Here is a 56,321-nt window from a genome sequence, read left to right on the forward strand (position 1 = left end):
ACGGGGGTGGGTGGGGCAAGGTGGGGGTGTGGGATTGACGTTGGCGGTCGACTGCGGGGGCGGCGGCATCAAGGGTTCGGTGCTGGACGGGGACGGCACCCTGCGGGCGTCGGTGATCCGGGTGGACACCCCGTACCCGTTGCCACCCGGGTTGTTCGTCAAGACGCTGCTGGAGCTGGCCGGCCGGCTGCCCCCGGCGGACCGGGTCACGGTGGGGATGCCGGGCATGATCCGGCACGGGGTCGTGGTGGCCACGCCGCACTACGTGACCCGGTCCGGGCCGCGCAGCCGCGTCGACCCCGACCTGCTCGCCGAATGGTCCGGGTACGACGCGCGGCGGGCGGTCACCGAGGCGTTCGGGATGCCGGCGCTGGTGCTCAACGACGCCGAGGTGCACGGTGCCGGGGTGGTCGCCGGGACCGGCTGCGAGCTGGTGCTGACCCTCGGCACCGGGCTGGGCAGTGCGCTCTTCGACGGTGGGCGGCTCGCCCCGCACCTGGAGTTGTCGCACGCCCCGGTCCGCTGGGGCACCACCTACGACACGTACGTCGGGGAGCCGGAGCGGCGGCGGCTCGGCGACGCCTTCTGGTCCCGACGGATCCGGCAGGTGGTGGACGGGCTGCGGCCGGTGTTCCGCTGGGACCGGCTCTATCTCGGTGGCGGCAACTCGCGGCTGATCCGGCCCGAACAGGTGGCCCGGATGGGCGACGACGTGGTGATCGTGCCCAACACGGCCGGGATCGTCGGCGGTGTCCGGGCCTGGCAGTTGACCGGCGAACGGGACGAGCCGGCCTCCTGAGCCACAAGTCGACCCCCAGGAACACTCGCGGTACGCCCGGTGTTGTGCCAGCGTCGGAGCAATGGCGACGTGACGCGAGGGGGTGGGTCGGGATGGATCTTCTGGCGGAGTACCGACGGGCGACCATGTACTTCGAGATGGGTGACCCGAGCGGAGCGGTCCGGCTGCTGGAGCCGATCGTGGCGGCCGAGCCCGGCAACTCCTCCGTACGTCAGCTGCTGGCTCGGGCGTACTTCCAGACCGCCCAGCTCGGCCGCGCCGAGGAGCAGTTGCGGGAACTGGTCGACCGGGACCCCAGCGACCACTACGCCCACCACGTGCTGGGCCGGACGCTGGAGCGGCTGAACCGCTACCCGGACGCGCTGCGCCACCTGCGCATCGCGGCGGCCATGCACTCGACGAACGACGACTACGTGACCGCGCTGCGCCGGGTGGAGAGCCGGGTCGGCAACGGTCGCTGATTCGCAGACCGCACCGGGCCGGGGAGGGCTTCTAGCCTTCCCCCGGCCCGGTTCCGCGTCTGGTCCAGGCCAGGAACCTGTCGAACAGCTCGGCCGGGGGCGGGACGGCGTTCGGGTTCAGGGTGGCCAGGTCACCGGTGGCGTCGAACAGTTGCCCGGCCATGTGGATGGACAACCCGACGCGGTCCCGCCGGTATTCGAGGATCAGCAGCAGCCGGGCGGGCTGACACGGCCAGGGAGCGGCGCACACCCGGCACAGCCAGAGCGGCCGCATCGGTACGTGTGGCCGGACAGCCCCGCCTGGGCGGGCATGCACCGGCGAGGCGTTCGAGCTTCGTCGAGTTCCGGTGACGAACCGGTCGTGCGGTCCGCCGACGCTGGTGCGGTTGAGATCCATCGGGCTCTCCATGGCGTCGGCCATCAGCGTGGGGGACGGGCGGGTCGTGCGGGCTGCTGCGACATCAGTCCAGCGTGTGGGCCTGCTCGCTGCTTGTCAAGGTGCAGGTGTGCATTAGACAAGATGCAGTCTGACTAGCTGCGGTTTGACCACTGGCGGTCTGGCTACTCTCGCGCCGTGCCACGCCACCTCTACGGGGCGGGCGAGATCACGACGCGGCTCGGCGTCAGCCGACAACGGGCCCGTCAGATCATCGACCGGCCCGACTTTCCCCAGCCGTACGACCGGCTCGGGATGGGTGCTGTGTGGCTGAAGGCTGAGGTCGAGGCGTGGATCCGTGAACACCGCCCCCACCTCGGCGAGGCGGACGACGAGGAACATCCCTCCTGAGTTCGGCCGCTGGGTAGGTATCAGGCTGATCGCTCGTCGCTGAGAGTGGCGAGGCGTGCCCCGGTAGCCTCCCTTTCATGGGCCGGCATCTCATGGGCGCGTACGAGATCCGGATGAGGCTGGGCGTGAGCAGGCAACGCGTCGAGCAGTTGATGAAGCGCCCCGACTGGCCGAAGCCCTACGAGTCGCTCGCCACCGGTCGGATCTGGCGTACCGAGGACATCGAGGCCTGGATCCGCGAGCACCGGCCGAACCTGCCCGACGAAGCCTGAGCATCGCTCTGCCGCGTGCCGGCCTACGATGGGCCTGCCATGGCGGCTGCGCAGGTGGGGGAGGCGGGATGAAGCTCAAGCTGGACCTGCACGACATCTTCAACAAGGGCCACGACATCGACCGTGCCCTGCGCGGGATCATGGACGAGGCGGTGGCGAAGAAGGCCACCCTGGTCGAGATCATCCCTGGTAAGGGGTCCGGTCAGCTCAAGAAGAAGGTGCTGCGCTTCCTCGACCAGAAGGACGTCAAGCAGCTCTACCACCGGGTCGAGAAGGACTCCAAGAACTTCGGCCGCCTCTTCGTCCACTTCCGCTGGAAGTGATGCGGGCGTCAAGACGCTGTCAGAGGTCCAGGACGGCGACCGTCTCCCCTTCGCTCTGCTCGCCCGTCGGCCGGAAGCCCAGCTTCAGATAGAAGTCCTCCGGCCCACCCTCGCGGGGCACCCAGGTGACGTACGCCCGGTTGCCGCCCCGGGCGCGGATCTCCGCGCACACCGCCTCGACGGCGAACCGCCCGTAACCCTTCCCCTGGGCGTCGGCCGCGATGTTGAGTTTCCAGAGGCCGGACCGGACGTCATCAGGGTTGTCGCCCCACGCGTAGTCGAGGAAGGCCATCAGGAAGCCGACCAGCCGGTCGCCGTCGAAGATCAGCCTCGGCCAGGCGATGTCCGGGAAGACGTACGCCTCGGCCAGTGACTTGACCACCGGCCCGACCAGATCCTCCTGATCGGGGCGCACCGACAGCTTGAGCGCCGCCTCGTAGTTCTCCGGGGTGACCTTCTCCAGCCGCATCCTGCGGACCCTAGTCCGCCCCGCCGGCCCCGGCGACCGGTTATCCGTCCCCGCCGGACGGCCAGGTGCGGGCGAAGGTGCTGCGCCTCCTCGACCAGAGGGACGTCAAACCGCTCCGTCACCCGGGCCGAGAGGAATTCGGCCGCTATTTCGCCCACCTTTGCCGGAAGTGAGGTGGGCATCGACAGTCCGGGGAGGTTTCACCGTCCTTTTGTCGCGATCCGGATTGACAGTAATTGCTCCGTCTATTCTGCCCGGTAGGGGGTGGCCACCGAGCCGTCGGTACGTGACCGAGCGGGCACCGGGCGGGCCGGGCCGGCTTTCGACGTTGCTCCGTCCGGCCATACTGGTTTCTGCATGGATCTCCATAGAATTACCGGACCTCGGCCCTGGAGTGGTCCACATGGTAGAGATAGCAGTCGCTGCGCTCGGTGTACTGGCGGCGATCGTCACCGGCGTATACACCGTCAAGGCGGTCAAGGCCGAGCGGGCGGCGCCGCCCGCGCCGACGACGCCGACGGTGCACGTCCGGGGGAACAGGCCCGCCGCCCACACGCCGGTCCCACCTACCGCCACGTCCCGCCGGTCTGCCGCCACGCCCCGTCGGCCGGTGCCGCCCACCCCGTCGCCCGACCGGCCGGTGCCGTCCGCTCCGGTGGCCCCCAGAGTGACGCCGCCGCCGGGTCAGCAGGTGCTGCCCCTGGTCGAGCGTAAGGGCGATTACGCCGGGATGTCGGAGCGGGACCTTCAGATCGCGCTGCTGACCGACGCCAACTTCATGCTCCAGCAGGGTGACACGTTCACCTATCGGAAGATGCGGAACGAGGAGGTAGACCCGGCGTGACCGTACCGGAGCGATTTCGCAAGGCCATCGTCGCTCACTGCTTCGCCGTTTCGTGTCTGGACGACTATCCGCTGATCCTGGCCGTGGTCGGTCCTCCGGGCGACGGGAAGTCGTTCCAGACCGCAGCGGCCCTCAGGAACGCCGGCTTCGTGGCATTCCGATTCTCCTCGTCGGAGTTGGGCGGGCGTTCCGAGGGGCGACCGGTGGAGCAGTTGCGTTCCCTGTACAAGCGGGCGGCCCGGCACGCCGAAGTCGAGAACAGCTATCCGGTGCTCGTGCTGGAGGATTTCGATCTCAGCCCGGCCGGCCGGGCGGCCAACGCCCGCTACACGGTGAACTCACAGTTGCTGACGGGGTTCCTGATGAACCTCGCGGACGACGTACGGATGTGCGATGTGGAAACGACCCGACGGTTCCCGATCGTGCTCACCACCAACGACCTGTCCACGTTGCACGGGCCGCTGATCAGGCCGGGCCGGATGCGGGTCTTCACCTGGGAGCCGACCGTCAGCGAACGGGTCGAGATGATCTTCTCGGCGTTGCAGGGCCGGGTACCCGGACTCACCGTCGAGCAGGTCGAGAAGCTCGCCTCCCGGTACCAGGGACTCTCCGTCGCCGCCATCTCGTCCGCCCTGGTGGAGTGTCTCGGGGACAAGATCTTCGACTTCGTCTCGCAGCATCCCCAGTTGGGCATCGTCGAGGCGCAGCGGCGGTACGCCAATGGTGGTGGTTGGGTGACGATCGACGAGATCGAGGACGCGTTGCAGCGGCGGGGCGTGACCCGGCGGCGCCTCACCTTCTTCCGAGCGGGTGGCGAGTGATGGACGACGAGGACGACGACGAGATCGATGTCTCCGTCGACGTGGACCCGGAGGTGGTGGTGCTCGTCCGGCTGAACGTGATCGCCCACGTCGCCCGGGAGATCGCCAGCGCGGTACGGGCACCGAAGTCCGCCCTGGAGATCATCATGAGGAGCATCAGGGACGGGTTGCTCGCCCAAGTCGAGCTGATCGCGTTCGGGGCGGGCAACGCGATCGTCTCCTACCTCTCATTGGAGATCGACTGGGAGCGGCACGCGTTCCTGCTCACCCAGGGGTCGGCCAAGCACGAGTTCCTGCTCAAGTCCGACAGGCCGGTCGACACGCAGGTCGCCCCGATGTTGGCCAAGGCGCGGGACTACATCCAGCAGTGCACCGACAACCTCGGTGTCCAGCGGGTCGACGCCTACTACACCTACCGCGCCGGCAAGCGGGAGGAGGCCAACAAGAGGTACGGCACCTCTCCCAGCAGCGCCGAGGAGACCACCCGACTCCGCAAGGCCGTCTCCGGGCAGGAACTCGGCGTGGTCGACCACAACCTGTCCGAGTTGCGGGTCCTCTACCGGCACGTGCGCGGCACCTGAAGCCGCCGGCACCCGGTCGACCACCCGGGTGCCGGCGCACCGGTCAGAACGGATAGGTGCGGGCGACCGCCAGCATCTCCGAGGTGTGCGACCCGACCACCCCCACCCCCGCCGGCCGCTCCCGGAACCCCGGCAGCCCCGCCAACCCGTCGCTGGCGTCCATCGCCCGCACCGCCACCTGCCCCGCCCGGGGCACCACGGTCAGGGTGATCTCGACCCCGTCGGCGGGCGGGGCGTGGAACACGATCCCGAAGCCCCACCGGTCGGCCTTCGCCTCCTCGACGCTCGGCTGCCGCTCGACCGGCACCTCCCGGCCGGCCACCTCGGCCCGGGTCACCTCGGCGGTGGTCGCGTCCACGTGCAGGGTGGCCAGCCGGACGGTGCGCTGGGGGAGCAGCCGCAGCCGCAGGGTGCGCAGCCCACCGGCGGTGGTGTCCGCCAGCACCTGCACCGTCGGCGCGGGCAGGTTCGCCGCCGGTGCCGGGCCGCCGCGCAGGTCCGGGTCGCCCAGGCCGGGGAAGCCGTCGACGGCGGCGGGGCCGTCGACGTACCCGCCGGTCCACGGCTGCGGGTCCGCCTCCCGGGTGAGCCACTGCGCCTCGTTGGTGCCGGCGTCCAGGGCGTACATCAGATGGGTGGGGACCGGATGGTCGGCGTCGAACCGGTCGACCGCCAGGCCGACCCCGGCGAACACCGTGGCGGCCAGCGCGGCGGCGACGGTCGGCAGCGCGCCGAGCCGCCGGGCCCGGGCGGCGACCAGGCCGCGCTGGCCGCCGGCCGCCGGGTGCAGCAGGTCGAGCACCGGCAGCGCGGCCAGCCCCAGCAGCACCGCGAACAGGGCCGCGACCCCGCCCATCGCCATCCCCAGCGCGGGGAAGAGCAGCACCACCGTCGGCAGCAGGATCACCACGGCGACCGCCCCGGCCAGGGTCACCGCGACCACCGGCCACGGGCCGTCGATCCGGGTACGCAGCGCCACCAGGCCGGCGAGCGCGCCGGCCAGCGCCGGCAGGGTGGCCAGGTACGCCCCGCCGGGCACCAGCGCCGCCAGCACCACCCCGAGCACAGCCAACCAGCCCAACCCACCGACGGCGAGCGCCGCCGGGCCGACCCGGCGGCGGGTCAACGCGTACCAGACGAGCAGGATCGCGGCGGCGAGCGCCACCACCGCCAGCCGGTACCAGACCGGCCGGTACGGGTCGAGCAGCTCGGCGTAGCCGGGGCGCAGCGCGGTGATCCCCGCCCACAGCAGTTGGGCGGCGACCGGGGCGGCCACGATCGGCACCAGCGCCAGCCCGAACCCGGCGGCCAGCCGACCGGCCCCGGCCCGCCCGGTGCTCCGGACCAGCCAGCCCAGCACCAGCACCCCGAGCACCGCCAGGGCGGCCAGCGGCCAGGTCAGCCAGCCGGGGTAGCGGACCAGCCCGCCCGGCACCGGGAAGTAGGTGGCGTCGTGGCCGGCGCGCAGCGCCGTCAGGTCGGCGCGGCCGAACTCCCGGGCCAGGCCGAGCGCGTTGTCGCCGTGCATCTGGAGGCTGCCCCGGTCCATCGCCGCCGGGGTGTCCAGCGGGGTGTGGTAGATCGCGCCCCCGTCGATGTACGCCGCGTTCAGCCCGACGAAGTCGTTGTCGAGGAAGGCGGTGAAGTCGGTGTCGTTGGGCAGCGCCCGGTAGATCTCCACCGCGAACGAGGTGCCCACGGGATGCGGTGCGCCCCGGCCGAAGGCGGCCACCAGTTCGGCGTTGTTCCGGGACGTCTCGAACATGATCACGGGGCCGGTGGAGCCCCGCGCCTCCAGGTTGAGCACCACCCCGCCGTCGGCGGCCAGCGGGTGACTCGCCGCGAACGCCGCCGCCCCGCACAGGCAGGCCTCCTCGGCGTCGGTCAGCACGAACACGACGTCGTTGCGGGGGCGGGGGCCGGCGGCCAGCGCGCGGGCCACCTCCAGCACGGTGGAGGTGCCGGCGGCGTCGTCGTTGCCACCCGGGCCGGTCTGCACCGAGTCGTAGTGCGCCACCAGGAAGACCCGGCCGGTGGAGGCGGTCCCGGGCAGCCGGGCCACCACGTTGCGGACCCGGGCGAAGGTGGCCCCGCCGGCCGCCCCGCTGAGCTGCCCGGCCTCCGGGGCGACGGTGTCCTGCACCTCGGTCTCCAGGCCCAGCCCGCTCAGCACCCCGACCAGGTGCTCGCGGACCTGGTCGTTGGCGGCGCTGCCGGCCGGGTGCGGCCGTTGCGCCACCGTCTGCACCGTCCGGTACGCCCGCCCGGCGCTGAACTCGTCGGCCGGGGCGTCGACCGGCCGGGGTGTCGGGGTGGCCAGGGTGACCAGCACGACCGCGCCCACCGCGACCAACGCCAGCAGGGCGGCCAGGGCGGCGAGCGGACGACGCCGGGGCCGGGCCAGCGCCCGGTCGGCGGCGGAGGCGGGGGGTGCGCCCACGGGAACTCCTCGGAGGTGGTGCGGAGGTGGTGCACCATCCTGCCCCCGACGGGGCGCGGCCGGGGCGTACCGGAACCGAACCGTGACGCGCGGCGCTGACCGGACGCTCACCTGGTGACGGCCTTGCCCGGGAACGCCCGGACCGGGCGGACCGTGTTGTGTGCGACCGTTGTCTAATACAGGATCAGCAGGGCACTCGGAAGGAGCCCGACATCACCAGCGAACTCCCGCGTCTCGCGGCGGTGACCCGGTCGCACCGGGGGCCTGGCTCGGCCGGGTCCTCCGTCGCGCCGTACCCGCACGGCGGGCTGGGGCCGCACCCCAACCTGCCGCCGGGTGAACGGCTGCGGGTGCTGCTGGTCGAGGACGACGAGGGCGACGCCTTCCTGGTCGGTGAGCTGCTCGCCGAGACCAACTCGATGATCGACCTGCTGGTCGCCACCAGCCTCAGCGAGGCCCGGCAGCGCATCGCCGGGGTCGACTGCGTGCTGCTCGACCTCGGGCTGCCCGACGCGCAGGGCCTGGACGGGCTGCGCCGGGTGCTGGAGATGTCCAGCGGCGCGGCGGTCTGCGTGCTGACCGGCCGCTCCGACGAGCACCTCGGCATCGTCGCGGTCGCCGAGGGCGCCCAGGACTACCTGGTCAAGGGGCAGGTCGACGGGGTGCTGCTGACCCGCGCCCTGCGCTACGCGGTGGAACGCAAGCGGGCCGACGAGAACGCCCGCCGGCTGCGCGAGGTCGAGCTGCGCCAGGCCGAGTCGGCCCGGCTGGAACGGGGCCTGCTGCCCCAGCCGCTGATGACCACCGACGAGGTGGCGGTGCACACCTTCTACCGGCCGGGCCGGCACGCGGCGCTGATCGGCGGGGACTTCTTCGACGTGGTGCAGACCCGGCCGGACCGGGTCGACCTGATCGTCGGCGACGTCTGCGGGCACGGGGTGGACGAGGCCGCGCTCGGGGTCGAACTGCGGGTGGCCTGGCGGGCGTTGATCCTGGCCGGGGTGCCCGACGACGAGGTGCTGCCCGCCCTGGAGCAGGTGCTGATGAGCGAGCGTCGGCTCCAGGAGATCTTCGCCACCGTCGCCACCGCCCGGCTCGACCTGGCCGCCAACCGGGCCGTCGTCCGGCTGGCCGGCCACCCGCCGCCGCTGCTGCTGTCCGGCGGCAAGGTCGCGCCGGTACCGGCCCGCGGGGGCCTTCTGCTCGGCGTACGACCCCGCCGTCCCGTCGCGTTCGATCTGGAGTTCGACACCGATGACTGGTCCCTGTTGATGTACACCGACGGCCTGATCGAGGGGCGGGTGGGTGACGGCGACGACCGGTTGGACGTCGACGGGCTGACCGGTCTGCTCCAGGAGCGCGCCAACCACGCCGTGCCGCTGTCCGAGCTGCCCGCCTGGCTGGTCGGCCGGGCCGAGCAGATCAACGGGGGGCCGCTCGCCGACGACGTCGCCATGCTGCTGGTCACCCGGGGCGGTGGCCGGTGAACACGTACCGCCGGGGGTGGACCCTGCGTCGCCGGGTGCTGGCGCTGCTGGCCGTGGTCGGTGTGCTGCTGGTCGGGCTGGCCGTGGCCGAGGCGGTGGTGGCGGCGAAGAACCGCGCCTACACCGACGCGCTGCTCACCCGCACCGGCCCGCTGCGCGTGCAGGGTCAGGAGATGCTCAACGCGCTGCTCGACCAGGAGACCGGCATCCGGGGGTACGCGGTCAGCGGCAACCGCGCCGACCTGGCCCCGTACGAGCAGGGGGTGCAGCAGGAGCGCGACGTGGCCGCCACGATCGCCGACCTGAGCCGCGACTACCCGGCGATCGCGGGTGCGCTGCGCACGGCGCAGCAGCAGGCGGATGACTGGCGGCGGACGGTGGCCGAGCCGGTGATCACCACCACCGCGAGCAGCGGCACCGCCGCCGGCCAGGCGTTGATCACCGCGCAGGCCCGGCAGCAGTTCGACGAGATCCGGGCGTCGGTGGGTGACCTCCAGACGGCGATCCTGACCGAGCGGGAGAAGGGTGCCCGGGACATCGAGCGCACCGGCAACATGCTGGTGATGCTGCTGATCGTCGCGGCGGTGGTGGTCGTCCTGGCGGGCACGTTGATGCTGCTCTCCCTGGAGCGGATGGTGATCCGGCCGCTGACCGGCCTGGCGCAGCAGGTGCGGGAGGTCGCCGCCGGTGACTACCAGCACCACATCGCCGGGTCGGGGCCGCCGGAGTTCCTACGGCTCGCCGACGACGTCGACGTGATGCGGCAGAAGATCGCCAAGGACCTGGCCGAGGTGCGGGCCGCCCGGGAGAACATCGAGTGGGTCAACAGCCAGTTGCAGAAGCAGGCCGAGGAGCTGACCCGGTCCAACCGTGACCTGGAGCAGTTCGCCTACGTCGCCTCGCACGACCTGCAGGAGCCGCTGCGCAAGGTGGCCAGCTTCTGCCAGCTGCTGCAACGCCGGTACGCGGGGCAGCTCGACGAGCGGGCCGACCAGTACATCGCGTTCGCGGTCGACGGCGCGCAGCGGATGCAGCGCCTGATCAACGACCTGCTGGCGTTCTCCCGGATCGGCCGGCTCACCACCGGCTTCGTCGACGTCGACCTGAACAAGGTGATGGGCGACGTGGCCAGCCAGACCGAGCCGGGCCGGCAGTACGCCGACGCCGAGCTGACCTGGGGCGAGCTGCCGGTGATCCGGGGCGAGGAGCCGCTGCTCACCAACCTGCTGGTCAACCTGGTCAGCAACTCGGTGAAGTTCCGCCGCCCGGACGTCGCGCCGAAGGTGCGGGTCTCGGCCCGGCTGGTCGGTGACGAGTGGGAGATCACCTGCCAGGACAACGGCATCGGCATCGAGGCCGAGTTCGCCGACAAGATCTTCGTGATCTTCCAGCGGCTGCACGCCAAGGACGCCTACCCTGGCACCGGCATCGGCCTGGCCATCGTCAAGAAGATCGTCGAGTACCACGGCGGTCGGGTCTGGGTCGACACCGACCAGGCCGAGGGGACGGCGATCCGGTTCACCCTGCCGGCCCGCCCGGAGGACGTCGAGGCGGCGAAGGCGGCGGCCGAGGCGGACGCGGCGGCGGCCGCCGGGGACACCGACGCGCCGGCCAATGCGGAGAGCCCGGCGGCGACCGACGACGCCGCCCCCGACCCGGTCGGGGAGACCGCCGACGGGGCGGTCCGACCGACGCCGGTCGGCCGGCAACCGGACGGCACGCAGGACGAGGACCCACCCGGCGGGCCGCCGGGGCACGGCACGACGGGTGGCACGAAGGAGAGGGTGGGATGACCGCGCCGGCGGACGGCAAGAGCCCGATCGAGGTCCTGCTGGTCGAGGACGACCCGGGTGACGTGTTGATGACCCAGGAGGCGTTCGAGGAGCACAAGCTCCGCAACCGGTTGACTGTCGTCTCCGACGGCGCCGAGGCGCTGGCCTACCTGCGGCGCGAGGGCCGGTACGCGGACGCGGTGACCCCCGACCTGATCCTGCTCGACCTGAACCTGCCCCGCCGGGACGGCCGGGAGGTGCTGGAGGAGATCAAGAACGACGAGGAGCTGCGGCGCATCCCGGTCGTGGTGCTGACCACCTCCCAGGCCGACGAGGACATCCTGCGCAGCTACCAGCTGCACGCCAACGCCTACGTGACCAAGCCGGTGGACTTCGAGCGCTTCATCTCGGTGGTCCGGCAGATCGACGAGTTCTTCGTCAGCGTGGTCAAGCTGCCGCCGCGTGGCTGACCACCTGCTCGACGACGTCGACACGCTGCTGCGGGAGACCGCGGCGAGCGTGGTGTTGCCGCTGTTCCGCAAGCTGGACGACGCCGACGTCACCGAGAAGGCTCCGGGCGACCTGGTCACCGTCGCCGACCAGCGGGCCGAGGAGCGGATCTCGGCGGAGCTGCGCCGGTTGCTGCCGGGTTCCCAGGTCGTCGGCGAGGAGGCGGTGGCCGAGGACGGGTCGCTGCTGCGTCACCTGCGCGGCGACGGCGACGTGTGGGTGGTCGACCCGGTCGACGGGACGGGGAACTTCGCCGCCGGACGGCGACCGTTCGCGCTGATGGTGGCCCTGCTCTCCGACGGTGAGCCGGCCGCGTCCTGGGTGTTCGACCCGCTGGCCGGGACGATGGCCGTGGCCCGCGCCGGGGCCGGCACCCGGCTGGACGGCCGGCCGGTACGCGAGACCCCCGTCCTGCCGCCGGACCGGCTGCGCGGCACCGCGATGGTCCAGTACCTGCCCCGGGCCACCCGGGACCGGGTGGCGGCCGGCGAGGGCCGGATCGGGGAGCTGCTGCCCGGCCAGCACTGCGCCGGGCGGGAGTACCTCGACCTGCTCACCGGTGACCAGCAGTTCGTCCTGTTCTGGCGGACCCTGCCCTGGGACCATGCCCCGGGCGCGCTGCTGGTGCGCGAGGCGGGCGGGGTGGCCCGCCGGTTCGACGGCACCGAGTACCACCCGGCCGACGACGGTCCGGGTCTGTTGGTCGCCTCCGACGAGCAGACCTGGCACGAGGTCCGGGCCGCCCTGCTCGGCGACTGAACCGCCGGTCCGGCTCCGGGGCCGCAGCGGGCCGCGCCGCCGGCTCCACCGTCTCAGGGATCGACGGCGGTGGACCCTCGGCTACCGGTTCGACACTCCCGGTCGAGGGTCGCCGTCCGGTGCCGTCACGGGCCTGGTGACCGGGCGTGATTGCGGTAATGTGACCGGCGGTCTCCGCCCCCAGGCCGCCAACCGGGGCCGGCGGGACCGCCGCCGCACCGGCCCCACGGTCGGGCGTCGGCGGCAGAGGGAAGGACACCTCCGTGCCCAGGACCAACCTGACCCGGCCGTTGACCGTGCTGTTCGCTGCGGTGGCGCTGCTGCTCGGCGTCGGTGCGGTGCCCGCCGCGGCGGAGCCCGGCGAGGGTGGCACCAAGGAGCTGCGGGACGCGTTGACGGCGGCGGCCAAGGGGCACATCGAGGCCAAGGCCAAGCTCGACACCTCCAAGCGGCGGCAGAGCGCGCTGGCCGCCCAGCTCAAGGAGGTCGAGGGGCGGCTGGGTGAGCTGACCACCCAGGTGGGCGAGGTGGCCGCGCAGTCGTACCGGGTGGGCCGGCTGACGCCGACGTCGATGCTGCTCAACACGGCCAGCCCGGAGGCGTTCCTCAAGCGGGCCGCCGACCTGGACATGATGGCCCAGCGGGACGGCAAGCAGCTCCGCGCGCTCGCCGAGGCCCGGCAGACCGCCGCCGAGGCCACGATCGCGATCAACGCCGAGGTCCGTGAGCAGCAGAAGCAGCTTGCCACGCTGGCGAAGAAGAAGCGGGACGCCGAGCGCGCCCTGGCCACCGTCAGCTCGGGCAGCAGCGCCGGTTTCAGCGGCGGGTCGAGTTCGGCGAAGCCGGCCCCGCGCAACTCCGACGGGTCGTGGCCGAGCGAGTCGTGTTCGGTGAACGACCCGACCACCTCCGGCTGCATCACCCCGCGCACCCTGCACGCCATGCAGCAGGCCAAGGCCGCCGGCTACAAGCGGTACGTCTCCTGCCACCGCAGCGGCGGGGGCGGCGAGCACCCCAAGGGGCGGGCCTGCGACTTCTCGGCCGCCACCAGCGGCTTCAAGGACGAGACGGCCACCGGCGGGGACAAGGCGTACGGCGACAGCCTGGCCAACTACTTCAAGAACAACGCCAACCGGCTCGGTGTGCTCTACGTGATCTGGTATCGGCAGATCTGGATGCCGAACACCGGCTGGCGGGCGTACAGCGGGTCGGGCAGCCCGGCCGCCGACCACACAAACCATGTTCATCTTTCGATGTACTGATCCTCCGCCCCAGGAACGGGACGTAGCATCGCGACGGTGAGCAGCTCATCGTCCGACGTCGTGACCGTTCCGACGCCTTCCGCGCCGACGCCCTCCCGGGCCCTGCCCAACGGGCTCGCCGCGTTCCTGGTCTTCTTCGCAAGCGGCGCGGTGCTGGTGCTGGAGACGGTCTCGTTGCGCCTGGTCGGCCCGTACGTCGGGGTGACCCTCCAGGTGACCAGCTCGGTGATCGGCATCGCGCTGGCGGCCATCGCGTACGGGGCGTGGACGGGCGGCTGGCTGGCCGACCGGCGGGACCCGCGCGGGCTGCTCGCCCCGGCGCTGATCCTCGCCGGCATCGCCGCCGCGGTCACCCTGCCGGTGGTCCGGTACGCCGGTGAGCTGCTGCGCGGCGGTGCGGTCAGCGGCATCCTGCTGCTCACCGCGTTGGCCGTGTTCGTGCCGGCGGCGCTGCTGTCGGCGGTCACCCCGCTGGTGGTGAAGCTGCAACTGTCCGACCTGCGGCGTACCGGGCAGGTGGTCGGCCGGCTGTCCGGCATCGGCACCCTCGGCGGCATCACCGCCACCCTGGTCACCGGGTTCGTGCTGGTGGCGGCGCTGCCCAGCACGGTCATCCTGATCGGGCTGGCGGCGGCGCTCGGCGTGGCCGGGCTGGCGCTCGGGGTCTACCTGCGCCGGCAGGAGGCCGGCGGGCTGCCCGGCCCGACCCGGGCGAAGGCCACCCTGGCGGTGCTCGGGCTGGTCGCGGCGGGGCTGAGCGCGGTCGCGCCGAATCCGTGCGACGTGGAGACCGCCTACCACTGCGCCCGGGTGGAACGCGATCCGGACCGGGCCGGTGGGCGCACCCTCTACCTCAACTCGGCCCAGCACTCGTACGTCGACCTGGACGACCCGACGCACCTGGAGTACGAGTACACCCAGTGGATCGGGGCGGTCGCCGACGTGCTCGCCCCGAAGGGTCAGCGGCTGGACGCGCTGCACCTGGGCGGGGGCGGGTTCACCATGCCCCGCTACCTGAGCGCCACCCGGCCGGGCACCGACAACGTGGTCTTCGAGATCGACGGTGAGCTGGTCGACCTGGACCGGCGGGAGTTGGGCGTCCGGACCGGGCCGGGGCTGCGGGCCGAGGTGGGCGACGCCCGGATGCTGGTCGGCGGCGAGCCGTCCGACAGCCGGGACCTGATCGTCGGTGACGCCTTCGGGCACCTGGTGGTGCCGTGGCACCTGGCCACCCGGGAGATGGCGGCGGAGGTCGACCGGGTGCTCCGCCCCGGCGGCATCTACGTGCAGAACGTCATCGACTACCCGCCGGGCCGGTTCATCCGCTCGGAGTTGGCGACCGTGGCCGCCGAGTTCAGGCACCTGGCGCTGGTCGCGCCGCCGGAGGCGATCGCCGGGCGGCAGGGCAGCAACTTCCTCATCGTCGCCTCGGACGCCCCGCTGCCGCTGGAGGCGCTGCGGACCCGGCTGGGCACGGTGGCGAAGATCCCCGACATGCTCGCCGGCAGCGAGGTGACCCGGTTCGTCGACGGCGCGCTGGTGTTGACCGACGACTACGCCCCGGTGGACCAACTCCTCGCGACCGCCTGATCGGGTGACTTTCCTGACCGATTACGACCATCGAGGTGTAGGACGGGCCGTCCCGGGCAACTCGGTCGACCATGGGTGCAGGAGTCCGGAACGCCGCCCAGCTCCTCGGTGAGCGGTACCGGCTGATCGAGCAGCTCGGCGCGGGCGGCATGTCCGTGGTGTGGCGCGGCTACGACCAGGTGCTCGGCCGTCAGGTCGCGGTGAAGGTGCTCGCCTCGCGGCTGGCCAGCGACCGGGCGTTCCGGCACCGGATCAGGATCGAGGCGCAGGCCGCCGCCCGGCTCTGCCACCCCAACATCACCAACGTGTACGACTACGGCGAGTCCGAGCAGGTCGGGCTGACCGTGCCGTACGTGGTGATGGAGCTGGTGGACGGCGGCCCGCTCACCGCGCGGCTCGGCCGCGACGGGCAGCTTCCCTGGCGGGAGGCGGTGACCATCGGCGCCGAGGTGACCTCGGCGTTGGCCACCGCGCACGCCCGGGGGGTGGTGCACCGGGACGTGACCCCGGGCAACGTCATGCTGACCGCGACCGGGGTGAAGGTCGTCGACTTCGGCATCTCGGCGCTGGTGGGGGAGAGCGAGAAGGGGCCGGACGGCGCACTGCTCGGCACCCCCGCCTACCTCGCCCCGGAACGCCTCGACAACGGCCAGGTCTCCCCGGCCACCGACGTGTACGCCGTCGGGCTGCTGCTCTACCGGATGCTCACCGGGCGGCTGCCCTGGCAGGCCAGCACCACCACGCAGATGCTGCGGGCGCACATGTACCACGACCCGGAGCCGATGCCCCCGGTACGCGGGCTCCCCGACGAGGTGGTCGAGCTGGTCGGCCGCTGCCTGGCCAAGCGGCCCGAGGACCGGCCGGCGACGGCCGAGGTGGCCCGTACCCTCGCCGGGGCGGCCGGGATGGTCGCGGCGGTGCCCGTCTCGCCGGCACCCGGGCGGGGTGATCCGGCCCTGCTCGCCAACGCCGGCACCACGATCCTGCCCTGGTCGGCCGACACCGACGCGTTGCCCTTCTCGGGCCGTACCCGCACCCGCCGGGCCGCCGCCCGCCGCCGGCGGATCGAGGCCGGGGTGGCCGCCGCGAGCCTGGTGGCCGTCACCGCGGCCATCTGGGGGGTGACCTCGCGCAGCCCGGCCAGCGGCGGCGTCGACCGGCCCACCGAGGCCCGGATGGGGCTGCCCGAGACGATTCCGTGCGAGGTCGAGTACGCGCTGCGCAGCGACTCCGGTAGGGACTTCGCCGCCCAGGTCACACTTACCAACACCGGTCCCCGGGAGCTGCGGGACTGGACGATGAGCTTCGCGTTCCCCGGTCAGCAGACCGTCACCACGACCACCCCCGGGATACGCCAGGAGGGACGCCTGGTGCGGGTCACCCCGGCGGCCGGGAAGGCCGCGCTGGCCCCGGGCGCGTCGGAGAAGGTCGCGCTGACCGGCCGGTACACCGGGGGCAACCCGCTGCCGCTGGCGTTCACCGTCGGCGAGTCGAGCTGCGGGGTACGGGTCTCCGGGGTGGCCGGCAGCGCGCCCGTGGTGAAGCCCCCGGCGGCGAAGAAACCGGCGGCCAAGCAGCCGGCGGCCAAGAAACCGGCGAAGTCGTCAGGCAAGGGCGGTTCCGGCGCGGCCGGGCCGGCGAAGCCCAAACCGAAGGCCGAGAAGCCCGCCAAGGGGCCCGGCCCGGCGGCGGGCAAGGGGCCGGGTGGGGCACCGGGAAAAGCGGGAAAGTGACCGGGAAGGGAGGCAAGGGCGCAGGTGGCGGTCCCGGCAAGGGGCCCCGGGGCTGAGGCCGGACGCCGGCTCCCGGCGGTGGTCGGGCGTGCCGGCCCCGTCGTGGCTGGCGGGGGCCGCGGTCGCCGGGTCGGCGTGCGGGCGGCGCGGTCAGCGTAGGGCCGCGAACCGCTGCACCTGGGCGATCCCGCCCTCCACGATCAGGATGCTGCCCGGCCCGAGCACGGTGTCCGGGTCGGCGTACCGGAAGCGTTCCCCGGCCGGTTTCGCGCCGACCACCAGCACCCCGTAGCGTTCCTGCACGGCCAGGTCCCGCAGCCGGTGACCGACCAGCGGCGGCGGAACCGGCACCTTGGCGATGGCGAAGTCGTCGCCGAACTCCATGAAGTCGAGCATCCGGCTGACGATCAGGTGGGCCACCCGTTCCCCGGTCTCCGCCTCGGGGAAGACCACGTGGTGGGCACCGACCGAGGCCAGGATCTTGGCATGCTTGCGGGACGTCGCCCGCGCCCAGATCTGCGGTACGCCCACCTCGGTCAGCGCCAGCACGGTGAGCACGCTGGCCTCCACCGAGGCGCCGATGGCGACCACCACCCGGGTGAAGTCGCCGATGCCGAGCTGCCGCAGCGCCTGTTCCTCGGTGGCGTCGGCCTGCACCACCCGGTCCAGCGACACCGACCAGCGCTGCACCCGGTCGGGGTCACGGTCGACGGCGAGCACCCGGTGGTCGAGCCGGGTCAACGCCCCGGCCAGGTGGCAGCCGAACCGACCCAGCCCGATCACGGCGATGTCGCCGCCGCCCTCGTCCCTAGCCGACAACGGGTTGCTCCTTCGGGTAGCGGTACAGCCGGCGTCGGGTGTTCAACGCGATCGCCGAGCCGAGGGTGAGCGGGCCGATCCGGCCGATGTACATCAGCACGGTCAGCACCAGTTCCCCCGACGCGGGCAGGTGCGGGGTGAGCCCGACGGTGAGCCCGGCGGTGCTGAACGCCGAGGTCACCTCGAACAGCGTCGCGTTGAACCGGACGTCGGTGGTGAGCACGGTCAGGCCGAGCGTGCCGGCGGTCACCAGCGCGACGCTGAGCAGCGCCACCGTCAACGCCTGGCGTTGGCTGGCCACCGCGATCCGGCGGCGGCCCACGGTGACGTCCGGTTCGCCGCGCAGCTCCGCCCAGATGACGAAACCGAGCAGGAAGAACGTGGAGACCTTGATCCCACCGGCGGTGCTGGCGCTGCCGCCGCCGATGAACATCAGGGCGATGAGCAGGGGGTAGCTCTCCTCGCGGAGCGCCGCCACGCCGATCACGTCGAATCCACCGGTACGGCTGAGCGCGATCTGGGTGAACGTGGCGAGCAGCTTGTCCGGGGTGTCGTAGGTGCCGATGGTGAACGGGTTGTCCCACTCGGTGGCGAGCAGCCCGACGAACCCCACCGCCACCAGCACCACGCTGCCCCAGACGGTCAGTTTGGTGGCCACCGCCCAGCGGCCCGGCCGGCGACGCTGACGGAACGCCTCGAACAGCGCGGGGAAGCCCAGCCCGCCGACGATCGCGCCGAACGCCAGCGGCAGCGACACCCACGGGTCCCGGGCGAAGCCGACCAGGCCGTCGGTGTAGAGGGTGAAGCCGCCGTTGTTGAACGCCTGGATCGAGTGGAACGTCCCCGACCACAGCGCCCGGCCCGGGGAGTAGTCGTAGGCGAGCCGGAGCCGGGCGGTCACCACCGCGGTCATCACCAGCTCGCAGCCGAACACCGTGCCGGCGATGCGCAGCAGCAGGCGGCGCAGGTCGGCGAAGCCGTACTCGGCGGTCTCGGCCTGCACCAGCAGCCGGTTGCGCAGTCCGAGCTGCCTGGTGACCGCGAGGCTGACCAGGGCCGCGCCGGTGAGGATGCCCAGCCCGCCGACCTGGGTGAGCACGGTGATCATCACCAGTCCGAACCCGTTCCAGTAGTTCGGGGTGTCGGTGACCGCCATGCCGGTGACCGAGACCGCCGAGGTGGCGGTGAACAGCGCGGTGACCAGCGGGGTGTGCCGGTGCGCGCTGGTGGCCCAGGGCAGCATCAGCAGGCCGGTGCCGATCGCGATCGCCACCAGGAAACCGAACGGCACCAGCCGGACGGGGTGACGAAGGAACCGGCGCACCAGACAATCCTGTCGATTCCGGCGGGACCGGGTCGGTGAATCGCGTATCCCGGGCGGGTCCCGGTCTCCCCGCAGGGTTCACCTGGCGGCCAGTCGGCGACCAACTGGCGGTCAGCCGCGCCCGGTCTGCTGTGAGCGCCCGTTGGGGCGTACCGGCGCTCGGCCGGGTGCCCATACGACCAAGGAGACCGCGTTGCGACGTACCCTTTCCGCTCTCGGCGTGGCCGGCGCGCTGCTCGCCGTGGCCGTCGCCGTCCCGGTGGCCGCCCCCGGCGCCGCCTCGGCCCGCGAGGACGACGCGGACCGCGCCGACCGGGCCGCCCACCGGCCCCTGGTGATCGCCCACCGGGGGGCCAGCGGCTACCGCCCGGAACACACCCTGGAGGCGTACCGGCTGGCGATCCGGATGGGCGCCGACTACATCGAGCCCGACCTGGTCTCGACCCGGGACCGGGTGCTGGTCGCCCGGCACGAGAACGAGATCTCGGGTACGACCGACGTGGCGGCCCGCCCGGAGTTCGCCGGCCGCAAGGCCACCAAGACCATCGACGGGGTGCCGGTCACCGGCTGGTTCACCGAGGACTTCACCCTGGCCGAGCTGAAGACGCTGCGGGCCAAGGAGCGGCTGCCGCAGGTACGGGTGGCGAACACCGCGTTCGACGGCCGGTTCGCGGTGCCCACCTTCCAGGAGGTGCTGGACCTGGCCCGCGCCGAGTCGAAGGCGCGGGGCCGCACCATCGGCGTCTACCCGGAGACCAAGCACCCCACCTACTTCGCCTCGATCGGGCTGCCGCTGGAGGAGCCGCTGGTCACGGTGCTGCGCCGCAACAAGCTGACCCACCGCGACGACCCGGTCTTCATCCAGTCCTTCGAGACCGCCAACCTGCGCACGCTCGACCGCATGATCGACGTGCCGCTGGTCCAGCTCCTCGACGCCACCGGCCGGCCGTACGACTTCACCGCCGCCGGTGACCCCCGCACCTACCAGGACCTGGCCACCGCCGCCGGCCTGCGCGGCATCGCCAGGTACGCCGACGGGGTCGGGCTCAACAAGAACCTGATCGTCCCCCGGGACACCACCGGCCGGCTGCTCGCCCCGACCACGGTGGTCCGCGACGCACACCGGCACAAGCTGCTGGTGCACGCCTGGACGTTCCGCGCCGAGAACCAGTTCCTCCCGGTCGACTTCCGGATCGGTGCCGACCCGAACGCCCGCGGCGACATCACCGCCGAGTACGAACTCTTCCTCGGTCTCGGCCTGGACGGCGTCTTCGCCGACCAGCCGGACACCGCAGTCGCCGCCCGCGCCGGCCTGCCACCCGCTGACCGGCCGGTCGATCCGCGCTTGATCCGCGCACTGTCGCCGAGGTAGCGGTGTCCCCTCGCCCGGACACCGCTACCTCGGCCCACGGGAGTCGATCGAGACGGCGGCCGGCACCTACAGTCGGGGTATGGGCGTCGACGGGTTGCCACCGGCAGGAAACTCCGGTCGGGTACGTGCCGTCTACCCCGGCAGCTTCGACCCCTTCACCCCCGGGCACCTGGACGTGGTGGGCCGGGCCCGCGCCCTCTTCGACGAGGTGGTCGTGCTCGTCGCGGTCAACGGCAGCAAGCATCCGGGCGTCGACGAGGAACAACGGGCCGCCGCCGTCCGGGCGGGCCTGCCGGCGGGATGGACCTCCGTCACCGTCGCCGCCTGGCGCGGATTGACCGCCGCGTACTGCCTCCGCCACGGGGCGGGAGTGATCGTCCGGGGCGTGCGGAACACCACCGACCTCCAGACCGAGTGCCGGCTCGCCGCGATGAACCAGTCGCTGGGCGTCCCCACGGTCTTCCTGCCCGCCCAGCCCGAACTGGCGGCGATGTCGTCGACCGTCGTACGCACGCTCGGGAAGCCGCTGCCGCGATAGCCCGGCTCACCGGGCGGTCAGGCGCTTGATCCGCGCTATGTCGCCGATGTTGCGGTATTCCTTCGCCCGGACACCGCAACATCGGCCCAAGAGGGGGTGGAGGTACCCGGGGTCTCGGGCGGGTGGGCGCGGCGACCGGGGTCGGGACGTGGATCGGTCGCCGCCGACGCGACGGCGTGCCGCCGGAAGTCCGGTCACAGACTCCCACCCCCGGTGCTGCGGAGGTTGCTGCCGTCCGTCGGGTTCCGGTGGTCGTCCAGACGGCGGCGGGCCTGCTCCGATGCCGCCAGGTCACGTACCTGCCGGTCCCCGTCGGTCACCGGCCGGCGGCCACGACGCCACCATGCCACGGCTGCGAGAACCACGAGTACGACGACGAGGACGATGAGCCAACGCATCTCTACCTCCAGCGGGTGAGGGCTCCACCACCCAGAGTGGACCCCCAGGTCAAGGACCACCCCCGAGGGGCGGCAGTCCCTCACGCCTGTCGCCCGGTCGCCCCGGTGATCAAGAGATTTGCGTCACCCTGCGCGCGGATCATGACGTAAACCTCTTGATCAACCGCGTGGGAGGTCGGGGTGTCCGGCCGGGGTGGTAGGAATGCCGGATGAGTGGGGAACGGGCGGCGGTGCGGGAACGGGCCGAGGAGGTGCTGCGGCGGCTGGCCGGCGCGCACGCCCGGCTGCGGGAGGACCAGTGGCGGGCCATCGAGGCGCTGGTGGTGGACCGGCGGCGGGTGCTCTGCGTGCAACGCACCGGGTGGGGCAAGTCGGCTGTCTACTTCGTGGCCACCGCCCTGCTGCGCGAACGCGGCGAGCACGGGCCGACGGTCATCGTCTCCCCGCTGCTGGCGTTGATGCGCAACCAGGTGGAGGCGGCGGCCCGCGCCGGCATCCGGGCCCGCACCATCAACTCCGCCAACCTCGACGAGTGGGACGAGATCACCGCCGAAATCCACGCCGGCACGGTGGACGTGCTGCTGATCAGCCCCGAGCGGCTCAACAACCCCGACTTCCGGGACGCCGTCCTGCCGAGGCTGGCCGCCACCACCGGGCTGCTGGTGGTCGACGAGGCGCACTGCGTCTCCGACTGGGGGCACGACTTCCGACCCGACTACCGCCGGCTGCGCACCTTTTTGGGCAACCTGCCGGAGCGGACCCCGGTGCTCGCCACCACCGCCACCGCCAACGAGCGGGTGACCCGGGACGTCGCCGAACAACTCGGCACCGAACCCACCCCGCCCCCCACCGACCGCGCCGTGTCGCCCCCGGGGCCTCGCGCCGACGGCAACGCACCGACCGCCGATCCTGCCGCACCGACCGCCGATCCTGCCGCGTCACCCGCCGACGCCGGTGGACGGCGGGCCGACGTGCTGGTGCTGCGGGGCACCCTGGACCGGGAGTCGCTGCGGCTCGGCGTGCTCGACCTGCCCAGCCCGGCACACCGGCTGGCCTGGCTCGCCGATTACCTGGACGCGCTGCCCGGCTCGGGGATCATCTACACGCTCACCGTGGCGGCGGCCACCGAGACCGCCGAGTTCCTGCGCGGGCGCGGCTGGTCGGTGGCCTCGTACACCGGCCAGGCCGAGGACGCCGACCGCCGCGCCGCCGAGCAGGACCTGCTCGACAACAAGATCAAGGCGCTGGTGGCGACCAGTGCGCTCGGGATGGGGTTCGACAAGCCCGACCTCGGCTTCGTGGTGCACCTGGGTGCGCCGCCCTCACCGATCGCCTACTACCAGCAGGTCGGCCGTGCCGGTCGGGCCGTCGAACACGCCGAGGTGCTGCTGCTGCCCGGCGTCGAGGACGCCGCGATCTGGCGTTACTTCGCCTCGCTCGCCTTCCCGCCGGAGGAGCAGGTACGTGCCGTGCTGGCCGCCCTGCACACCGACCGGCCGCTCTCCACCCAGGCCCTGGAACCCCTCGTCGACCTGCGCCGGACCCGCCTCGAACTGATGCTCAAGGTGCTCGACGTCGACGGCGCGGTCCGCCGGGTGCGCGGGGGCTGGCTCGCCACCGGCGAACCCTGGACCTACGACGAGGCCCGGTTGCGCCGCGTCGCCGAGGCCCGCACCGCCGAGCAGCAGGCCATGCGCGAGTACGCCGCGACGCCCGGCTGCCGGATGCGGTACCTGCGGGACTGCCTCGACGACACCGGGGCGGACGACTGCGGCCGGTGTGACCGCTGTGCCGCGCCCCTGTTCACCGCCGACGTGTCGGGCCCCGCGCTGACCGCCGCGCAGACCTTCCTCGGCCGCCCCGGGGTGCAGATCGCCCCCAAGAAGCTCTGGCCGACCGGCCTCGACGCGGTCGGCGTACCGCTGAAGGGGCGGATTCCGCCGACGGAGCAGGCGCTGGCCGGTCGGGCCGTGGGGCGGCTGTCCGACCTGGGCTGGGGTGGCCGGCTGCGTGGCCTGGTCGGCCCCGGCACAGCCGACGGCCCGGTGTCCGACGACGTGGCGGCGGCCGTGGTGGAGGTGCTGAAAGCGTGGGCCCACGGCGACGACCCGTGGCCGCGCCGCCCGGCCGGGGTGGTCGCGGTCGGCTCCCGTAGCCACCCGACCCTGGTCGCGTCGCTCGCCGAGCGGATCGCCACGGTCGGTCGGCTGCCGCTGCTCGGCCTGGTCACCCCCACCGGCCCGGCCGGGGTCGGCGGGCCGCGCGGCAACAGCGCCCAGCGGGTACGCGCCCTGCACGACGCCTTCACCGTCACCGACGAGCTTGCCGGCGCGCTGGCCGGGCTGGACGGCCCGGTGCTGCTCGTCGACGATCTGGTCGACTCCGGCTGGACGATGACGATGGCGGCCCGCCTGCTGCGCCGGGCCGGCGCCCCCGACGTCCTCCCGCTCGCCCTCGCCGTCGCCGGCTGACTGCCCCGGCCCGGGGCGATGGTGGCGGTGCGCGGCTCCGCCGAGCCGTCGACCACCGGCCGATCCGGCTCGGGGCTGCAAGCGGCCACCCCGACGCAGCCGGCAGCCGGTGGGTCGATCCGGGTCGCGGACCTACCGGCGGTCGACGGGGCGGGCGGAAAAGTTCCCCGACCGGCCGTGATGCGACCGCCGCCACGGTGTCCGGCCGTCGCTCCGGTGCCGGCGGGGTCGACGGTACGGTGGGCGGATGGCCGACCAGCGATCCGTCACCCGGCCCGCCGGCCCGGCAGGCGGTGGCGGGCCGGCCACCGACCAGGACACCCCGGAACCGGTGGACCGGGGCACCGACATGGGCGTCGCGCACCCGGCCGACCGGCAGGGCCGGGACGGCGACGCGGGGATCGCGCAACCGGCGGACCGGCAGGAACCCGGCGGCGTGGAACCCGGCGGATGGACGCTGTCCGCAGACGGGACCGCAGCCGGGGACGGGGCGTCGACGGTCGGGCCGGACCGGGCCACGCTGCGGCTGGCGCTGGTGGTGGGCGGTCTGGTGCTGGCCGTCCTGCTCGGCTTCGGGCTCGGCCGGGCCAACGGGCGGCCGACCGAGCGTACGGCGGCGACCGCCGCGACCGCCGCCGGCGACCACACCCACGCTCCGGGCACCGGCGCGCACCAGCACGACGGCACCGGCGGGGACCCCTCCGGCGACGCCGCCACCGGCCTGTCCGTCAGCTCAGGCGGTTACACGCTGGTCCCGTCGGGCGGGGAGTTCACCGCCGGGCGGGTCGGTGAACTGCGGTTCCAGATCCGCGACGCGCAGCGCCGCCCGGTCACCCGGTTCGCGATCGTGCACGACAAGCCGATGCACCTGGTGGTGGTACGCCGCGACCTCACCGGATTCCAGCACCTGCACCCGACGATGGCCGCCGACGGCACCTGGTCGATCCCGCTGACCCTGCCGCAGCCGGGCGTCTGGCGGGCGTACACGGATTTCACGGCGGTCGCCGACGACGGCCGGCAGACCCCGGCGACGCTGGGCGTGGACCTGGTCGCCCCGGGGGAGTACGCGCCCCGCCCGCTGCCCGCCCCGGCCACCCGGGCCACGGTCGACGGGTTCACCGTCGGCTACGAGGGCACCCCGCAGGTGGGCGCAGCCGTACCGCTGCGGTTCACGGTCCGGGACCCGGCGGGACGACCCGCCGCCCTGGAGCGCTACCTCGGCGCGTACGGGCATCTGGTCGCCCTGCGCGACGGGGACCTGGGCTACCTGCACGTGCACCCGGGCCCCGGGCCGGCCACCGACACGGTGACGTTCTGGCTGACCGCGCCCGGCCCCGGCAGCTACCGGATGTACCTGGACTTCCAGGTGGCGGGTGTGGTGCGCACCGCCGAGTTCACCCTGACCGTCCGCTGACCCCGCCCGGCCCGACCCGGGCCGGGGTGCGACCCGGGCCCACCGGACGGCGGCGGGTCGGGACCGGTGGAGCGGGTCAGCCGGCGCGGCGGACCGGACGGCGGGCCAGGTAGCGCAGCAGGTCGCGGATGTGGTGCTTCTCCTCGGCGGGCACCGCCGGATCGGCCAGCCGGTCGAGGATCACCCGGACGTCCGCCTCCACCGGCCCGTCGTCGGCGCGGCGGCGGGGGGTGGGCCCCGAGTCGGGCAGGCCGAGCGCCCGGAAGGCCGCCGCGACCGGCAGGTCCAGGGCGGCGCAGAAACCGCGCACCTTGGCCAGTTCGGGGTAGTCCTGCCAGTCACCGGCGAGCCAACGGAAGACGGTGGACCGACCGACACCGGTGTGGGCAGCGAGGTCGCTCACCGTCCAACCCCGCTCGTCACGGGCGTCGTCGATGGCCCGTCGCACGAAGCGGGCGAACGCCATCTGGGGTGAAACCTCTGTCGAACCCATGCCTGGAGATCGTCCTCTTCGGGTGGGAGCCGGGGTGTCCGGTACGCCCTCCGAGGGTAGTACGACGACGGTCCGGTGCAATTCCCCGTACCGGTCGTCCGAAGGCCCGTACGACGTCCATTCGGGGTGACGGCGCAGGTCGTGGCCGGTTCCGCCGCCGGTCGTGACACAGCGTCAGTTGCCGTAGGTCAATCGAACTAGGCGGGTCCGTCCACCCGTCGTGCATCCGGTGAGGAGCAGCATGGCCGAGCCCGACGACCGTCCGGTGCCGCACCGCCCGGGTGCGGTCAGCCTCTTCTTCGTGGTCAAGGCGGCCGTGTTCGCCCTGGGTTTCTGGAGCTGGCTGCTGGTGCTGGTGTTCACCGGTGACGCGGTGACCGGGGCGCACGTGCTGGCCGCCGCCGGTGCCGTCACCACCACCCTGGTGGGGGTGCTGCTCGGCGTCCGGCTGGCCCTGCAACGCAGCGCCGCCGTCCGGCACGCCGAACTCAAACGGCTCCTGGTCGACATCTCCTGGAACGCGTTCACCGCCGCCGGCAACGCCGAGCTGTCCGGCACGGTGGTGCCGTTCCCCACCGCGTCCGGTGACGACGAGCGGGGGCCGCGTGAGCGGATCTCCTCGATCGTCGACCGGGGGCCGGGGGAACGCCCCGGCGGCCGCAGCGGCGACCGGCGGCGCTGAGCCCGGCTCAGTGCGGCGCGGTGGCCGGTCCGTCGGCGCCGTCGCCCCGCACGGCGTCCCCGGTCGGGTCGGCCAGCAGCGTGGCCAGGCGGGGGGTCACCTGCCACTGGTCGACCAGTTGCCGGTACTCGGCCGCCTGCTGGTCACCGCCGCCCGTGCCGGTCCGGCGGGCCCGGATCAGCAGGTTCCGGGGGGTGTGCCGGGAGTCGACGAACTCGACCACCTCGGCCCGGTAGCCGTGCGACCGCAGCAGGCCGGCCCGCAGCGCGTCGGTGAGCACGTCGGCGAAGCGTTCCCGCAGGATGCCCTGCCGGGTCAGCAGCTCGTACGGCGTCGGGGCCGGCCGGGCGCGCAGCTGCGCCGCCAGGTCGTGGTGGCAGCACGGTGCGGCGAGGATCCACCGCGCGTTCCAGCGCACCGCGCGGGCCAGCGCCTCGTCGGTGGCGGTGTCGCAGGCGTGCAGGGCGAGCACCAGGTCGGGGGCGGGTTCCACCACCGCGTCGGCGATGGTGCCGGCCACGAAGGAGACCCGGTCTGCCCAGCCGAGCCGCTCGGCCAGTTCGCTGTTGCGCTGCCGCTGGTCCTCCCGCACGTCCACCCCGACCAGTTCCACGTCGAGCCCGCGGGCGGTCAGGTAGCGGTGGGCGGCGAAGGTCAGGTAGGCGTTGCCGCAGCCCAGGTCGACCACGCGTAGCCGCCCGGTGAGATCGTCGGGCAGGGTGGCGGCCAGCGCCCGCAGGAAGGCGTCCACCTGCCGGCGCTTGGCGGCGCTGCCGCCGATCTCGGCGAAGATCGGGTCACCCGGGTCGAGCAGGTACTCCTTGGCCCGGTCGTGACCGTCCGCCGGGGCGGCCGGCCGGCTGGCCGCCGCCCGGTGCACCTGCGCCTCGCCGGACTTGGTCACCCGGAGCTGGAGGGTCGCCCCGGCGGTCTCCACGTGCCAGTTGCCGAAGGGCTCGGCGAGCAGCGCGTCGACCGCCGCGTCGGCCTCCGCGCCCGGCGACACGTTCCGGGTGTACGGCCGCGCGCCGTCGGACGTGGAGATCTGCAACCGGGGGCCGGCCTTGAGGGCGACCGGGCGGAGTTCGGCGCGTACCACCGTGGGGCGTCGGCCCCGGCGTCGGCCGGCGGCGACGGCACGGGTCAGGGCGGGGTCGAGCAGCAACGCCCGGACCTCGGTCAGGGCGGCGTCCAACGGTTCCGGCATTGCTCCATCATCCTTTCCCACCCGGCCCTCGCCGCTCCCGGCCCGCCCCGGCAGGGACGTCGGCCACCGGCGTATGCCGCCTCCGGGCGCGCTCCGGCAGGGGTGCAGGGCCCGGCGACTCACGCTGCCTTGATAGGGCGTGGGGCCGGCGGGGCGAGGTGTCCACCGGCGCAGACGGGACATCCCCCGGACCGTCGGACGGCCGGGGGATGTCGTCGGTGCTGTCGGGTCAGTCGGCGGTGGCCTCGGCGGGCGCGTCCGCGCCGGAGCCGCCACCACCGCGCCGCCGGCGGCGGCGACGCGGCCGGCCCGGCTCACCCTCGGTGGCCGACCCGGCGGCGACGGCGGGCTCGCCGGTCGGGCCGGCGGCGGTGCCGGTCGACCCGCCGGTGGTCACCGTGCCCGGCTCGCCCCCGACCACCTCGCCGGCCCGGCGACGACGCCGGCTGCGGGGGGTACGGGTGCCTTCCTCGGCGGTCTCCACGGGCGTTCCGGCGGCGTCCGGCGCGTCGGAGTCGGGGCGACCCCGACGCCGGTCACCGCGTCCGCCGCCCCGTCCGCTGCTCTCGCCGCGTCCCCGGCCCTCGCCGCGCCGGCCACCCCGGCCACCGCTCTCGCCCCGGCGGGACCGCCCGCCCAGGTCCTCCTCGACCTCGGCGGAGAGCCCGGCCCGGGTCCGCTCGGCGGTCGGCAGGGTGCCGGTCATCTCGGGCGAGATGTCCAGGTCGGTGTAGAGGTGCGGGGAGGTGTGGTAGGTCTCCGGCGGCTCGGGCATGTCGAGGCCGAGCGTCTTGTCGATGATCCGCCACCGGGGCATGTCGTCCCAGTCGACGAAGGTGACCGCGACCCCGGTCGCCCCGGCCCGGCCGGTACGACCGATCCGGTGGGTGTAGGTGTCCTGGTCTTCGGGGCAGTCGTAGTTGATGACGTGGGTGACGCCGCTGACGTCGATGCCCCGGGCGGCCACGTCGGTGGCGACCAGGGTGTCGATCTTGCCGGCCCGGAACGCACGCAGCGCCCGTTCCCGCGCGCCCTGACCCAGGTCGCCGTGCACCGCGGCCACCGCGAAGCCCCGGAAGTCGAGGTCCTCGGCGACCCGGTCGGCGGCCCGCTTGGTACGGGTGAAGATCATGGTCAGCCCGCGCCCCTCGGCCTGGAGGATCCGCGCCACGATCTCGATCTTGTTCATCGAGTGGGTGCGGTAGGCCAGCTGCTGGGTCTGCGGGGACGGGCCGGTCTCTGCGGTGTGCCCGGCGTGGATCGTCACCGGCCGGCGCAGGAACCGCCGGGAGAGGGTGACGATCGGGTCCGGCATGGTCGCCGAGAAGAGCATGGTCTGCCGGTCCTCCGGCAGCATCGCCAGGATCTTCTCGACGTCGTCGAGGAAGCCCAGGTCGAGCATCCGGTCGGCCTCGTCGAGCACCAGCGCGCGGACCCGGTCCAGCCGCAGGTGCTTCTGCTTCTGCAGGTCCATCAGCCGGCCCGGGGTGCCGACCAGGATCTCCACGCCCTTGCGCAGCGCGTCGATCTGCGGCTCGTACGCCACCCCGCCGTAGATCGGCAGCACCCGGACGCCCCGGGTACGGCCGGCGGCGGCGAGGTCCTTGGCGACCTGGATGCCCAGCTCGCGGGTCGGCACGACGACCAGGGCCTGCGGCACGCCGTCGCTGCCCTCGGCCGGGGCGAAGACCCGCTCCAGCAGCGGAACGCCGAAACCGAGGGTCTTGCCGGTGCCGGTGGGGGCCTGGCCGATCAGGTCGGTGCCGCGCAGGGCGATCGGCAGCGCGTACTCCTGGATCGCGAAGGCGCGGGTGATGCCCGCCGCGGCCAGGGCCTCGACGGTCTCGGGCCGCGCGCCGAGTGCGGCGAACGTGGGGGCCTCCGGGCGGACCGGGGCGGTGGGGGCCAGCTCCTGGCCCTCCAGTTGGTCGAGAATCTGTTCGCTCATCTGGATCTGGGGGTGCCCTCTCGTGGTGCGCCCCGTGGTGTCCTCAGGGCGCGGTCGGTATGGCGTGGGCCGCGCGATCGACGGCGGAGAATCGCCGTGTCAGACCGGGCCGCACGCGCGCCGTGGGCAGGACTTCGATCAGATCGGCGCCCACGGCAACTACCTCATCCTACCCGAGCGGGTGGGTACACGCCCCTGACCTGGATGGCCGGCTTTTCGGCAGGGGTGAAAAATGTGACCCGCGTCACCGGGTCGCCCTGCGGCGGGCCGTGCCCGCCGCAGGGTCGGACCGGTTCAGCGAACGGTGAAACCGACCGCGCGGGCGGACGCCTCGGCGATCTCGACGTAGGCGACCTTGGTGACCGGCACGATGACCCGTCGACCCTTCTCGTCGGTCAGGGAGAGCGTCCCCTCCGCCTTGGCGAAGGCGTCGGTCACGATCTGCTCGATCTCGGCCGGCGACTGCGCGCTCTCCAGAACCAGCTCGCGCGGCGCGTACTGCACGCCGATCTTGACCTCCACTGTGCCTCCTCAGGTGGGCGAGATAGCCGCCGATCGGAAGGCTATCCGATCTCGGGGCCGGATGTTCAGGCCGACTCACCCTGGAGCGGGAAGCTCGCGATGCCCCGCCAGGACAGCGCCGCGACCAGCGCCTCGGCCTCGGCCTTCGGCACCTGCCGACCGCCGGCCAGCCAGAACTGGGCGGCGGTCTCGGCCGCGCCGACCAGGCCGGAGGCGAGCAGTTCGGCGTGCGCCCGACTGACCCCGGTGTCCGAGATGATGGTGTCGGTGATCGCCGCGATGCAGCCCTGTTCCACCCGTTCGACCCGCTGCCGCACGGCCGGGTCGTTGCGCAGGTCGGATTCGAAGACGAGCCGGAACGCCTCGCTCTCGTGGTCGACGAAGTCGAAGTACGCCTGCACCGACGCGCCGACCCGCTCCTTGTTGTCGTTGGTACCGCGCATCGCGTCGTGCACCTTGGCGACGATGGCGTCACAGTGCGTGTCGAGCAGCGCCAGGTACAGATCCATCTTTCCCGGGAAGTGCTGGTACAGCACCGGCTTGGAAACCCCGGCCCGCTCGGCGATGTCGTCCATCGCGGCGGCGTGGTACCCCTGCGCCACGAACACCTCCTGAGCCGCCGCGAGTAGCTGCTTACGGCGTGCCGAACGGGGCAGCCGGGTGGGCCGGCCGGCAGTCTGCGCACCGTTCCCCACAGCGGTCATGGGAACCTCCGAGTTTCGTCATTCCAGCCGGCACTTTTACCCCGTACCGGTCAGGGCACTCACCCCGGCCCCGGAATTGGCCCGCCGCTGTAACTTATCGCCACTGTCACCACACGGTAGCCTCAGCGGGGGCGACCAAGGAGCGCGCGGTGAGTGAAACAGGGCAACCCGGTGCCGCCACCCCGGGAGAGCACGGCGACGGGACGGGTCAGCAGGACGACCTGGCCCGTTCCGCCAGTGGGTGGGCACCTACGACCGGGTGGTCCGGCGGCGGCGACGCCCCGGGTTACCGGGAGGCCGGGTCGCCGTGGAACCGACCCGACCCCGCCGGGGGTTGGGGCGGCCAGCCGGCACGGCACGGTGATCTACCTGCGCCGTTCGCCACCCCGTCGACCGACGAGGAGGCCCCCCGTAACGGTCGGGCCCACCGCAATGGTCACGACTCGGCACCGGATTTCCCGGCCCCGCTGCGTCGCCCGGTGAGCGCCCCGCCCGGCGGGCCGGGCCACCCCACCGGCGATCCCCGGGTCACCGACGGTGACCGGCTCGTCGTGCCGGCCCCCCGGCCGGTGCCCCCGACCGAACGGCCGGACCCGGAGGCCGCCCGGCACGCCTCCGACGACCCCGCCGCGCCCCGCTGGCCCGCAGGCGACCTGCCCACTTCGGCCCCACCCGCGGTGCAGGTCCCCCCGGTGGGCACCGCCGCCTCCGGCTTCGAGGTACCCCCCGGCTTCCACGCCCCCGAGCGGGCCGGGGCCGGCCCCGGCGACGACCCCCGCGACCGCTTCCCCGGGCCGGACGCGCCCCGCGGGACCGACCGCCCCGAACCCACCGCCGACACCGGGCCGCCCGGAACGGACCCCCGGGGCACCGGTGCGCGCGGTGCCGGGGAGCCGACGCCCGGCGACCGCCGGGCGACCGCCGGGCCGGACGAGCCGGACTGGTCCGGACCGAGCTGGAACCGGCCGAGCTGGGGCGGGACCTGGGCACCCTCCTGGTCCCGGGACGAGGAACCACCCGCCGGCCGACGGACCCGCGCCGAACGCGCGGCGGAGTGGTCGGCCGAGGCCGCCCGCCCGTACGAGCCGGTGCGCGCCGAGCCGGCCCGGCCGTACCAGCCGGTGCGCGCCGAGCCCGCCCGGCCGTACGAGCCGGTGCGCTCCGAGGTGCCCCGCCCGTACGAGCTGACCAGGACCGAACCGGCCACCCCGCCGGCCCTGCCGGAGCCCACCGTCGAGCGTTCCGGGCGGGAACGGCCGGCCGCCGAGCGGGTCGCCCCGGGGCGTCCCGGTGTCGACCACCCCGAGCGCGCCTGGTCCGGGCACACCGGGGAACACCCCGTACCGGACCGCGACGAGCGCGCCGACCGGGCTGAGCGGCACGAGCCCACCGACCGCTCCGAGCGCGACCGGCCCGGTCCGGACTGGTCCGAGCGGAGCACCCGCCCGGAGCGGGACTGGTCCGACCCCGCCGGGCGGGACTGGTCCGAGCGGTCCGGTCGGGACTGGTCCGACCCGGCCGGGCGGAACTGGTCCGGTCCCGGCGAGCGGGACCGGTCGCCGGCCGAGCCGCCCGCGCCGCAGCGGCCGCACCCCGCCGACCGGCCCGGCTGGTCGACGGGGAGACCCGCCGAGGCGCCCCGGGACGTGCCGGCCGGCCCGCCGCCCCTGCCCCGGGACGAGCCCGCCGGCCGGGACGAACCGGGCACCGTGCCCCTGACCCGCGACGAGCCCACCGGCCTGCGGGACGAGCGGGCCGCCACGCTGCCGGCCGCCGTCCGCGCCGACCAGCCGTTCCGGCTCCCGCGCGACGAACCGTCGCCCCGCCCGGCGACCGCCCCGGCCGGCCGCGCCGACCAGCCGTTCCGGCTCCGGTCGGTGCCCACCGAGCCGGCCGTCCCCACCGACCTGCCCGGCCACCCGCCGGAGCCCCTCCCCACCGCCGGTGCCCCCGCCACGAGCGGGCCACGCCGCCTGGACCAGATCCCCGCAGCGCCCGCCCCGACGAGCGCACCCCCCTACGCGGCCCGCCGATCCGCGCCCGACCCGCTGACCACGACCGAGCCGGTGGTGGACGGACGGAGACCGGACCGGGGCACGGCGGTGCTGCCGCAGCGCGTCCCCGCCGAACCGGACGTGCCCGTCGTGCCGGAGCCGCCAGCCGTGGAGCCCCCCGCCGAGACCCCGGAACGCGCCCGGATCGCCACCCACCTGCGCCGCGACGACGAGCCCGCCCCGCTGCGGGAACGTCCCGAGGGCTTCGACGTCAACGCGATCCTGGACGCCGTACGTGAGGTGGCCGGGGTCCGCGACGCGGCGCTGCGGCGTACCCCGGCCGGGGCGCACAGCCTGCGGCTCGACCTGTCCGACGGGGCCGACCCGGCGGAGGTGAGCCGGCTGGTGGCCCGCCTGCTCCAGGAGCGGATGGGTCTCGCCGCCGCACCGCAGAGCCTGTCCGGTGAGCCGAGCGCCGCGGTGCCGCCGCCGATGCGCCGCCGTACCGGTGAACCCCGCGTCGTCGATCCGACCGTCGGGGTGCCGACCCCGGCGACCGAGCGGCCGGCCGGTGATCCGGCCCGGTCGGCGGAGCCGCCGTCCGCCCGGCCCGGTGCGGAGCGACCGGCCGCCGGGGTACGCGCCGACGCGGCGACCGGGAGCCCGGCGCGCGACGTCGAGGACCCGCCGGCCGAGCAGTCACCGACGGTGTCCGGGGTGCCCCGGCGACGCCGGCAGTCGACCCCGCACCGGGGACGCGCCAGCGTGGAGGAGACCCTGCCGGGTGCGCTGCCGCCGACCGGCAGCCCGGCGACGCTCAACGCGTCGTACTCGGGCGGGCAGATGACCACGACGGAGACCGCGCCCTCGCGACCGCTGGACACCGGCGGCGTGCCGGGGCCCCGGGTGGTCATCGACCACGTCCAGGTGAGCACCTTCGGCCTGGACGCCAACGTCGAGGTACGCCTGCTCACCGCCGGTGAGCCGGCCGCCGGGCACGCCACCGGGCCGGCCGTGGACGGGTACGTCCTGCGGCTGTGCGCGGTGGCCGCCGCCGCTGCCGTCGACGAGTTGCTGCGGCACGCCGAGCGCACCGCCGAACGGGGGCGGTGCTTCGTCGAGCACGCGGCCGTGGTGCCGTTCGGCAGCTGCGAGGTGGCGACGGTGGTGGTGCTGCTGGTCTGCGACGGCTGGGTGGAGCAGTTGGCCGGGTCGGCGCTGGTCTCCGGTGACCCGCGCCAGGCGGTGGTGCGGGCGACCCTGGCGGCGGTCAACCGTCGGCTGGAAGCGTTGCTCGCCTGACCGGCCACATTGTCGGCACGGGGCCGGAACGGGAACACTTGCCGGTATGAAGCGCGCCGCCCTCTGGCCCGAGGAGCACCTGCCCCCGCACCGGCTGCCCCCGCCCTGGCCCGGCCGGCCGGTACGCCTCGACGGAACGGTCACCTACGTCCGGGACACCCCGGCCACCGGCCCGGACGCGGAACCGGCGCTGTACGTGCACGGGCTGGGCGGTTCGTCGCAGAACTGGACGGACCTCGCCGGTCTGCTCGCCGACCGGCTCGACGGGCAGGCGATCGACCTGCCGGGCTTCGGTCGCAGCGAGCCGGGGCTGCGGTACACGATCCCGGCCTTCGCCGACCGGGTGGTGCGCTGGATCGAACACTCCGGCCGGGGCCCGGTGCACCTGTTCGGCAACTCGCTGGGCGGCGCCGTCTCGGTGTACGTCGCCGGCCGCCGGCCGGACCTGGTGCGTACCCTGACGTTGATCTCCCCGGCGCTGCCGTTCCTGAACTTCGGCCGCTCGTTGCAGGGGCGGATGCTGCCGCTGCTGGCCATTCCGCGCGGGGAGCGGCTGGCCGCCTGGCGGCTGGCCCAGCTCGCTCCGGAGGTGATGGCCCAGCAGGCGATGGAGGCGTGCGTGGCCGACCTGAGCCGGATCAGCGAGCAGCGCCGGCAGGAGGCGTTGGATGAGATCCGGGTCCGCTACGAGGCACCCCACTACGCCGCCGCGTACGTCCGCACGTTCCGGGGGCTGGTCGCCAGTTTCCTGCGGTCGTACCTGCCGGGGCCGGAGTCGCTGTGGCGGATCGCCGCCGGCATCGCAGCGCCCACGCTGGTGGTCGGGGGGATGAAGGACCGGCTGGTGGACGTCCGGGTGGCACCGCAGACGGCCCGGGTCATCCCGGACAGCCGGCTGATGATGCTGGCCGACGTCGGGCACGTGGCCCAGTTGGAGGTGCCGCGTACGGTGGCCCGCGCCGTGCTGCACCTGCTCGCCGAGTCGACGCCGGGCCCGTCGGCGCAGCGTCCCGCGACCCTGCCCGGTGATGACGCGCCGGGGTCCGGTGATGACGGAAGGTGGCTTCCCGGCATGGCATCCTGACCCGGATGTCTGCGCTCCCCTCCCGTGAACCGCGTCCGATCCTCCTCCCACGGCCGGCGTCCGGCACCGCCCGCTGGCGTCCGACCGCGCTGGTGGTCCTGCTGCTGGTGGTGACCTCCGGCGGGCTGGCCGTCGCCACCCCGCCGCCGGCTGCCGGCCGGCCGCTCGCCGGTGCGGCGACGACACCGGGCGGCCCGAACGGTTACGCGCCGGGCCCGGCCGGCCTGCCCGGCGTACCCGCGTCCGGTGTGACCGCCGGATCGCCCGGTGCCACCGGGGCGTTCGGTGACGGGGTGGCGTCCGGTGCGGGCGGGCCGTTCGGTGACGGCGGGCCGGTCGGTGCTCCGGGCGGGGTCGGGTCTGCCCCGCCGGTGCCCGCGCCGGCACCGGCCGGTGCCGTGGTCCCGGCGGCGACGGTGCCGCCGTCGGCGCTGTCCGGCCCGGTGCCGGCGACCGGCCGGGGCACCTTCCGCTACGACGACCGGGCCGGGGCGACGCTCGGCCGCTCCGGCGGCGTGCGGCGCTACCGGGTGGCCGTGGAGGACGGCTCCGGCGAGGACGTGCGTGCCTTCTCCGACGAGGTGCAGGCGGCCCTGGCCGGGCCGGGGAGCTGGGTGGACGGCGGCCGGTTGCGGCTGCGCCGGGTGCCGGGGGACGCGTCGGCCGAGTTCACCGTGCTGCTGGCGACGCGTGGCACGGCGGGGCGGCTGTGCCGGGCCGGTGGTGTGGACATCCGGGTCGGTGGCGTGCCGTACACGTCGTGCCGCGCGCCCGGGAAGGTGATCATCAACCTGGACCGGTGGCGGACGTCGGTGCCGCACTTCGTCCGGGCCGGGGTGCCGCTGCCGGTCTACCGGACGTACGTGGTGAACCACGAGGTGGGTCACCAGTTGGGGCACCGCCACGAGGGGTGTCCGGGGGCGGGCCGGCCCGCGCCGGTGATGCAGCAGCAGTCGCTGTTCCTGCGGGGCTGCACGGCGAACCCGTGGCCGTACCGGGACGGCCGCCGGTACGCCGGCCCGGCGCTCTGAACCCCGTCGCCGCCGTCGGCGAGGTGTCCGGGCCCGGTGCCCGGGCGGTTACCGGAGAAGTGAAACATGTTCTCGTAATTTGCGGCAATAGCGGGTTTATGCCCGATTAGTCTGCCATGCTGGCCGGGTGAGCACCGAGTCCGCCGAGCGCCCGGAGCCGCCGGCCGCCGGCCGGCCCGACCCGCGCCACACCGATCCGTACGCCGCCGGCCCGTACCGGACCGGCCCGCGGCACGTCGACCCGCGCTCCGCGTGGTGGCACGGCGAGCCGGGCGTCGGGCCGCGCCGCAGCCGCCGGATGCGCCGGCGTCGTCGGCGGGCCGTCCTGCTCGGCCTGGCCCTGCTCGGCGCGGGCGCGGGCGGGTTCGTCATCCTCCAACCGGAGCCCGGTCCGGGCAGCCCCGAGCAGGTCGCGGGGCGGGTGGCCGACGGGGCCGGCGGTGGCCGGCTGCCCGACGGGGTACGCGCGGAGCGGACCGCCGTCGCCTATCCGCGCAGCGGACCCGGCCGCTTCACCGCCGCCGAGGGCCGCTCCGAGGTGTACGGCTTCGAGGGCCCGTTGCACCGCTACCGGATCGAGGTGGAGCAGGACACCGGGCAGGACGTGGACACGTTCGCCGCCGCCGTCGACGCCACGCTCGGCGACCCGAACAGCTGGATCCGCTCCGGCGAGCTGCGCCTGCAACGGGTGCCGGAGATCGCCGCCGCCGACTTCATCATCTACCTCGCCACCCCCGCCACCTCGGAGCGGATGTGCGCCGAGGGCGGGCTGGACACCGAGGGCTACACCTCCTGCCGGCTGCCCGGCCGGGTGGTCATCAACCTGGCCCGCTGGATGGAGGCGGTGCCGGACTACGGCGCACCCCTGTCGGTCTACCGGACGTACGTGGTGAACCACGAGGTGGGGCACGAACTCGGCGAGGAACACCAGGCGTGCCCCGGCCCCGGCGAGCCGGCACCGGTGATGCAGCAGCAGACGTACGGGCTGGACGGCTGCGTGGCGAACGCCTGGCCGTACGTCGACGGCTCGCTCTACTCCGGCGATCTCGTACCCGGCAGTTGAGATATTCCCGCTCCCGCATGTCGGACGGGGTGTCACTGCTCATGGCCGAAGGGTGGTCGCCCGAGCAACAATGGCTCGGTTCGCCATCAGCCGATCACCGGGGAGTCCACCGTGTCGTTGCCCCCGCTCGTCGAACCCGCCGCCGAGCTGACCGTTGACGAGATCCGTCGCTACTCCCGTCACCTGATCATCCCCGATGTGGGGGTCGAGGGGCAGAAGCGGTTGAAGAACGCCCGGGTGCTCTGTGTGGGTGCCGGTGGCCTCGGTTCGCCGGCCCTGATGTACCTGGCCGCCGCCGGGGTCGGGACGCTCGGCATCATCGACTTCGACACCGTCGACGAGTCCAACCTCCAGCGCCAGATCATCCACGGCGTCTCCGACATCGGCCGGTCCAAGGCCGAGTCCGCCGCCGCGTCGATCCGCGAGATCAACCCGCTGGTCCAGGTGGAGATCCACAACACCGCCCTGGACCGGGAGAACGTCCGGGACATCTTCGCCCGGTACGACCTGATCGTCGACGGCACCGACAACTTCGCCACCCGCTACATGGTCAACGACGCGGCGGTGCTGCTCGGCAAGCCGTACGTCTGGGGGTCGATCTACCGGTTCGACGGCCAGGCGTCGGTCTTCTGGGCCGAGCACGGCCCCTGCTACCGCTGCCTCTACCCGGAGCCCCCGCCGCCCGGCATGGTGCCGTCCTGCGCCGAGGGCGGCGTGCTCGGCGTGCTCTGCGCGTCGATCGGGTCGATCCAGGTCAACGAGGCGATCAAGCTGCTCGCCGGGATCGGCGAGCCGCTGGTCGGCCGGCTGATGGTCTACGACGCCCTGGAGATGAGCTACCGCAAGATCAAGGTCCGGAAGGACCCGAACTGCGTGCTCTGCGGGGAGAACCCCACGGTCACCGACCTGCTGGAGGACTACGAGGACTTCTGCGGCGCGGTCTCCGAGGCCGCCCAGGAGGCAATCGTCGACGCGACCATCACCGCCACCGAGCTGAAGGAGTGGCAGGACGCCGGCAAGGACATCTTCCTGGTCGACGTCCGGGAGCCCGCCGAGTACGAGATCGTCCGGATCCCCGGCTCCACCCTGATCCCCAAGGGCGAGATCATCTCGGGCGAGGCGCTGGCCAAGCTCCCGCAGGACAAGCAGGTCGTGCTGCACTGCAAGTCCGGGGTCCGCTCCGCCGAGGCGCTCGCCGCGCTCAAGGCGGCCGGGTTCCGCGACGCGGTGCACGTCCAGGGCGGGGTGCTCTCCTGGATCAAGCAGATCGATCCCTCGCTGCCGGCGTACTGACCTGGGCCGCAGGCCGGGGGTGGTGACGAACCGCCCCCGGCCCCGACCGATTCCCCGAGGCGGGATCGCGTCAGCGCCGGTAGCGTCAGCGCCGTGGTGGACTTGGATGCCGCGGTCGGCTTCGTCGTGGCGCACGGCGACGCGGTGGACCGTGCCCGGCTGTCCCGGTTGCGCACCGGTGCGCCCGTACCCCCCGACCTGCTCGACGCGGCCGAGGTCGGGCAGACCCCCGACGGCGGCTGGCCGGCCCTGCTCGGCGGTGACGTGCCGTCCATCGACGCCACCTGCTTCCGCCTCGCCGAACTGGACGACCTCGGCGCGCTCGGCCGGCCGGCGGCCCGGCACGCCCTGGACTGGCTGGCCGCCCGGCAACTACCCGACGGCGGCTGGGACGAGGACCCGAGGCTGGCCGGCAGCGCCCCCGAGTGGGCCACCCCGGGTGACCCGGAGGCCCGGCTCTACCTCTCGGCCAACGCCGCGTTCTGGCTCAGCGTGGCCGGTCGGGACGCCCGCGCCGCAGGCCCGCTCGACCACCGCGTCGGCGGCGCGTACGCCGGGGTGGTGCAGGCGGCGGCGCAGGCCCTGGCCGGGCAGCTCGCCCCGGACGGCAGTTGGCCGTCGTTCCTGGCCGCCGGCTGGTTGAGCGCGGCCGTGCTGCACCGCCAGCAGCTCTACTACGAGTCGGCCCGGATCCAGGCGGTGCTGGCCGAACGGATGCCGAAGCTGTCCCCGGCCGACGTGGCCGCGCTCGCCGCCACGCTGCGCCGGGTCGAGGTGGGCGAGGAGCAGTGGGTGCTGGTGTCGGCCCGCAAGCGGCTCGCCGAGACCCAGCGCAGCGACGGCGGCTGGGACAGCGACGACGGCCACCAGTTCGACGTGCACACCACGCTCACCGCGATCCGCGCCTGCCGCCCGATCGGCCCGGTCTTCCCGCCCGGCTCCCCGATCGCCCCGATGGGCTCGCCGGTGACGCCACCCGGCTCGCCTGTCGTGCGCCGGTCCCGGCCGGTCCCGCCGCCGACCGACGACGAGCCCGGCACCTGGTGACCCCGGCCCCGGGCGGGGCCGGGGCCGGGCGGCTCAGCGCAGGTGACCGTCGCCGGTCACCACGTACTTGGTGGAGGTCAGCTCGGGCAGCCCCATCGGGCCCCGGGCGTGCAGCTTCTGGGTGGAGATGCCGATCTCCGCGCCGAAGCCGAACTCGCCGCCGTCGGTGAACCGGGTGGAGGCGTTGACCATCACCGCCGCCGCGTCCACCCTGGCCACGAACTCCCGGGCGGCGGCCTGCGAGTCGGTGACGATCGCCTCGGTGTGCCCGGTGCCGTAGCGGCGGATGTGCGCGACCGCCGCGTCGAGCGAGTCGACCACGGCGACGGAGATGTCGGCCGAGAGGTACTCGGTGGCGAAGTCCTCGTCGGTGGCGGCCACCACGTCGGGGGAGTACGCGGCGACCTCGGGCGAGCCGTGCACGGTCACCCCGGCCCCGGCGAACGCGGCCAGCACCGCCGGCAGGAACGCGTCGGCGACGTCGGCGTGCACCAGCAGCGACTCGGCGGTGTTGCAGGTGGAGAGGCGCTGGGTCTTGGCGTTCAGGGCGATCGCCACCGCCTTGGCCGGGTCGGCGGCGGCGTCCACGTAGACGTGGCAGTTGCCCACCCCGGTCTCGATCACCGGCACCGTCGACTCCTCGACCACGGTGCGGATCAGCGACGCGCCGCCGCGCGGGATCAGCACGTCGACCAGGCCCCGGGCCCGCATCAGCTCCTTGACCGAGTCGCGGGAGGCGGCGTCGAGCAACTGCACCGCGTCGGCCGGCAGACCCGCGCCGGCCACCGCGTCGCGCAGCACCGCCACCAGCGCCGCGTTGGAGTGCGCCGCCGAGGACGACCCGCGCAGCAGCGCCGCGTTGCCGGACTTCAGGCAGATGCCGGCCGCGTCCACCGTCACGTTCGGCCGGGCCTCGTAGATGATCCCGACCACCCCGAACGGCACCCGGACCTGCCGCAGCTCCAGCCCGTTGGGCAGGGTCGAGCCCCGGACCACCTCACCCACCGGGTCGGGCAGCGCGGCCATCTGGCGCAGCGCGTCGGCGATGCCTGCCACCCGCGGCGCGTCGAGGGCGAGCCGGTCCAGCACGGCCGCGCTCAGCCCGGCCTCCCGCCCGGCCGCCAGGTCCGCCGCGTTCGCGGTGAGGATCTCCGGCGTACGCGTCACCAGCGCGTCGGCCATCGCGTGCAGCGCGGCGTCCTTGACCGTACGGGTGGCGACGGCGAGGGCCTCCGCCGCGTCCCGGGCCCGCCGGGCCTGCTCGACGACGCTCATTGCGTACTCCTTCGGATCTTCCGGAAGCGTCCGCGTGGGGACGCCTGATGTCACAGCAGTACCAGGTCGTCGCGGTGGACGACCTCACGTTCGTACGCCGGGCCGAGCGCCGCGGCGAGTTCTCCGGTGGACCGGCCGAGCAGGCCGGGCAGCTCCACCGCGTCGTAGTTGACCAGGCCCCGGGCCACCGACGCCCCGTCGACATCGACCAGGTCCACCGGGTCCCCGGCGGTGAACGTGCCGTCCACGGCGGTGATCCCGGCCGGCAGCAGCGACTTGCGCCGGCCCACCACGGCCTGCACCGCGCCCGGGTCGAGGTGCAGCCGGCCCCGGGGCGCGGTGGCGTGCGCCAGCCAGAACAGCCGGGCCGCCGGGCGTCGCCGGGCCGGGTGGAAGAACGTGCCCACCGGTTCCCCGGCGAGGGCGGCGCCGGCCAGCGGGGCGGCGGTCAACACCACCGGGATGCCGAAGCCGGTGGCGATCCGGGCCGCCTCGACCTTGGTGACCATGCCGCCGGTGCCGACCCCGGCCCGGCCGGCCCCGCCGATGTCGACGCCGGCCAGGTCGCCCTCGCCGCGTACCTCGGTGATCCGGGTGCTGCCGGGCCGGGCCGGGTTGCCGGTCCAGAGCGCGTCGACGTCGGAGAGCAGCACCAGCAGGTCGGCGTCGACCAGGGCGGCGACCAGGGCGGCCAGCCGGTCGTTGTCGCCGAACCGGATCTCCTCGGTGGCGACCGTGTCGTTCTCGTTGACGATCGGCACCGCCCGCAGGTCGAGCAGCTTGCGCAGGGTCCGGTACGCGTTGCGGTAGTGCGCCCGCCGGGTCACGTCGTCGACGGTGAGCAGGACCTGCCCGACGGTGAGCCGGTGCCTGGCGAAGCCGGCCGCGTACCGGCCGATCAGCAGGCCCTGGCCGACGCTGGCGGCGGCCTGCTGGGTGGCCAGGTCGCGCGGGCGGCGGGGGAGCCCGAGCGGGGCGAGCCCGGCGGCGATCGCCCCGGAGGAGACCAGCACCACCTCGCGGCCGGCGGCGGTGAGCGCGGCGAGGGCGTCGACCAGGGTGTCGACCCGGGCCTCGTCCAGGCCGCCGGTCGCGGTGGTCAGCGAGGACGAACCGATCTTGACGACGATCCGTCGGGCCTGGGTGACTGCTTCGCGCACCCGCCCATTCTGCGCGGTCGGTGCCGGCGGACCCCGGCGCGTTCCCATATCCTGGCCGGTCGTGACGCCTGAGGAGTACGTGGAGGCGGTGCTCGCGCTGGTCGAGCGGATTCCGCCGGGCCGGGTGATGTCCTACGGGGCGATCGCCGACGCGCTGGCCGAGCGCTCCGGGCGGGCCTCGGCCCGGCTGGTCGGCTCGATCATGGCCCGGCACGGTGGTGGGGTGCCCTGGCACCGGGTGGTGAACGCGGCGGGTCGGCTGCCACCCGGGCACGAGGTGCGGGCCCGGGCCCTGCTGCGGGCCGAGGGCTGCCCGCTGCGTGGGGCCGGGGTGGATCTGGATGCCGCCAAATGGTGGCCGGATGAGGGGCGGTGACCCGGCGGTAACGTGAGTAACATTCGGCCGCATGGACGCGCCGCCGGCCGGGCCCGGCTCCCCACCCGCCGGCGGGTTGCCGCGTCGGGTGCACGCCGGTTACGCACTCGGCTCGCTGGCCACCGGGGCGTTCGGCACCGTGCCCGGCCTGCTGCTGCTGCCCTACCTGACCGACACCCTCGGGGTGGCCGCCGGGCTGGCCGCCCTGCTGGTGCTCCTGCCGAAGGCGTGGGACGTGCTGGTCAACCCGGTCGCCGGGCGGATCTCCGACCGGACCCGCTCCCGTTGGGGGCCGCGCCGGCCGTGGCTGCTCGGCGCCGGACTGGCCCTGGCGGTGCTCTTCGCCGCCATCTTCGCCGCGCCCTTCGGCGTCGGGCCGGCCGCCGGGGCGTACGTGGCCGTCGCGTTTCTCGCCACCGCCACCGCGTTCGCCTTCTTCCAGGTCCCGTACGTGGCGATGCCCGCCGAGCTGACCGACGACGCGGCGGAGCGTACCCGGCTGATGGGCTGGCGGGTCGCGGTGCTGGCGCTGGCCATCCTGATCTCCGGCGCGGTGGCCCCGGTGGTGGTGACCGCCGGCGGCGAGGGGGTGGCCGGGCACCGCTGGATGGGGGTGTTCGTCGCCGTGCTGATCGCGCTCGGCGCGCTCGGCGCGTTCCTCGGCACCCGGTCGGCGGCGACCGGCACGGTGACCGCCACCGAGCCGACGCTGCGCGCCCAGCTCGCGGTGGTCGCCGCCGACCGGCCGTTCCGGGCGCTGCTGCTCTGCTTCGTCGTCCAGTCCGCCGGGGTGGCGACCATCCTGGCCGGGGTCAGCTACTTCGCCGCCCAGATCCTGCGCGACCCGACCACCGGGCCGACCGTGCTGTTCGCCTGCTTCGTCGGGCCGGCGCTGCTGGTGATGCCGCTGTGGACCCGGCTCGGCACGCGTCTGGGCAAGAAGACCGCGCTGGTCGCCGCCTCGCTGCTGCTGGCCGCCGGTGCGGCGGCGCTGTTGGCCGCGCCGGTGCTGCCCGCCGCCGCCGTCTACGCGGTGGTCGCGCTGCTCGGCGTCGGGTACGCCGGCCAGCAGGTCTTCGCGCTGGCCCTGCTCCCCGACTGCGTGGCCGCCTCCACGGCGCGCACCGGTCGCCGCCAGGCCGGCGTCTTCACCGGCCTGTGGACCGCCGGGGAGACCTTCGGCCTGGCCCTCGGCCCCGGCATCTACGGCCTGGTCCTGGCCCTGTCCGGCTACGTCTCCTCGGCCACCGGTACCGCCGCCCCCCAGACCCCCACCGCACGCCTGGGCGTCCTCCTCGGCTTCACCCTCGTCCCCGCCCTCCTGATCGCCCCCGCCACCCTCCTCCTCCGCCCCCACCGCTACCTCCCCCCACCCCCACCCCCCACCCACCTCGTCGATCATGGAGTTGCGGTGGGGACGAAAGCCGCGAAAATCCACGGAAAGGCCACCACAAGTCCATGATCGACAAGAACGGGGTGCCTGCCGAGCGGGTGCTGGACGAGATCAGGCAGTTGCGGGTAGGGGATCGGCCGGTGCACGGGGGGCGGTTGTTCGCCTACGTGTACGACCCGGGAGTGGCGGGGCTCGACGAGTTGGGGGCGGCGGCCCACGCGGAGAGCGCGCATGTGAACGGGCTCGACCCGACCGCCTTTCCGTCCCTGCTGGCGATGGAGAACTGGCTCGTCGGAGCGGCCGGCGGGCTGCTCGGCGGCGGACCCGGCAGCGCCGCGCCGGACGTGGTCGGCAGCGTCACCAGCGGCGGGACCGAGTCGCTGATCCTGGCCGTCAAGGCCGCCCGGGACGCCCGCCCGGAGCTGACCGCACCCCGGATCGTGGTGCCGGCCAGCGGGCACGCCGCCTTCGCCAAGGCCGCCCACCTGCTGCGGGTCGGCCTCGACACGGTTCCCGTCGACCCGGTCACCCTGCGCCCGTCGGTGGCGGACATGGCCGCCGCGATCGGCCCGGAGACGGTGCTGGTCGCCTGCTCCGCCCCGTCGTACGCGCACGGGGTGGTCGACCCGGTGGCCGGGATCGCGCAGGTCGCGGCGGCGGCCGGGGTGCGCTGCCACGTGGACGCCTGCTTCGGCGGCTGGACCCTGCCCTACCTGCGTCGCCTCGGCGTGCCGGTGCCCCCGTTCGACTTCACCGTCGACGGGGTCACCTCGATCTCCGTCGACCTGCACAAGTACGCGTACGCCCCGAAGGGGGTGTCGGTGCTGCTGCACCGGGACGCGACGCTGCGCTCCCCGCAGTACTTCGCGTACGCCGACTGGCCCGGCTACACCATGGTCAACCCGGTGCTCGCCTCGACCCGCTCGGGTGGCCCGATCGCCGCCGCGTACGCCACCCTGCGGCACCTCGGCGACGACGGCTACCTGCGGTTGGCCGCCGCCACCCGGGACGCCGTCGGTTGCCTGGCCGCCGCCGTGCGGGAGGTCGACGGGCTGCGGCTGATGGCCGAACCGGAATCCACGGTGGTCTGCTTCACCAGCACCGACCCGGCGCTCGACCTGTTCGTCCTGGTCGACGAGCTGACCGCCCGGGGTTGGCACACCCAACCCCAACTCCGGTACGCCGACCTGCCCGCCAGCGTGCACCTCACGGTGACCGCCTCGGTGGCCCCCCGGGTGGCCGAGTTCGGCCCGGACCTGGCCGCCGCGGTGGCCGCCGCCCGCCGGGCCGGGCCGGTCGAGATGCCGGCCGACCTGGTCGCCCTGGCCGGGTCGTTGACCCCGGAGGCGCTCACCCCCGAGCTGATCGGTGGACTCGCCGCCGGCCTCGGGCTCGGTGCCGGGCCACCGGACCGGATGGCGGTGGTGAACACCCTGCTCGACGCCGCCCCCGCCGCGCTGCGGGAACGGCTGCTGGTGGAGTTCGTCGGCCTGCTGCAACGCCCCACCTGGTGACCCCCGCGTCCCGTCCGTCGCGGTCGACGGTCGCGGGGGCGTGACGGCGTCGCCGGGAGGTCGCGCTGGTCGGCCCCGCCCGGTCCGGGGCCGCGCCGCCGGTCCGGGGTCGCGCCGGGCGGATGCGGGACGGGCCCGGCGGGTTCGGGGGCCATGCGGGGCGGTTGTGGTTGACTGTCCCTGGGCGGACAGCGGTTATGCGGGGGTCGGGAGGCGGTCGTGCAGTTGCCGGGAGTGCTCGGCGAGCCGATCCGGTTCGTCCTCAACTGGGGTCGCCGCTACTCGCTCTGGGTGTTCAACTTCGGCCTGGCCTGCTGCGCGATCGAGTTCATCGCCACCAGCATGGGCCGGCACGACTTCATCCGGCTCGGTGTCATCCCGTTCGCCCACGGGCCCCGGCAGGCCGACCTGATGGTGGTCTCCGGCACGGTGACCGACAAGATGGCTCCGGCGATCAAGCGGCTCTACGACCAGATGCCCGAGCCGAAGTACGTCATCTCCTTCGGGTCCTGCGCCAACTGCGGTGGCCCGTACTGGGACTCGTACTCGGTGACCAAGGGCGTCGACCAGCTCATCCCGGTCGACGTCTACGTGCCCGGCTGCCCGCCCCGCCCGGAGGCGCTCCTGCACGGCATCCTCCGCCTCCAGGAGAAGATCGCCGCCGAACAGTCAGGCATCGGTGGCGTGGACCGCACCGACCCGCTCGCCCCACCCACCGACACCGCCCCGCGCCCGGTCGAGTCGCTGACCGCCCCCCCGGTCCGCCCCCCCACCCCCTCCTGACCGACCCCTGCGCCCCGCCTTTCCCCGCCCCCGCTTCCCGCTGCGCCCCGCCCCCGCGCCCCCGCTGTGCCCCGGTGATCAAGAGGTTCGCGTCAACATCCCGCGAAAATCTGACGCAAACTTCTTGATCAACTGACGCAAACCTCTTGATCACCGGGGCGCGGCGAGACGAGGCGGGGCGGAACAGGGCGAGGCGGGCAGGAGCCGGGCGGGGTGGGCGGACGGCCCGGGAAAGAGGTGGCGGGTAGGGGTTAGCGTGCGGGGCATGACCGACTCCGTGGACCGACGGTCCGCTTTCATCGTCGACGTGTTGACCGAGGAGTTCGGCGCGTCGATGGCGCTCGACCCCGCGGCGTTCCGCCGTAAGTTCCGCAAGATGGCCGCCTCCCCGTTCGCCTTCTACCGGGGCAGCGCCGCCCTGTTCTACGCCGACCAGCGCGGCGACTTCGCCGACGACGCGTTCCTCGACGAGCAGACCAGCCGGGTGTGGATCCACGGCGACCTGCACGCCGAGAACTTCGGCACCTACATGAACGCCTCCGGGCACCTGGTGTTCAACGTCAACGACTTCGACGAGGCGTACGTCGGGCCGTTCTCCTGGGACCTGAAGCGGCTCGCCGCCAGCGTGGCCCTGATCGGCTACGCCAAGGCCCTGTCCGACCGGGTGATCGGCGACCTGGTCACCGGCCTCGCCCGGTCGTACCTGACCGAGCTGCGGGCCATCGCCGCCGGTGGGGACGACGCGATCGGCTCGATCACCCTGGACAACGCCGACGGGGTGCTGCGCCGGGTGCTCCAGGAGGCCCGGCTGAACACCCGGGTCGATCTGCTGGCCGCGCAGACCACCGTCGACAACTACGAGCGGCGGTTCTCCCTCGGCGACGGGGTGTTCGAGATCGACGCGGAGACCCGCAAGAAGGTGTGCGCCGCGTTCACCGCGTACCTGGACACCCTGCCCGAGTCGACGGCCCGGCTGCGACCGGTCGCCACCCAGATCAAGGACGTGGTGCTGCGCAAGGGGGTGGGCATCGGCTCGGCCGGGCTGCCGTCGTACAACCTGCTGCTGGAGGGGCACACCGAGGCGTTGGAGAACGACGTCGTCATCTACATGAAGCAGGCGCAGGTGCCGGCGGTGGCCCGGCACATCGACGACGAGCGGGTCCGGGGCTACTTCCGGCACCAGGGGCACCGCACGGCCGAGTCGCAGCGGGCGTTGCAGGCGCACGCCGACCCGTGGTTGGGCTTCACCGAGCTGGACGGGGCCGGTCAGCTCGTCGCCGAGGTCTCCCCGTACGCCGCCGACCTGGACTGGTCGGACGTCAACGAACCGGAGGAGCTGGCCGGGGTGCTCGCCGACCTGGGTCGGGCGGTGGCCCGGATGCACTCGGTCGCCGACGACGAGTCCAGCCACGACCTGGTCGACTACTCGACCGAGGAGGCGATCGTCGCCGCGATCGGCGACGACACCGACGGCTTCGTCGGGCACCTGGTCGAGTTCGCCCACGCGTACGGCGTCCGGGCCCGCACCGACCACCAGCTCTTCGTGGACCTGTTCCGCAACGGCCGGCTGCCCGGCATCTGAACCGGCCCGTCGGGCGTCACGCCCCGAACTCCAGCACCACCTTGATGTCCTCGTCGGTGTGGGCGTACGCCTGTGCGTACGCCGACACCGGCACCCGGCGGGTGATCAGCGCGTTCAGCCACGACTGGTCGGCCCGGGCGAGCGCCCGGGCGGCCAGGTCCCAGTGCCGCCGGTTGGCGTTGACCGAGCCGAACACCACGTTGTTCTCCAGCACCAGCGCCCGGTTGAGCGCCCCGGCGTCGAAGTCGATGGTCCGGCCCCCGCTGGACACCCCGGTCAGGCAGACGATCCCGGCCGGGCCGACCTTGCACATGGCCTCCAGCACCACGGTCGGCGCGCCGGTGCACTCGACCACCACGTCCGGCTCGAAGTCCAGCTCGTCGACCGGCACCGTGTGGTACGTCGCCCCGAGCGCCCGGACCAGGTCCGGCTTGGGGCCCGTGGTGTTGCGGTCCAGCACGTGCACCGACAGGCCACGCTGGACGGCCAGCAGGGCCGCCAGCAGCCCGATCGGCCCGGCCCCGGTGACCAGGACGGTCTGCGGCTTCCACTCGGCCCGGGTGCCGATCTGCGCGATGTGGTCCCACGCCTTCGCCACCACGCTCGCCGGCTCCAGCAGCATCCCGACCGGGGCGAGGACGGGGTCCAGCCCGACGGCGAACTTCGGCTGCACCCGCCACCGTTCCCGGGCGAAGCCGGGCAGCCCCTTGATCCCGTGCTCGGTGTACCGGCCGTTGCGGCACATGTCCCACTCGTCGACGGCGCAGTTCGGGCAGGGCACCGGGTCGGGGTGGCGGACGATGCCGGCCACCAGGTCGCCGGGTTGCAGGGTGCCGGACGGGTCCTCCAGCACCCGGCCGAGGGACTCGTGGCCGAGCACCAGTTCCCGCTGGCCGGGCGGGGCCTCCCCGTAGTCCCCGGCGATGATCTCCTGGTCGGTGCCGCAGATGCCGACGGCGAGCGCCTCGACCAGGATGGCGCCCTCCTCGGCCGGCGGCTCCGGCCAGTCCTGCACCAGCCGCAGCGAGTCGTGGACCCCGGGAGTCACCGTCACAGCGCGCACGGCCCCCATCTTTCCCCGCCCCGCCCCGCACTGCCGGCCAAAGCGTCAGATGCCCGCCCCGCCCTGCCCGGCGACGCGCCAGACGAGGCCCGCCGGAACGGTCGTACGACGCCCGCCGGAACCGTCGTACGACGCCCGCCGGAACGGTCGTACGACGGGGCGCGGGGCCGTCCGTTCACCTCATCCAGGTGTCCGCCGGGCGCGTACGACCGGGCGGGCGGGCCCGGCGTCGGGGCGGCGGCCATAGGATCAACCGCATGACTCCGGAAGAGGTCGGTCGGCGGGTGGTCGCGCTGCTCACGCCGGTCGAGGCGACCGCGTCGGTGTCCGGCGGGCAGGCCCACGCCCGGGCCACCGTCGACGTACCCCCGGCGGCCTGGGCGGACACGCTCCGCGCGGTGCGCGACGACGCCGAGCTGGCCTGCGACTTCTTCGACTGGCTCTCCGCCGTCGACGAGTTGGCCGGCGGTTTCGACGTCGTGGTCCACCTGTGGTCGACCCGGCACCGGCACGGCGTGCTGCTGCGGACCCGGGTGCCGAGGCAGACGCCGACGGTGGCGTCGGTGGTCGACATCTTCCCGGGCGCGGCCTGGCACGAGCGGGAGACCCACGAGATGTTCGGGGTCGACTTCACCGGCCACCGGGAGTTGACCCCGCTGCTGCTGCCGCCCGAGTTCGAGGGGCATCCGCTGCGCAAGGAGTTCGTGCTCGCCTCCCGGGTGGCCAAACCGTGGCCGGGGGCGAAGGAACCGGGCGAGTCGGAGGCCGGTGGCGGTCGTCGGGCGGTCCGCCCGCCCGGGGTGCCCGCCCCGGGGGAGTGGGGTGTGGTGCCGGCCCCGGCCGGCCCGGTGACGGTGGGCGACGGGGCGCCGGCCCGCGCGCCCCGGGAGCGGCCGGCCCGGCCGCCGCGTACCCCCCGCCCCGGCGCGGCTGGCGACGGCCCGGCGGTCGCCGACGGCCGGGCCCGCGGTGACCGGGGTGGCGACGAGGGGGGTACGGCCTGATGCCGACCTGGTTGGAGCTGGTGATCCGGATCGGCGGGGTGCTGGTCGCGTTCCTGACCCTGCCGCTGATCGTCGGCCAGGCCGAGCACAAGGTGATGGCGCACATGCAGGGCCGGCTCGGTCCGATGTACGCCGGTGGCTTCCACGGGTGGGCGCAGCTCGTCGCCGACGGGATCAAGTTCGTCCAGAAGGAGGACATCACCCCGCGCGAGGCGGACCGGGCGGTGTTCCGGCTGGCGCCGGTGGTGGCCCTGGTGCCCTACCTGCTGGTGCTGCTGGTGATCCCGCTCGGCCCGGACGACCTGGTCGGGCAGCCGCTGGACATCGGCCTGTTCTTCGTCCTGGCGGTGGTCGGGGTCGGTGTGGTGGCGGTGCTGATGTCGGCGTGGGCCTCGGCCAACAAGTACAGCCTGCTCGGTGGGCTGCGTGGGGCGGCCCAACTGCTCGGCTACGAGCTGCCGCTGGTGCTGGCCGCCGCCTCGGTGGCGGTGGCGGCCGGGACGCTGAGCCTCGGCGGGATCGTCGAGGCGTGGCAGCCGTGGTGGCTGCTCTGGCAGGCCCCCGCCATGATCGTGTTCTTCGTGGCGGGGTTGGCCGAGATCCGGCGGCCCCCGTTCGACATGCCAGTGGCCGACTCGGAGCTGGTGTTCGGCTACATGACCGAGTACACCGGGCTGCGGTTCGCGTTCTTCCTGCTCGCCGAGTACGTCGGGATCGTGGTGATCGCCGCGCTGACCACCGTGCTGTTCCTCGGTGGCTGGCAGGGCCCGTTCGCCGACGCCCAGCTCGGGTGGCTGTGGACCCTGCTGAAGGTCTTCGCCGTCTCGTTCGTGATCATCTGGCTGCGGGTGTCGTTCCCCCGGCTGCGGGAGGACCAGCTCCAGCGGCTGTGCTGGCTGGTCCTGGTGCCGGCCGCGCTGGCCCAGCTCGTCCTCACCACCGCCGTACGCCTCACCCTGAACTGAGCGCCGGCCCGGAGGGGCCCCGGGTCACTGTCCGGGGCCCCTCCGGCGCGCTCACGGCGCGGCGTAGAGCAGGCGGTTCGGGGAGCCGGTCCCCGGGTTGACGACCTTGCCGGTGGTGGCGGCGGTGATCAGCGCGCTCTTGGCGGTGGCGAGGGTCGCCGTCGGGTTGGTCTGCCGGTAGCGGGCCAGCCAGCCGGTGACGTGCGGGGCCGCCATCGAGGTGCCGGACCAGCCGCTGGCCACGGCGGTGTTCGAGGCGATGCCGGCGGAGGTGATGTCCACCCCCGGGGCGAAGATGTCGACGCAGGTCCCGTAGCTGGAGAACGAGGCCCGGTTGTCGTTGATGTCGGTCGCCGCGACGGTGATGCCCCGGCTGGACCGGGGGCCGTTGGTGCAGGCGTCGGTGTTGAAGTTGTTGGCGATGAAGACCGGGTAAACGCCGTGGTCGATCAGGTTCTCGATCGAGGTGTTCGCGGAGGTGCCGTAGCCCTGGAGGCTGAAGTTCGCCACCGACACGGTCGCGTGGTTGGTGGCCAGCCAGTCGACGCCCTCGATCAGGTCGGTGCTCCACCCGGAGTTGTCGCACTGGAGCACCCGGACCGCCCGCAGGGTCACCGACTTGGCGACCCCGTAGGTGGTGCCGCCGATGGTGCCGGCGACGTGCGTGCCGTGGCCGTGGCAGTCGTTGGTGCCGTTGCCGTCACCGACCGCGTCGTAGACCCCGGCGGCGCGGGTGCCGAAGTCGACGTGGGTGGCCCGGATGCCGGAGTCGACGATGTAGGCGGTCACCCCGGAACCGGTCGAGGTGTAGCCGAAGCTGTTGCTCAGCGGCAGGTTGCGCTGGTCGATGCGGTCCAGCCCCCACGACGGCGGGTTGCTCTGCACGGCCTGGATGGACACGCCACCGGCCTGGGCCCGCTCGGCGCGGGCGGTCGTCGGTCCGGTCCGGTCCGGGGTGGTGCCGGTCAGCCCGCCCTCGATCCGGGTGTCCCGCTCGACGTACTGCACGGCCGGGTCGTTGCGGACGGCGGCCAGGGCGGCCGGCGGCAGCACGGCGGCGTACCCGTCGAGGACCTGGGTGTAGCGGTTCAGCACGGTGCCGCCGGCCCGCTCGGCGACGGCGGCCGACTGGTCGGTGCGGGCGAGGCGGGCGGTGCGCTCGCCGCTGACCGGCTTGTCGTCCAGGACGACGATGTACCGGTCCGGCGCGGCCTCCGCGCTGCCGGCCAGCAGCGGCGCGGGCGCGTCCCGGCCGGGGGCGGGGGTGCCCGGTGCCGCGACGGCGGCGTTGGTGGTGGTGGCGAGCGCGCCGGCGAGAACACCGGCGAGTACGCCCAGACGTGCGGTCCTGCTACCCAGCTTGCGCAAGGCTCGATCCTCCTCGAAGGGGGAGTCCGTAGTGGACTGGTAGCCCGCCGACGGGAATCGCGGCGACGGACGCCCCCTAGTCGAACAGGTCATATTGACCATCGTGTTAACTCTTGAACGCTGAGGGTGAATGTGTGGCAGCTCTCGGTGTCCGCTGTCGACAGTCGGTTCGGCCCGGCGCGCGGTGTACGGGAGGACGCGGCGCGCCCCCGACCCGGTGGGCCGGGCGGGGGCGCGTGGTCGGGATGGCTCAGCCGATCGGGGTGTGCTCCGGCGGCACCTGCTCGCCGGGCGGCGGGGGCGGCGGGGGCGTGCCGTCGCCGAACGGCCGGCCGCCCAGCGCCTCCCGCCCGTGCGGGCTGAGCCAGTTGACCAGGTCCGGGCCGAGCGGCACCACCCCGGTCGGGTTGATGTCCCGGTGCACCTCGTAGTAGTGCCGCTTGATGTGGTCGAAGTCGATGGTGTCGCCGAACCCGGGGGTGGCGAACAGGTCCCGCGCGTACGCCCACAGCACCGGCATCTCGCTCAGCTTCTGCCGGTTGCACTTGAAGTGGCCGTGGTAGACCGGGTCGAAGCGGACCAGCGTGGTGAACAGCCGCACGTCGGCCTCGGTGATGGTGTCGCCGACCAGGTAACGCTGGTTGGCGAGCCGGTCGCTGAGCCAGTCCAGCCGGTCGAACAGCCGCCGGTACGCCTTCTCGTACGCCTCCTGCGAGCCGGCGAAGCCGCACCGGTACACCCCGTTGTTGACGTCGGCGAACACCACCGCGTTCACCTCGTCGATCTCGGCGCGCAGGTGTTCCGGGTAGAGCTGCGGGGCACCCTCGCGGTGGTACGCCGTCCACTGGGTGGACAGGTCCAGGGTCATCTGCGCGTAGTCGTTGGTGACCACCTGCCCGGTCGGCACGTCGACGATCGCCGGCACGGTGATCCCCCGGTCGTAGTCGGGGTAGCGGGCGAAGAACGCCTCGGCCAGCCGTTCGATGCCGAGCACCGGGTCGCGCCCGTCCGGGTCGAGGTCGAACGTCCAGCTCCGGGCGTCGTGGGTGGGCCCGGCCACCGCCATCGGCAGCGCCTCCTCCAGCCCGAGCAACCGCCGTACGATGATCATGCGGTTGGCCCACGGGCAGGCCCGGCTGACGACCAGCCGGTAGCGGCCCGGCTCGACCGGGTAGCCGTCCCGCCCGTCGACGGTGATCCGGGTGGCGATGTAGCGCTGGTCCCGGGTGAACTCACCGCCCGGCTCGACGTACTTGCCGCCGGTCTGGGTCGCCGTCGTGCCGTTGCTCTCCGCCATCGTGTCGCCTTTCGTCCGCTTCGGCTCCCATCATGGCGGGTCCGGCGTCCGGTGGCACGGTAACGGGGGCCTAGGCTGCCCGCATGATCGACGTGGAGGCGGTGGCCCGGCGGTTCGTGGCCGACGTGTGGAACGCCGGCCGCGAGGAGTCGGCCGACGAACTGGTCGCCGAGGAGTGCCCGGGGCTGGGCGGCACCGGCCCGGCGGCGGTGCTGGCCTGGCACCGGGAGCGCCGGGCCGCCTTCCCCGACCTGCGCTACAAGCTGGTGGACGTGGTGGCGGCGGGTGACCGGGTGGCGCTGCGCTGGCGGGCCGCCGGCACCCAGGCGGGACAGTTCGGACCGGTGCCGCCGACCGGGCAGGTGGTCAGCTACTCCGGGGCGACGTTCCTGCGCTTCGACGCCGCCGGGCGGATCGTCGACGTGTGGAGCGTCAACGAGCTGTTCCAACTGCTGCAACAGTTGGGTGTGGAGATGCTGCCGCCGCTCACCGACGCCGGGGCGTGATCCGGGCGACCGACAGGTTCACCGGGAACGGCTCACCGGTGTCGACGAACTTCGTCCACTGCCCGGTCTCGGTGTAGACCTCGTTCACCGCGTCGATCTTGTAGGTGTGCACGACCAGACCGTCGTCCTCCACCTCGATCCGCCAGTGGAACGGGATGCCGGCCTGCGCGTAGAGGGTCGGCTTGAGCACCCGGTCGATGGAGCGGGTGCTGGGGGAGACGATCTCGACGGCCAGCACCACCTCGTGCGGTTCGTACCGGGACGGCTCGCGGGCGGCGGCGGTGGACGTGGTCACCAGCACGTCGGGGATGAACGAGCGGGTCCGGTTGATCCGCACCTCCACGGCCTGGGTCACGTCGTAGTCGTCGGGGCAGTCCTCTTCGAGCGCGACGCCAAGTCGCATCGCGATGGTCTGGTGGATGCGGGTGGGGGAGGGGGACACGATCAGCACTCCATCGAGAAGTTCGCGGCGGCGGCCGTCCTCGGGCAGCGCGTCCAGATCGTCAGTCGTCCAGCCGCCCTCGGGCGGATGGTCGTTCTGCAGCGCGGCGGTCATCGGTCGGTCCTTCCCGGTGCGTCGTTCTCCCCGCCTGTCAGGGTAACGCCGGCAAACGCCGGGTGGTGGTCGCGCACGCCGTGGCCACAGGGCAGGATGACCCCATGAGCGAGCGAGTCGGGGCGACACGGTGAGCGAGCACGGCGGGGGCACCGGCGGAGGGCTGGTGAAGGGGCTGGCGGTCACGTTGAAGACGATGACCCGCCGGTCGCACACCCAGCAGTACCCAGACGTCGCCCCCGAGTTGCCGCCCCGTTCCCGGGGCGTGATCGCGCTGCTGACCGAGAACTGCACGGTCTGCATGCTCTGCGCCCGGGAGTGCCCCGACTGGTGCATCTACATCGACTCGCACAAGGAGGAGGTGGCGGTGGCCGGCGCGGCCCGTCCCCGCCAGCGCAACGTCCTCGACAAGTTCGACATCGACTTCTCGCTCTGCATGTACTGCGGGATCTGCATCGAGGTCTGCCCGTTCGACGCCCTCTACTGGTCGCCCGAGTTCGAGTACGCCGAGTACGACATCAAGGACCTGCTGCACGACCGGGACCACCTCGGCCAGTGGATGGCCACGGTGCCGCCGCCGCCCGCGCACGACCCGCACGGCGAGCCGGCCAAGGAGGAGACCACCGCCGCGCGCAAGGCCGCCGCCCCGACCAGCTCCGCCGCCCGTCCCACCGTGGTACGCCCCGAGCCCGGCCCCGCCGCCCCCCGCGCCGCCGGCCCGGCCGCGTCCGGCGTCGAGCCGGCCGACCCCGGCCCCGGCCCCGCCGACGACGGAGGTGCTCCCCGGTGACCGGTGCGGACGTCCTCCTGCTCGCCCTGGGCGCGGTGGCGGTCGGGTCGGGGGTGCTGGTGGTCGCCACGAAGCACCTGGTCCGGGCCGGCCTCTACCTGGTGCTCTGCCTGGGCGCGCTGGCCGGCGACTACCTGGTGCTCACCGCCGAACTGGTCGCCTGGGTACAGGTGCTGATCTACGTGGGCGCGGTGGTGGTGCTGCTGCTGTTCGCGGTGATGCTGACCCGGGCCCCGATCGGAGCGTCCGACGACCTGGACCGGCCGGGTTGGCCGGCCGCGCTGATCGGGGCGGGCACCGGGCTGGGCCTGACGGCGCTGCTGGTCGACGCGTTCCGCTGGTCGACGGTGGAGCTGCCGGCGGCGGGCACCGCCGAGGGCATCGGCGAGCAGGTGTTCCGCTCCTGGGTGCTGCCGTTCGAGGTGCTGTCGGTGCTGCTGCTGGCCGCCCTGGTCGGCGCGGTCATCCTGTCCCGCCCCGACATCGGCCGCCGCCCCGACACCGCCCCCGCGCAGTCGCGAACAGAGGCCATCCGGTGAGGCCGGTCATCCCGTACGTCACCGCCGCGCTGCTGTTCGGCCTGGGCGTCTACGGCGTGCTGCGGCGACGCAACGCGGTGCTGGTGCTGATGGCGGTGGAGCTGATGCTCAACGCGGTCAACCTGATCCTGGTCACCGCCGACACCACCGTGCGGGCGGTGCTGCCGCACTCCGGTCAGGTCTTCGCGCTGTTCGTGATCGTGTTGGCCGCCGCCGAGATCGGCGTCGGGCTGGCCATCGTGCTCCAGCTCTACCGGCTGCGGGCCAGCGTCACCGTCGACGACGTGCCGCTGACCGAGCCGTCCGGCGACCGCGCCGGTTCGACGGGTGACGTCGTGGCCGGGTCGGCCGGTGCACGGGCGGAGGCCGGGCGGTGACCGGGCTGCTCGGGGCGGCGCTGCCGGTCGTACCCCTGGTTGCCGGGTTGCTGGGGTTGCTGCTGCCGCCGGCACCGCGGGGGGAGGGCGCGGCCCGGCGGGCGGCGATCGGCCTCGGGGTGGCGGGCGCGGCCGGCGCGCTGCTGGTCGCGGTGCT

General features: G+C 73.8%; 54 protein-coding genes and 1 pseudogene (1 of these 55 running past the window's edge). 38 read left to right on the forward strand and 17 right to left on the reverse strand.

Translation table 11 applies throughout. From position 1 onward, the window contains the following. Positions 1-28 precede the first annotated feature (28 nt). Positions 29-799 (forward strand): ROK family protein, encoded by a 771-nt coding sequence (locus tag B5D80_RS16175; RefSeq protein ID WP_088644717.1) that lies wholly within the window; start codon positions 29-31, stop codon positions 797-799. Positions 800-891: 92 nt separating this feature from the next. Further along, a complete protein-coding gene (locus tag B5D80_RS16180; RefSeq protein WP_088644718.1) occupies positions 892-1,260 on the forward strand; it encodes a tetratricopeptide repeat protein in 369 nt (122 codons plus the stop codon). Between the two features lie 31 nt (positions 1,261-1,291). On the opposite strand, the gene B5D80_RS16185 is transcribed toward B5D80_RS16180, so the two are convergent. Next, positions 1,292-1,534 (reverse strand): hypothetical protein, encoded by a 243-nt coding sequence (locus B5D80_RS16185; RefSeq protein WP_211291526.1) that lies wholly within the window; start codon positions 1,532-1,534, stop codon positions 1,292-1,294. Positions 1,535-1,834: 300 nt separating this feature from the next. Here B5D80_RS16185 and B5D80_RS16190 point away from each other — a divergent pair, with 300 nt between their 5' ends. The 3 genes from B5D80_RS16190 (at position 1,835) to B5D80_RS16200 (ending at position 2,642) form a co-directional block, all read left to right on the forward strand. Then, entirely contained in the window at positions 1,835-2,047 is a 213-nt protein-coding gene (locus B5D80_RS16190; RefSeq protein WP_088644719.1) for a helix-turn-helix transcriptional regulator, read from the forward strand. Positions 2,048-2,124: 77 nt separating this feature from the next. Then, positions 2,125-2,319 (forward strand): helix-turn-helix transcriptional regulator, encoded by a 195-nt coding sequence (locus B5D80_RS16195; protein ID WP_067315487.1) that lies wholly within the window; start codon positions 2,125-2,127, stop codon positions 2,317-2,319. Positions 2,320-2,387: 68 nt separating this feature from the next. Continuing rightward, a complete protein-coding gene (locus tag B5D80_RS16200) occupies positions 2,388-2,642 on the forward strand; it encodes a Smr/MutS family protein (protein ID WP_067315484.1) in 255 nt (84 codons plus the stop codon). Between the two features lie 19 nt (positions 2,643-2,661). On the opposite strand, the gene B5D80_RS16205 is transcribed toward B5D80_RS16200, so the two are convergent. After that, a complete protein-coding gene (locus tag B5D80_RS16205; RefSeq protein ID WP_088644720.1) occupies positions 2,662-3,111 on the reverse strand; it encodes a GNAT family N-acetyltransferase in 450 nt (149 codons plus the stop codon). A 655-nt stretch (positions 3,112-3,766) separates the two neighbouring features. Here B5D80_RS16205 and B5D80_RS33385 point away from each other — a divergent pair. From B5D80_RS33385 to B5D80_RS16220, 3 genes are read left to right on the forward strand one after another with little or no spacing between them, the layout of a single operon-like run. Beyond that, a complete protein-coding gene (locus B5D80_RS33385) occupies positions 3,767-3,955 on the forward strand; it encodes a hypothetical protein (protein ID WP_158224195.1) in 189 nt (62 codons plus the stop codon). Then, a complete protein-coding gene (locus B5D80_RS16215) occupies positions 3,952-4,776 on the forward strand; it encodes an AAA family ATPase (RefSeq protein WP_088644722.1) in 825 nt (274 codons plus the stop codon). Before B5D80_RS33385 ends, B5D80_RS16215 begins: the two co-directional genes overlap by 4 nt. Then, the gene (locus B5D80_RS16220) at positions 4,776-5,357 is read left to right on the forward strand and encodes a hypothetical protein (RefSeq protein WP_088644723.1); all 582 of its coding nucleotides are present in this window, start codon (positions 4,776-4,778) and stop codon (positions 5,355-5,357) included. The genes B5D80_RS16215 and B5D80_RS16220 overlap by 1 nt, the downstream gene beginning before the upstream one ends. Before the next feature lie 43 nt (positions 5,358-5,400). Here the strand turns inward: B5D80_RS16220 and B5D80_RS16225 are convergent, their stop codons facing one another. After that, positions 5,401-7,797, reverse strand: coding sequence for a M28 family peptidase (locus B5D80_RS16225; RefSeq protein ID WP_088644724.1), 2,397 nt, complete (start codon positions 7,795-7,797; stop codon positions 5,401-5,403). Between the two features lie 242 nt (positions 7,798-8,039). On the opposite strand from B5D80_RS16225, the gene B5D80_RS16230 reads away from it, so the two are divergent. From B5D80_RS16230 to B5D80_RS16260, 7 genes are all read left to right on the forward strand, one after another. Continuing rightward, on the forward strand, positions 8,040-9,284 hold the full coding sequence (locus tag B5D80_RS16230; protein WP_211291527.1) for a PP2C family protein-serine/threonine phosphatase: 1,245 nt from the start codon (positions 8,040-8,042) through the stop codon (positions 9,282-9,284). Then, positions 9,281-11,077: a sensor histidine kinase gene (locus B5D80_RS16235; protein WP_088644725.1), complete on the forward strand. Its 1,797-nt coding sequence runs from the start codon at positions 9,281-9,283 to the stop codon at positions 11,075-11,077. Before B5D80_RS16230 ends, B5D80_RS16235 begins: the two co-directional genes overlap by 4 nt. Beyond that, complete coding sequence (locus B5D80_RS16240) at positions 11,074-11,526, forward strand: response regulator (protein ID WP_088644726.1); 453 nt, start codon at positions 11,074-11,076, stop codon at positions 11,524-11,526. Before B5D80_RS16235 ends, B5D80_RS16240 begins: the two co-directional genes overlap by 4 nt. Beyond that, entirely contained in the window at positions 11,519-12,325 is an 807-nt protein-coding gene (locus tag B5D80_RS16245; RefSeq protein ID WP_088644727.1) for an inositol monophosphatase family protein, read from the forward strand. Before B5D80_RS16240 ends, B5D80_RS16245 begins: the two co-directional genes overlap by 8 nt. A 263-nt stretch (positions 12,326-12,588) precedes the next feature. Beyond that, complete coding sequence (locus B5D80_RS16250; RefSeq protein ID WP_088644728.1) at positions 12,589-13,587, forward strand: coiled-coil domain-containing protein; 999 nt, start codon at positions 12,589-12,591, stop codon at positions 13,585-13,587. Positions 13,588-13,623: 36 nt separating this feature from the next. Beyond that, complete coding sequence (locus B5D80_RS16255; protein WP_088644729.1) at positions 13,624-15,177, forward strand: fused MFS/spermidine synthase; 1,554 nt, start codon at positions 13,624-13,626, stop codon at positions 15,175-15,177. Positions 15,178-15,248: 71 nt separating this feature from the next. Beyond that, on the forward strand, positions 15,249-16,910 hold the full coding sequence (locus tag B5D80_RS16260; protein WP_088644730.1) for a serine/threonine-protein kinase: 1,662 nt from the start codon (positions 15,249-15,251) through the stop codon (positions 16,908-16,910). 150 nt (positions 16,911-17,060) lie between these two features. Here B5D80_RS16260 and B5D80_RS16265 read toward each other — a convergent pair whose 3' ends face one another. Then, the gene (locus B5D80_RS16265; protein WP_088644731.1) at positions 17,061-17,729 is read right to left on the reverse strand and encodes a potassium channel family protein; all 669 of its coding nucleotides are present in this window, start codon (positions 17,727-17,729) and stop codon (positions 17,061-17,063) included. Further along, entirely contained in the window at positions 17,719-19,053 is a 1,335-nt protein-coding gene (locus tag B5D80_RS16270; protein ID WP_088644732.1) for a TrkH family potassium uptake protein, read from the reverse strand. The genes B5D80_RS16265 and B5D80_RS16270 overlap by 11 nt, the downstream gene beginning before the upstream one ends. A 193-nt stretch (positions 19,054-19,246) precedes the next feature. On the opposite strand from B5D80_RS16270, the gene B5D80_RS16275 reads away from it, so the two are divergent. Continuing rightward, positions 19,247-20,425, forward strand: a complete 1,179-nt coding sequence (locus B5D80_RS16275; protein WP_088644733.1) for a glycerophosphodiester phosphodiesterase — start codon at positions 19,247-19,249, stop codon at positions 20,423-20,425. Between the two features lie 79 nt (positions 20,426-20,504). Beyond that, positions 20,505-20,963, forward strand: a complete 459-nt coding sequence (gene coaD / locus B5D80_RS16280) for a pantetheine-phosphate adenylyltransferase (RefSeq protein ID WP_088644734.1) — start codon at positions 20,505-20,507, stop codon at positions 20,961-20,963. A 194-nt stretch (positions 20,964-21,157) separates the two neighbouring features. On the opposite strand, the gene B5D80_RS16285 is transcribed toward coaD, so the two are convergent. Further along, entirely contained in the window at positions 21,158-21,361 is a 204-nt protein-coding gene (locus tag B5D80_RS16285) for a hypothetical protein (RefSeq protein WP_088644735.1), read from the reverse strand. Between the two features lie 209 nt (positions 21,362-21,570). On the opposite strand from B5D80_RS16285, the gene B5D80_RS16290 reads away from it, so the two are divergent. Beyond that, the gene (locus tag B5D80_RS16290; protein ID WP_088644736.1) at positions 21,571-23,832 is read left to right on the forward strand and encodes a RecQ family ATP-dependent DNA helicase; all 2,262 of its coding nucleotides are present in this window, start codon (positions 21,571-21,573) and stop codon (positions 23,830-23,832) included. Between the two features lie 247 nt (positions 23,833-24,079). Then, positions 24,080-25,246 (forward strand): hypothetical protein, encoded by a 1,167-nt coding sequence (locus B5D80_RS16295; RefSeq protein WP_245854643.1) that lies wholly within the window; start codon positions 24,080-24,082, stop codon positions 25,244-25,246. Positions 25,247-25,322: 76 nt separating this feature from the next. Here the strand turns inward: B5D80_RS16295 and B5D80_RS16300 are convergent, their stop codons facing one another. Next, a complete protein-coding gene (locus B5D80_RS16300) occupies positions 25,323-25,739 on the reverse strand; it encodes a helix-turn-helix domain-containing protein (protein ID WP_088644737.1) in 417 nt (138 codons plus the stop codon). A 241-nt stretch (positions 25,740-25,980) separates the two neighbouring features. Here B5D80_RS16300 and B5D80_RS16305 point away from each other — a divergent pair, with 241 nt between their 5' ends. Continuing rightward, positions 25,981-26,421 carry a hypothetical protein gene (locus B5D80_RS16305; RefSeq protein WP_088644738.1) on the forward strand — a complete coding sequence of 147 codons (441 nt, stop codon included), beginning with the start codon at positions 25,981-25,983 and terminating at the stop codon, positions 26,419-26,421. 7 nt (positions 26,422-26,428) lie between these two features. Here B5D80_RS16305 and B5D80_RS16310 read toward each other — a convergent pair whose 3' ends face one another. From B5D80_RS16310 to B5D80_RS16325, 4 genes are all read right to left on the reverse strand, one after another. Beyond that, on the reverse strand, positions 26,429-27,628 hold the full coding sequence (locus B5D80_RS16310) for a class I SAM-dependent methyltransferase (protein WP_088644739.1): 1,200 nt from the start codon (positions 27,626-27,628) through the stop codon (positions 26,429-26,431). Positions 27,629-27,857: 229 nt separating this feature from the next. Then, entirely contained in the window at positions 27,858-29,576 is a 1,719-nt protein-coding gene (locus tag B5D80_RS16315) for a DEAD/DEAH box helicase (protein ID WP_088644740.1), read from the reverse strand. A 294-nt stretch (positions 29,577-29,870) separates the two neighbouring features. Beyond that, positions 29,871-30,098 carry a DUF3107 domain-containing protein gene (locus B5D80_RS16320; protein ID WP_088644741.1) on the reverse strand — a complete coding sequence of 76 codons (228 nt, stop codon included), beginning with the start codon at positions 30,096-30,098 and terminating at the stop codon, positions 29,871-29,873. A gap of 65 nt (positions 30,099-30,163) precedes the next feature. Beyond that, positions 30,164-30,802, reverse strand: coding sequence for a TetR/AcrR family transcriptional regulator (locus B5D80_RS16325; protein WP_088644742.1), 639 nt, complete (start codon positions 30,800-30,802; stop codon positions 30,164-30,166). 149 nt (positions 30,803-30,951) lie between these two features. On the opposite strand from B5D80_RS16325, the gene B5D80_RS16330 reads away from it, so the two are divergent. The 6 genes and pseudogenes from B5D80_RS16330 to B5D80_RS16355 all read left to right on the forward strand — a co-directional run. Then, positions 30,952-34,098: a hypothetical protein gene (locus B5D80_RS16330; RefSeq protein ID WP_245854645.1), complete on the forward strand. Its 3,147-nt coding sequence runs from the start codon at positions 30,952-30,954 to the stop codon at positions 34,096-34,098. Between the two features lie 46 nt (positions 34,099-34,144). Then, positions 34,145-35,182, forward strand: coding sequence for an alpha/beta fold hydrolase (locus B5D80_RS16335; RefSeq protein WP_088644743.1), 1,038 nt, complete (start codon positions 34,145-34,147; stop codon positions 35,180-35,182). 5 nt (positions 35,183-35,187) lie between these two features. Continuing rightward, complete coding sequence (locus B5D80_RS16340; protein WP_088644744.1) at positions 35,188-36,213, forward strand: DUF3152 domain-containing protein; 1,026 nt, start codon at positions 35,188-35,190, stop codon at positions 36,211-36,213. Between the two features lie 127 nt (positions 36,214-36,340). After that, on the forward strand, positions 36,341-37,276 hold the full coding sequence (locus B5D80_RS16345) for a DUF3152 domain-containing protein (RefSeq protein ID WP_245854647.1): 936 nt from the start codon (positions 36,341-36,343) through the stop codon (positions 37,274-37,276). Positions 37,277-37,387: 111 nt separating this feature from the next. After that, complete coding sequence (gene moeZ / locus B5D80_RS16350) at positions 37,388-38,569, forward strand: adenylyltransferase/sulfurtransferase MoeZ (RefSeq protein ID WP_088644745.1); 1,182 nt, start codon at positions 37,388-37,390, stop codon at positions 38,567-38,569. Positions 38,570-38,662: 93 nt separating this feature from the next. Then, positions 38,663-39,481: pseudogene (locus tag B5D80_RS16355) on the forward strand (hypothetical protein); the annotation flags it as partial. A 168-nt stretch (positions 39,482-39,649) separates the two neighbouring features. Here the strand turns inward: B5D80_RS16355 and B5D80_RS16360 are convergent. Both B5D80_RS16360 and proB read right to left on the reverse strand, forming a co-directional pair. Next, a complete protein-coding gene (locus B5D80_RS16360; protein ID WP_088644746.1) occupies positions 39,650-40,891 on the reverse strand; it encodes a glutamate-5-semialdehyde dehydrogenase in 1,242 nt (413 codons plus the stop codon). 50 nt (positions 40,892-40,941) lie between these two features. Then, a complete protein-coding gene (gene proB / locus B5D80_RS16365; protein ID WP_088644747.1) occupies positions 40,942-42,099 on the reverse strand; it encodes a glutamate 5-kinase in 1,158 nt (385 codons plus the stop codon). Positions 42,100-42,112: 13 nt separating this feature from the next. On the opposite strand from proB, the gene B5D80_RS16370 reads away from it, so the two are divergent. The 5 genes from B5D80_RS16370 to B5D80_RS16390 all read left to right on the forward strand — a co-directional run bounded on the left by B5D80_RS16370 (position 42,113) and on the right by B5D80_RS16390 (position 47,699). Continuing rightward, a complete protein-coding gene (locus tag B5D80_RS16370) occupies positions 42,113-42,427 on the forward strand; it encodes an MGMT family protein (RefSeq protein ID WP_088644748.1) in 315 nt (104 codons plus the stop codon). Positions 42,428-42,458: 31 nt separating this feature from the next. Next, positions 42,459-43,889: an MFS transporter gene (locus tag B5D80_RS16375; RefSeq protein WP_088644749.1), complete on the forward strand. Its 1,431-nt coding sequence runs from the start codon at positions 42,459-42,461 to the stop codon at positions 43,887-43,889. Next, positions 43,886-45,334: a pyridoxal phosphate-dependent decarboxylase family protein gene (locus B5D80_RS16380; RefSeq protein WP_088644750.1), complete on the forward strand. Its 1,449-nt coding sequence runs from the start codon at positions 43,886-43,888 to the stop codon at positions 45,332-45,334. The genes B5D80_RS16375 and B5D80_RS16380 overlap by 4 nt, the downstream gene beginning before the upstream one ends. Positions 45,335-45,553: 219 nt before the next feature. Next, a complete protein-coding gene (locus B5D80_RS16385) occupies positions 45,554-46,117 on the forward strand; it encodes an NADH-quinone oxidoreductase subunit B (protein WP_088644751.1) in 564 nt (187 codons plus the stop codon). Positions 46,118-46,382: 265 nt separating this feature from the next. Then, positions 46,383-47,699: a DUF2252 domain-containing protein gene (locus B5D80_RS16390; RefSeq protein WP_088644752.1), complete on the forward strand. Its 1,317-nt coding sequence runs from the start codon at positions 46,383-46,385 to the stop codon at positions 47,697-47,699. A gap of 16 nt (positions 47,700-47,715) precedes the next feature. On the opposite strand, the gene B5D80_RS16395 is transcribed toward B5D80_RS16390, so the two are convergent. After that, a complete protein-coding gene (locus tag B5D80_RS16395) occupies positions 47,716-48,762 on the reverse strand; it encodes a glucose 1-dehydrogenase (protein ID WP_211291528.1) in 1,047 nt (348 codons plus the stop codon). Positions 48,763-49,019: 257 nt separating this feature from the next. On the opposite strand from B5D80_RS16395, the gene B5D80_RS16400 reads away from it, so the two are divergent. After that, on the forward strand, positions 49,020-49,766 hold the full coding sequence (locus tag B5D80_RS16400; RefSeq protein ID WP_088644754.1) for an NADH-quinone oxidoreductase subunit C: 747 nt from the start codon (positions 49,020-49,022) through the stop codon (positions 49,764-49,766). After that, complete coding sequence (locus B5D80_RS16405) at positions 49,766-50,731, forward strand: complex I subunit 1/NuoH family protein (RefSeq protein ID WP_088644755.1); 966 nt, start codon at positions 49,766-49,768, stop codon at positions 50,729-50,731. The genes B5D80_RS16400 and B5D80_RS16405 overlap by 1 nt, the downstream gene beginning before the upstream one ends. Before the next feature lie 51 nt (positions 50,732-50,782). On the opposite strand, the gene B5D80_RS16410 is transcribed toward B5D80_RS16405, so the two are convergent. Both B5D80_RS16410 and B5D80_RS16415 read right to left on the reverse strand, forming a co-directional pair. After that, the gene (locus B5D80_RS16410; RefSeq protein ID WP_211291529.1) at positions 50,783-52,099 is read right to left on the reverse strand and encodes a S8 family peptidase; all 1,317 of its coding nucleotides are present in this window, start codon (positions 52,097-52,099) and stop codon (positions 50,783-50,785) included. 250 nt (positions 52,100-52,349) lie between these two features. Continuing rightward, positions 52,350-53,396 (reverse strand): glutathione S-transferase family protein, encoded by a 1,047-nt coding sequence (locus B5D80_RS16415; protein ID WP_088644757.1) that lies wholly within the window; start codon positions 53,394-53,396, stop codon positions 52,350-52,352. A gap of 83 nt (positions 53,397-53,479) precedes the next feature. On the opposite strand from B5D80_RS16415, the gene B5D80_RS16420 reads away from it, so the two are divergent. Further along, entirely contained in the window at positions 53,480-53,902 is a 423-nt protein-coding gene (locus B5D80_RS16420) for an ester cyclase (protein ID WP_088644758.1), read from the forward strand. Here the strand turns inward: B5D80_RS16420 and B5D80_RS16425 are convergent. Beyond that, a complete protein-coding gene (locus B5D80_RS16425) occupies positions 53,883-54,458 on the reverse strand; it encodes a Uma2 family endonuclease (protein WP_088644759.1) in 576 nt (191 codons plus the stop codon). The two genes, B5D80_RS16420 and B5D80_RS16425, sit on opposite strands and share 20 nt — an antisense overlap. 130 nt (positions 54,459-54,588) lie before the next feature. Here B5D80_RS16425 and B5D80_RS16430 point away from each other — a divergent pair, with 130 nt between their 5' ends. The 4 genes in view from B5D80_RS16430 to B5D80_RS16445 are tightly spaced (each overlapping or abutting the next) and all read left to right on the forward strand, a layout consistent with a single transcriptional unit that may run on beyond the window. Further along, the gene (locus tag B5D80_RS16430) at positions 54,589-55,248 is read left to right on the forward strand and encodes a NuoI/complex I 23 kDa subunit family protein (RefSeq protein WP_088644760.1); all 660 of its coding nucleotides are present in this window, start codon (positions 54,589-54,591) and stop codon (positions 55,246-55,248) included. Continuing rightward, positions 55,245-55,787, forward strand: a complete 543-nt coding sequence (locus B5D80_RS16435; protein WP_088644761.1) for an NADH-quinone oxidoreductase subunit J family protein — start codon at positions 55,245-55,247, stop codon at positions 55,785-55,787. The genes B5D80_RS16430 and B5D80_RS16435 overlap by 4 nt, the downstream gene beginning before the upstream one ends. After that, on the forward strand, positions 55,784-56,164 hold the full coding sequence (nuoK, locus tag B5D80_RS16440; RefSeq protein ID WP_088644762.1) for an NADH-quinone oxidoreductase subunit NuoK: 381 nt from the start codon (positions 55,784-55,786) through the stop codon (positions 56,162-56,164). Before B5D80_RS16435 ends, nuoK begins: the two co-directional genes overlap by 4 nt. Next, positions 56,161-56,321 carry the start of an NADH-quinone oxidoreductase subunit 5 family protein gene (locus B5D80_RS16445; RefSeq protein ID WP_088644763.1) on the forward strand. The gene runs 1,741 nt beyond the window's last position, so the window shows 161 of its 1,902 coding nt (coding positions 1-161); its start codon is at positions 56,161-56,163; the stop codon falls past the right edge of the window. Before nuoK ends, B5D80_RS16445 begins: the two co-directional genes overlap by 4 nt.

Origin of the sequence: Micromonospora wenchangensis (assembly GCF_002210435.1) — a bacterium.
GTDB lineage: Bacteria > Actinomycetota > Actinomycetes > Mycobacteriales > Micromonosporaceae > Micromonospora > Micromonospora wenchangensis.

Bases quoted from the DNA above. Each gene is read 5' to 3' on its own strand.
- B5D80_RS16325 (WP_088644742.1), bottom strand. From the start codon at position 30,802: ATGACCGCTGTGGGGAACGGTGCGCAGACTGCCGGCCGGCCCACCCGG.
- B5D80_RS16195 (WP_067315487.1), top strand. From the start codon at position 2,125: ATGGGCCGGCATCTCATGGGCGCGTACGAGATCCGGATGAGGCTGGGC.
- B5D80_RS16260 (WP_088644730.1), top strand. From the start codon at position 15,249: ATGGGTGCAGGAGTCCGGAACGCCGCCCAGCTCCTCGGTGAGCGGTAC.
- B5D80_RS16240 (WP_088644726.1), top strand. From the start codon at position 11,074: ATGACCGCGCCGGCGGACGGCAAGAGCCCGATCGAGGTCCTGCTGGTC.
- B5D80_RS16290 (WP_088644736.1), top strand. From the start codon at position 21,571: ATGAGTGGGGAACGGGCGGCGGTGCGGGAACGGGCCGAGGAGGTGCTG.
- B5D80_RS16405 (WP_088644755.1), top strand. From the start codon at position 49,766: ATGCCGACCTGGTTGGAGCTGGTGATCCGGATCGGCGGGGTGCTGGTC.
- B5D80_RS16380 (WP_088644750.1), top strand. From the start codon at position 43,886: ATGATCGACAAGAACGGGGTGCCTGCCGAGCGGGTGCTGGACGAGATC.
- B5D80_RS16335 (WP_088644743.1), top strand. From the start codon at position 34,145: ATGAAGCGCGCCGCCCTCTGGCCCGAGGAGCACCTGCCCCCGCACCGG.
- B5D80_RS16305 (WP_088644738.1), top strand. From the start codon at position 25,981: ATGGCCGAGCCCGACGACCGTCCGGTGCCGCACCGCCCGGGTGCGGTC.
- B5D80_RS16375 (WP_088644749.1), top strand. From the start codon at position 42,459: ATGGACGCGCCGCCGGCCGGGCCCGGCTCCCCACCCGCCGGCGGGTTG.
- B5D80_RS16420 (WP_088644758.1), top strand. From the start codon at position 53,480: ATGATCGACGTGGAGGCGGTGGCCCGGCGGTTCGTGGCCGACGTGTGG.
- B5D80_RS16300 (WP_088644737.1), bottom strand. From the start codon at position 25,739: ATGGGTTCGACAGAGGTTTCACCCCAGATGGCGTTCGCCCGCTTCGTG.
- B5D80_RS16295 (WP_245854643.1), top strand. From the start codon at position 24,080: ATGGCCGACCAGCGATCCGTCACCCGGCCCGCCGGCCCGGCAGGCGGT.
- B5D80_RS16415 (WP_088644757.1), bottom strand. From the start codon at position 53,396: ATGGCGGAGAGCAACGGCACGACGGCGACCCAGACCGGCGGCAAGTAC.
- coaD (WP_088644734.1), top strand. From the start codon at position 20,505: ATGGGCGTCGACGGGTTGCCACCGGCAGGAAACTCCGGTCGGGTACGT.
- B5D80_RS16285 (WP_088644735.1), bottom strand. From the start codon at position 21,361: ATGCGTTGGCTCATCGTCCTCGTCGTCGTACTCGTGGTTCTCGCAGCC.
- B5D80_RS16180 (WP_088644718.1), top strand. From the start codon at position 892: ATGGATCTTCTGGCGGAGTACCGACGGGCGACCATGTACTTCGAGATG.
- B5D80_RS16315 (WP_088644740.1), bottom strand. From the start codon at position 29,576: ATGAGCGAACAGATTCTCGACCAACTGGAGGGCCAGGAGCTGGCCCCC.
- B5D80_RS16340 (WP_088644744.1), top strand. From the start codon at position 35,188: ATGTCTGCGCTCCCCTCCCGTGAACCGCGTCCGATCCTCCTCCCACGG.
- B5D80_RS16360 (WP_088644746.1), bottom strand. From the start codon at position 40,891: ATGAGCGTCGTCGAGCAGGCCCGGCGGGCCCGGGACGCGGCGGAGGCC.
- B5D80_RS16425 (WP_088644759.1), bottom strand. From the start codon at position 54,458: ATGACCGCCGCGCTGCAGAACGACCATCCGCCCGAGGGCGGCTGGACG.
- B5D80_RS16205 (WP_088644720.1), bottom strand. From the start codon at position 3,111: ATGCGGCTGGAGAAGGTCACCCCGGAGAACTACGAGGCGGCGCTCAAG.
- B5D80_RS16310 (WP_088644739.1), bottom strand. From the start codon at position 27,628: ATGCCGGAACCGTTGGACGCCGCCCTGACCGAGGTCCGGGCGTTGCTG.
- proB (WP_088644747.1), bottom strand. From the start codon at position 42,099: ATGGGAACGCGCCGGGGTCCGCCGGCACCGACCGCGCAGAATGGGCGG.
- B5D80_RS16200 (WP_067315484.1), top strand. From the start codon at position 2,388: ATGAAGCTCAAGCTGGACCTGCACGACATCTTCAACAAGGGCCACGAC.
- B5D80_RS16185 (WP_211291526.1), bottom strand. From the start codon at position 1,534: ATGCGGCCGCTCTGGCTGTGCCGGGTGTGCGCCGCTCCCTGGCCGTGT.
- B5D80_RS16220 (WP_088644723.1), top strand. From the start codon at position 4,776: ATGGACGACGAGGACGACGACGAGATCGATGTCTCCGTCGACGTGGAC.
- B5D80_RS16400 (WP_088644754.1), top strand. From the start codon at position 49,020: ATGACTCCGGAAGAGGTCGGTCGGCGGGTGGTCGCGCTGCTCACGCCG.
- B5D80_RS16390 (WP_088644752.1), top strand. From the start codon at position 46,383: ATGACCGACTCCGTGGACCGACGGTCCGCTTTCATCGTCGACGTGTTG.